Annotated in this window: 36 protein-coding genes and 3 pseudogenes (2 of these 39 cut by a window edge); 12 read left to right on the top strand and 27 right to left on the bottom strand. The window is 63.2% G+C overall.

The features are described from left to right. Positions 1 to 1,548 carry the 3' portion of a peptidoglycan D,D-transpeptidase FtsI family protein gene (locus WS68_RS10510; RefSeq protein ID WP_059570732.1) on the top strand. 222 nt of this gene lie to the left of the window's left edge, so the window shows 1,548 of its 1,770 coding nt (coding positions 223-1,770); the start codon falls outside the window, past its left edge; the stop codon is at positions 1,546 to 1,548. A gap of 62 nt (positions 1,549 to 1,610) precedes the next feature. On the opposite strand, the gene WS68_RS10515 is transcribed toward WS68_RS10510, so the two are convergent. From WS68_RS10515 to WS68_RS10535, 5 genes are read right to left on the bottom strand one after another with little or no spacing between them, the layout of a single operon-like run. After that, positions 1,611 to 2,084, bottom strand: a complete 474-nt coding sequence (locus tag WS68_RS10515) for a GNAT family N-acetyltransferase (RefSeq protein ID WP_059570733.1) — start codon at positions 2,082 to 2,084, stop codon at positions 1,611 to 1,613. Next, on the bottom strand, positions 2,081 to 3,313 hold the full coding sequence (locus tag WS68_RS10520) for a DegT/DnrJ/EryC1/StrS family aminotransferase (RefSeq protein ID WP_059570734.1): 1,233 nt from the start codon (positions 3,311 to 3,313) through the stop codon (positions 2,081 to 2,083). The genes WS68_RS10515 and WS68_RS10520 overlap by 4 nt, the downstream gene beginning before the upstream one ends. Before the next feature lie 31 nt (positions 3,314 to 3,344). Continuing rightward, positions 3,345 to 4,853: a GMC family oxidoreductase gene (locus WS68_RS10525; RefSeq protein ID WP_059570735.1), complete on the bottom strand. Its 1,509-nt coding sequence runs from the start codon at positions 4,851 to 4,853 to the stop codon at positions 3,345 to 3,347. Further along, entirely contained in the window at positions 4,844 to 5,587 is a 744-nt protein-coding gene (locus WS68_RS10530) for an SDR family NAD(P)-dependent oxidoreductase (protein ID WP_059570736.1), read from the bottom strand. Before WS68_RS10530 ends, WS68_RS10525 begins: the two co-directional genes overlap by 10 nt. Next, positions 5,584 to 6,732, bottom strand: a complete 1,149-nt coding sequence (locus WS68_RS10535; protein WP_156429448.1) for a sedoheptulose 7-phosphate cyclase — start codon at positions 6,730 to 6,732, stop codon at positions 5,584 to 5,586. Before WS68_RS10535 ends, WS68_RS10530 begins: the two co-directional genes overlap by 4 nt. A 629-nt stretch (positions 6,733 to 7,361) precedes the next feature. Here WS68_RS10535 and WS68_RS10540 point away from each other — a divergent pair. After that, positions 7,362 to 7,919: a 5' nucleotidase, NT5C type gene (locus WS68_RS10540; protein ID WP_082709951.1), complete on the top strand. Its 558-nt coding sequence runs from the start codon at positions 7,362 to 7,364 to the stop codon at positions 7,917 to 7,919. A 65-nt stretch (positions 7,920 to 7,984) separates the two neighbouring features. Here WS68_RS10540 and WS68_RS10545 read toward each other — a convergent pair whose 3' ends face one another. The 6 genes from WS68_RS10545 to WS68_RS10570 all read right to left on the bottom strand — a co-directional run bounded on the left by WS68_RS10545 (position 7,985) and on the right by WS68_RS10570 (position 15,495). After that, entirely contained in the window at positions 7,985 to 9,754 is a 1,770-nt protein-coding gene (locus tag WS68_RS10545) for a cation:proton antiporter domain-containing protein (RefSeq protein WP_059570738.1), read from the bottom strand. A 191-nt stretch (positions 9,755 to 9,945) separates the two neighbouring features. Further along, complete coding sequence (locus WS68_RS10550) at positions 9,946 to 11,088, bottom strand: branched-chain amino acid ABC transporter substrate-binding protein (RefSeq protein WP_059519805.1); 1,143 nt, start codon at positions 11,086 to 11,088, stop codon at positions 9,946 to 9,948. Positions 11,089 to 11,461: 373 nt separating this feature from the next. Next, positions 11,462 to 12,430 carry a Rieske (2Fe-2S) protein gene (locus WS68_RS10555; RefSeq protein ID WP_059570739.1) on the bottom strand — a complete coding sequence of 323 codons (969 nt, stop codon included), beginning with the start codon at positions 12,428 to 12,430 and terminating at the stop codon, positions 11,462 to 11,464. 28 nt (positions 12,431 to 12,458) lie between these two features. Beyond that, on the bottom strand, positions 12,459 to 13,478 hold the full coding sequence (locus WS68_RS10560) for a Rieske 2Fe-2S domain-containing protein (RefSeq protein WP_082709941.1): 1,020 nt from the start codon (positions 13,476 to 13,478) through the stop codon (positions 12,459 to 12,461). A 73-nt stretch (positions 13,479 to 13,551) separates the two neighbouring features. Beyond that, a complete protein-coding gene (locus WS68_RS10565) occupies positions 13,552 to 14,583 on the bottom strand; it encodes a terpene synthase family protein (RefSeq protein WP_156429449.1) in 1,032 nt (343 codons plus the stop codon). A gap of 6 nt (positions 14,584 to 14,589) precedes the next feature. Then, positions 14,590 to 15,495: an SAM-dependent methyltransferase gene (locus WS68_RS10570; protein WP_231752984.1), complete on the bottom strand. Its 906-nt coding sequence runs from the start codon at positions 15,493 to 15,495 to the stop codon at positions 14,590 to 14,592. Between the two features lie 488 nt (positions 15,496 to 15,983). Here WS68_RS10570 and dxs point away from each other — a divergent pair, with 488 nt between their 5' ends. Together dxs and idi are read left to right on the top strand one after the other, a co-directional pair. Next, positions 15,984 to 17,942 (top strand): 1-deoxy-D-xylulose-5-phosphate synthase, encoded by a 1,959-nt coding sequence (gene dxs / locus WS68_RS10575; protein WP_082709942.1) that lies wholly within the window; start codon positions 15,984 to 15,986, stop codon positions 17,940 to 17,942. Between the two features lie 127 nt (positions 17,943 to 18,069). Continuing rightward, positions 18,070 to 18,612 carry an isopentenyl-diphosphate Delta-isomerase gene (idi, locus tag WS68_RS10580; RefSeq protein WP_059570742.1) on the top strand — a complete coding sequence of 181 codons (543 nt, stop codon included), beginning with the start codon at positions 18,070 to 18,072 and terminating at the stop codon, positions 18,610 to 18,612. A gap of 58 nt (positions 18,613 to 18,670) precedes the next feature. Here the strand turns inward: idi and WS68_RS10585 are convergent, their stop codons facing one another. Continuing rightward, positions 18,671 to 20,785: a prolyl oligopeptidase family serine peptidase gene (locus WS68_RS10585; RefSeq protein ID WP_442857158.1), complete on the bottom strand. Its 2,115-nt coding sequence runs from the start codon at positions 20,783 to 20,785 to the stop codon at positions 18,671 to 18,673. Between the two features lie 441 nt (positions 20,786 to 21,226). On the opposite strand from WS68_RS10585, the gene WS68_RS27530 reads away from it, so the two are divergent. From WS68_RS27530 to WS68_RS10595, 3 genes are all read left to right on the top strand, one after another. Next, positions 21,227 to 21,505, top strand: coding sequence for a hypothetical protein (locus WS68_RS27530; protein ID WP_156429450.1), 279 nt, complete (start codon positions 21,227 to 21,229; stop codon positions 21,503 to 21,505). Positions 21,506 to 22,394: 889 nt separating this feature from the next. Then, a complete protein-coding gene (locus tag WS68_RS10590) occupies positions 22,395 to 24,158 on the top strand; it encodes a S10 family serine carboxypeptidase-like protein (RefSeq protein WP_059570744.1) in 1,764 nt (587 codons plus the stop codon). A gap of 69 nt (positions 24,159 to 24,227) precedes the next feature. Continuing rightward, complete coding sequence (locus WS68_RS10595; protein ID WP_059570745.1) at positions 24,228 to 24,617, top strand: hypothetical protein; 390 nt, start codon at positions 24,228 to 24,230, stop codon at positions 24,615 to 24,617. Positions 24,618 to 24,693: 76 nt separating this feature from the next. On the opposite strand, the gene WS68_RS10600 is transcribed toward WS68_RS10595, so the two are convergent. The 11 genes and pseudogenes from WS68_RS10600 to WS68_RS10650 all read right to left on the bottom strand — a co-directional run bounded on the left by WS68_RS10600 (position 24,694) and on the right by WS68_RS10650 (position 41,793). Then, positions 24,694 to 26,487 carry a S53 family peptidase gene (locus WS68_RS10600; protein WP_197419575.1) on the bottom strand — a complete coding sequence of 598 codons (1,794 nt, stop codon included), beginning with the start codon at positions 26,485 to 26,487 and terminating at the stop codon, positions 24,694 to 24,696. 862 nt (positions 26,488 to 27,349) lie between these two features. After that, on the bottom strand, positions 27,350 to 28,171 hold the full coding sequence (locus WS68_RS10605; RefSeq protein ID WP_059570747.1) for an ABC transporter ATP-binding protein: 822 nt from the start codon (positions 28,169 to 28,171) through the stop codon (positions 27,350 to 27,352). A 125-nt stretch (positions 28,172 to 28,296) separates the two neighbouring features. After that, the gene (locus tag WS68_RS10610; RefSeq protein WP_059570748.1) at positions 28,297 to 29,964 is read right to left on the bottom strand and encodes an arylsulfatase; all 1,668 of its coding nucleotides are present in this window, start codon (positions 29,962 to 29,964) and stop codon (positions 28,297 to 28,299) included. A 67-nt stretch (positions 29,965 to 30,031) separates the two neighbouring features. Continuing rightward, positions 30,032 to 31,687 carry an ABC transporter permease gene (locus tag WS68_RS10615; RefSeq protein WP_197419576.1) on the bottom strand — a complete coding sequence of 552 codons (1,656 nt, stop codon included), beginning with the start codon at positions 31,685 to 31,687 and terminating at the stop codon, positions 30,032 to 30,034. 25 nt (positions 31,688 to 31,712) lie between these two features. Further along, positions 31,713 to 34,151, bottom strand: a complete 2,439-nt coding sequence (locus tag WS68_RS10620; RefSeq protein WP_059570749.1) for a TonB-dependent receptor — start codon at positions 34,149 to 34,151, stop codon at positions 31,713 to 31,715. Positions 34,152 to 34,159: 8 nt separating this feature from the next. Then, positions 34,160 to 35,236 (bottom strand): ABC transporter substrate-binding protein, encoded by a 1,077-nt coding sequence (locus WS68_RS10625; RefSeq protein WP_082709946.1) that lies wholly within the window; start codon positions 35,234 to 35,236, stop codon positions 34,160 to 34,162. 50 nt (positions 35,237 to 35,286) lie between these two features. Then, on the bottom strand, positions 35,287 to 36,234 hold the full coding sequence (locus WS68_RS10630; protein ID WP_059570750.1) for a TauD/TfdA dioxygenase family protein: 948 nt from the start codon (positions 36,232 to 36,234) through the stop codon (positions 35,287 to 35,289). A gap of 761 nt (positions 36,235 to 36,995) precedes the next feature. Then, positions 36,996 to 37,793, bottom strand: coding sequence for a Crp/Fnr family transcriptional regulator (locus WS68_RS10635; RefSeq protein WP_059570751.1), 798 nt, complete (start codon positions 37,791 to 37,793; stop codon positions 36,996 to 36,998). 164 nt (positions 37,794 to 37,957) lie between these two features. After that, positions 37,958 to 39,306, bottom strand: a pseudogene (locus WS68_RS29585) (MFS transporter). Positions 39,307 to 39,359: 53 nt separating this feature from the next. After that, the gene (locus WS68_RS10645) at positions 39,360 to 40,532 is read right to left on the bottom strand and encodes a porin (RefSeq protein ID WP_059570752.1); all 1,173 of its coding nucleotides are present in this window, start codon (positions 40,530 to 40,532) and stop codon (positions 39,360 to 39,362) included. A 55-nt stretch (positions 40,533 to 40,587) separates the two neighbouring features. Next, entirely contained in the window at positions 40,588 to 41,793 is a 1,206-nt protein-coding gene (locus tag WS68_RS10650) for a M20 aminoacylase family protein (RefSeq protein WP_059570753.1), read from the bottom strand. Between the two features lie 118 nt (positions 41,794 to 41,911). Between WS68_RS10650 and WS68_RS10655 the strand changes: the two genes are divergently transcribed. The 3 genes and pseudogenes from WS68_RS10655 to xylB all read left to right on the top strand — a co-directional run bounded on the left by WS68_RS10655 (position 41,912) and on the right by xylB (position 46,324). Further along, positions 41,912 to 42,820, top strand: a complete 909-nt coding sequence (locus WS68_RS10655; RefSeq protein WP_059570754.1) for a LysR family transcriptional regulator — start codon at positions 41,912 to 41,914, stop codon at positions 42,818 to 42,820. 1,048 nt (positions 42,821 to 43,868) lie between these two features. Beyond that, positions 43,869 to 44,867: pseudogene (locus tag WS68_RS10665) on the top strand (helix-turn-helix domain-containing protein). After that, positions 44,864 to 46,324, top strand: coding sequence for a xylulokinase (gene xylB / locus WS68_RS10670; protein ID WP_059570756.1), 1,461 nt, complete (start codon positions 44,864 to 44,866; stop codon positions 46,322 to 46,324). The pseudogene WS68_RS10665 and the gene xylB overlap by 4 nt, the downstream one beginning before the upstream one ends. 368 nt (positions 46,325 to 46,692) lie before the next feature. On the opposite strand, the gene WS68_RS10675 is transcribed toward xylB, so the two are convergent. The 4 genes from WS68_RS10675 to WS68_RS10690 all read right to left on the bottom strand — a co-directional run bounded on the left by WS68_RS10675 (position 46,693) and on the right by WS68_RS10690 (position 55,397). Continuing rightward, on the bottom strand, positions 46,693 to 51,000 hold the full coding sequence (locus WS68_RS10675; protein WP_059570757.1) for a bifunctional nitrate reductase/sulfite reductase flavoprotein subunit alpha: 4,308 nt from the start codon (positions 50,998 to 51,000) through the stop codon (positions 46,693 to 46,695). Between the two features lie 54 nt (positions 51,001 to 51,054). Next, positions 51,055 to 51,411, bottom strand: a complete 357-nt coding sequence (gene nirD / locus WS68_RS10680) for a nitrite reductase small subunit NirD (protein ID WP_059570758.1) — start codon at positions 51,409 to 51,411, stop codon at positions 51,055 to 51,057. Positions 51,412 to 51,480: 69 nt separating this feature from the next. Further along, a complete protein-coding gene (gene nirB / locus WS68_RS10685) occupies positions 51,481 to 54,057 on the bottom strand; it encodes a nitrite reductase large subunit NirB (protein ID WP_059570759.1) in 2,577 nt (858 codons plus the stop codon). A gap of 14 nt (positions 54,058 to 54,071) precedes the next feature. Beyond that, positions 54,072 to 55,397, bottom strand: a complete 1,326-nt coding sequence (locus tag WS68_RS10690) for an MFS transporter (RefSeq protein WP_059570760.1) — start codon at positions 55,395 to 55,397, stop codon at positions 54,072 to 54,074. Positions 55,398 to 56,223: 826 nt separating this feature from the next. Between WS68_RS10690 and cobA the strand changes: the two are divergent. Beyond that, positions 56,224 to 56,958 (top strand): annotated as a pseudogene (cobA, locus tag WS68_RS10705) (uroporphyrinogen-III C-methyltransferase); the annotation flags it as partial. 451 nt (positions 56,959 to 57,409) lie between these two features. Beyond that, positions 57,410 to 57,671: the 5' end (the start) of an ANTAR domain-containing response regulator gene (locus WS68_RS10710; RefSeq protein ID WP_059570813.1), read on the top strand. 344 nt of this gene lie beyond the right edge of the window; only the first 262 of its 606 coding nucleotides appear in the window; it begins with the start codon at positions 57,410 to 57,412; the stop codon falls past the right edge of the window.

Consider the following 57,671-nt stretch of genomic DNA (forward strand, 5'->3'; position numbering starts at 1 on the left):
CTGGGCGCGATGCGCGGCAGCATCGTCGATCGCAACGGCGCGCTGCTCGCCGTGAGCCTGACGACCTATGAAATCTGGGCGAATCCCAAGCAGGTCGACGAAGCCGCTTACGCGCCGCTCGCGAAGCTGCTCGACATGCCGCTCGCCGAAGTGCGGCGGCGGCTGACGAGCGAGCGCTCGTTCGTGCTGCTCAAACGCCAAATCGATCCGGAAACGGCTGCCCGGATCGAGAAACTCGACGTCGACGGCATCACACAAATCGCCGATTCGAAGCGCTTCTATCCGGAAGGCGAATCGGCCGCGCACGTCGTCGGCTTCACGAACATCGAGGATCGCGGGCAAGAAGGCGTCGAGCTTGCCGCGAACGCACGCCTGTCCGGCACCGCGGGCGAGCGCCAGGTGATTCGCGACCGGCTCGGCCGGATCATTTCCGATACCCGTCCGCTCGTGCCGGCGCAGCACGGCGCGACGATCGAGCTGACGATCGACCGCCGCATCCAGCAACTCGCATATGCGCAACTGAAGTCGGCCGTTATCGCGAACCACGCGCAAGGCGGCAGCGTCGTCGTGCTGGACGCGAAAAACGGCGAGATCCTCGCGCTCGCGAACTATCCGACGTTCGATCCGAACGATCGCGCGCGCCTGACCGGTCAGCAATTGCGCAATCGCGCGGTAATCGACACGTTCGAGCCTGGCTCGACGATCAAGCCGCTCGTCGTCGCACTGTCGATCGACGCGGGCAAAGTGCGGCCGCAAACGGTGATCGATACGTCGCCCGGCTCGTACAGGATCGGGCCCGCCGTAATTCACGACACGTCGAACCACGGCGCGATCACCGTCGCACAGGCGTTACAGATGTCGAGCAACATTGCGCTCGCGAAGCTCGCGCTCAACCTGCCTGCGGAGACGATCTGGAACAAGTATCAGGAATACGGAATCGGCCGCGCGCCGGAGCTGACGTTTCCAGGCGTCGCATCGGGCCGGCTGCGCCCGTACAAGCGCTGGCGGCCGATCGAGCAGGCGACGATGGCTTACGGCTACGGGCTGTCGACGTCGCTGCTGCAAATCGCGCAGGTCTACACCGCGTATGCGGGCGACGGCACGTTGCATCCGGTGTCGCTGCTGAAGACGTCGGCCGATGCGCAACCCGACGCCGCGCACCGCGGCCATCGCGTGGCATCGCCCGCCACCGCGGCCGCGATCCGCTCGATGCTTGAAATGGCGGTCGGCCAGGGCGGAACTGGACGCGCGGCGCGTGTCGACGGCTACCGGATCGGTGGCAAGACGGGGACGGCGCGCAAGCAAGTCGGCGCGTCGTATGCGAAGGGCAAATACCGCGCGCTGTTCGCCGGCATGGCGCCGATGAGCGACCCGCGCCTGATCGTCGCGGTGATGATCGACGAGCCGAGCGGCAAAGGCTATTACGGCGGGACGGTCGCCGGTCCGGTGTTTTCTTCGGTGACGAGCGGCTCGCTGCAATTGCTCGGCGTGCCGCCGGACGCGCCGGCCGGCAACGACAAAGCAGCATCCGGAAAACCGAAGGCGTAACCTCGGCCGGCGCGCGGCGCATCCGCCAGATCGCACCGCCGCATTGACTGGGCCATCGGACGTCAGCCGATCCGCTTCGCGAAAAACGTCATCGCCTGCGGATCGTGCGCGTCGCCGATCGTCGCGAGTTCCGCATAGCCGCATCGAAGATAAAATCCGGGCGCTTGAAACCGGTACGTATGCAGCCACACGTGCGACACACCCTTCTCGCGCGCCCACGCCTCGGCGTGCCGCAGCAGCCGCTCGCCGACACCGCGCCCCCTGAAGCATTTATCGACGTGGATCAAATCGACGTAGAGCCGGCCATACAACAGACTGCCGGTTATGCCGCCGGCCACGGCTCCATCCGTGCCGACGAGCGCGGCGACTTCGAGCGTGCATTCGTCGTGCGGCCGGCCCCCGTCAGCCGCATCGCACTTCAAACGCTCGAGCAGCCGCGCGCGCAAGCCCACGCTCGAACCGTCCACGAGCCGCACGGCGACGCCCGCGTCTTGCGCCGCCGCCACAAGCGTCACCCATGCGCCAGGCGGCTTCACGATGCCGAAAGAATCGCGTCGCGAAGCGTGCGCGCACGCGCGTCGATCGTCTCGTCGTCATCCTGGACCGAGATCCCGAAGCCCGCGCCGAGGTATCGGTCCGACACGCCGATCGATATGCCGACCGAGCGACTGAGCAGATCGTCGGTCCGGGTAAGCGAAGGAAATGTGCCGAGCGCCGGATCGCCCGCGTAATGCCGATGAAACACCGCCGACGATTTCCCGCGATCGCCAAGCCGATGCAATTGCGACATATTCCGGTAGTAATGCCGGCCCGAATCGTCGAGCGTCTTCGAACCGAGCGTCGTGGCGAGGCGCTGCGCCTGCTCGCGTTCCGCGCAGGTCAGCACCAGCACCGTCGCGCAATCGCCCGCTTCGTCGTTCAATCGGCGCGGCCGGATCGGGCAGCCGCCCGGCAGCGCGAGCCGGCTTAGCAGCGCCGATTTCGCGCGGCGCGTCGCGGCGAGCACCCGATCGAGCTTCGCGATCTGCGCGACCGCCACCGCGCCGGCAAGCTCCGCCATGCGCAGATTGAGCCCGAACAGGATATCGCCGTCGCCGGTGTCGCGGCGCAGCGGGAACCAACCCTGATCCTGAAACGCGTATGCACGCTGGTACAAATGCGGATCGTCGGTGATGACGAGCCCGCCTTCGCCCGACGTGATCACCTTGAACGGATTCAGCGAGAATGCGCCGATATCGCCGTGCGCGCCCAACCGCCGCCCCTGAAAACTGCCGCCGCACGCCTGCGCGACATCCTCGACGATCTTCAGCCCGTGACGCCGCGCGAGCGCGCCTAGCGCATGCATGTCGCACGCCGCGCCGAGCATGTGAACCGGCATGATCGCCTTTGTCTTGCTCGTGATCTTGCGTTCGACGTCAGCCGGATCGATCGTCAGCGTATCGTCGATTTCCGCGAGCACGGGCGTCGCGCCGCTCAGCACGATGCTGCCGATCGACGCGACGAACGTGTACCCCGGCACGATCACCTCGTCTCCCGGTCCGACGCCAAGCGCGGCGAGACTCGTGATCAGCGCGGACGTCCCGCTGTTGACGGCGATCGCATGCCGCACGCCGGCAAGCGACGCGAATGCCTCTTCGGTCTGCCGGACGAACGACGTGAAGTTCGGCACGTCGTATGCGAAACGCGTCAGGCCCCACGTATCGAGCACTTGGTTGACGTTGTCCCGCTCTTCGTCGCCCAAAAAGGAATATCCCGGTCCTGCCATGTCGTTAGCTCCTCTAATGATGGAATGGGGTTCAGCCGCCGGCCAGCGATTCGGCCGCGAGCATCGCGAGCGCCATGATCGGCGCGCACGTGTTCGCCCTCGTGATCGACGGAATCACCGATCCGTCGACGATCCTGACGTTGTCCAGGCCGATGACCTTGAAGTCCGGCGCGACCACCGCGTCGGCGCCGCGCCCCGCCTTGCAGGTGCCGACCGGATGAAATTGCGTGTGCGCGTGCGCGCGGCAGAAGCGCCGGATCGCGTCGCCCTCCCGCAATCGGTCGAAATCCATGCCCGTCGTGCCGGCAAGCGCCGACAACCGCGGATGGCCGACGATCTCGCGGCAGATCGACACGCCGCTGGCGAGCACCGCGAGATCGCGCTCGTCGCTCAGATAAGCGGGATCGATACTGATTCGCAGCCGGCCCGCCACACGCCGGATACCAACCCGGCAGCGGCTCGCCGGCAAGCCGACCGACGGCCCAAGCGAAAATCCGCCGCCGATGTCGCCGCCGCGGCTCAAGCCGATGATCGGCGCGAACGCAAGCTGCGTCGACGACTGCTCGGCCGATGCCGGCGTATTCAGAAAACCGCCGACTTCACCGAGATTCGACGTGCGCGCAACGGGCGCGCTGGTGAGCGACCGGACGGACAACGTCACCTGCACGTGATCGTGCAAATTCGCGCCGACACCTTCGAGCGCATGCGCGATCGGAATGTCCGCCGCGCGCAACGCGCACGCGGGACCAACGCCCGAGCGCAACAGAATGGCGGGCGAGCCGATCGTGCCCGCACACAGAATCGCCTCGCGTTCAACGCGGACCGGCTGCGCGCCGTCCATGCACTCGACGATCACTTGCCGCGCGCTGCGGCGGTCGAATCCCAGCCGCTCGACCCGGCAATGCGTGAGCATCGTGAAATTCGGCCGCGCCAACGCTCTTGCCAGGCAAGTCCGCGCGGGAAACGAACGCAAGCCGCCGCGCTGCATCACGTGGTATCGGCCCACTCCCGGCCGCGCGCACACGTCGACCATCTCGCGGCACGGCAAGCCGAGCGTCTGCGCGACATCGAGGAATGCTTCGCAGAAAGGATGCAACGACGTCGGCCGCTCGACCGACACGATCTCGCCGCTCCGTTGCTCGAACCGCTCGAAAAAGCGCTGCAGGCTCGCCCAACCCCACGAAGGCGCAACCTCGTCCGCCCAGCGCGCGAAATCACCCGGATGGCCGCGAACGTACACCATCGCATGCATTGCCGCCGAGCCGCCGACCATCTTGCCGCGCGGCCAAGCGAGCGCGCGATTCCCGAGCGCCGGCTGCGGCTCGGTTCGATGTGCCCAATCGTGCGCCGAATCGATCAGCGCCGGCCAGCGGCTCGGCGTGAGCACGTCTTCGCAGGCTGACAGATCGTCGCCCGCCTCCAGCAACAGCACGCTCACCGAAGGATCGCGCGACAGGCGCTCGGCGACGATGCAGCCGGCCGGTCCTGCGCCGACGATCACGTAATCGTAGACAGGCGCCACGGCGTCGTTCAGTAGCACGATGCACCTCCATCTATGCCGACGATCTGGCCATTGATGAACGAAGCGCCGGACGAAAACAGGAACATCACCGTCTGCGCGACCTCGTCCTCCGTACCGATGCGCCCGAGCGGAATGCGCGACGGCCAGGCGTTCGCGTCGGCGCTGTCGACGAGGCTGCGGCGGTACATGTCCGTATCGATCGGCCCCGGCGCGATGCCGTTCACCCTGACACCCGCCGGCCCGGCCTCGAGCGCGGCCGCTTTGGTCAGCGCCGCCCCCGCCGCCTTCGATGCCGCATAGATGCCGACGCCGGAAAATACCGTGCGGACCGCATGAATCGAATGGTTATTAACGATGACGCCCTGCCCCGCGCTCGTCATGCCGGCCAGTTGGAACCGCAAGTTCGCCCACAGGCCGAACACGTTCGTATCGAAGCAGCGCCTCACCGCGTCGGCGTCGATCGTCGCGAGCGAGCCGGCGGCGGCAATGCCGGCATTGTTGAATGCATACGCGATGCGGTGCTGGCCGGCGAGCCGCTCGTACTCGCGCTCCAGCGCCGCGAAATTCGAAACGTCGACCTGACGGTAGAAGCACTCGCCCGGGCCTTCGGAGAGCGCATGCACGAGCGCCTCGCCCGCGCGCGCGTCCCGCCCCCACGCATAAACGATCCAGCCGGCATGCACCGCATGACGGGCGACAGCGGCGCCGATCCCCCGCGTCCCCCCTGTAATCAGCAGAATCGGCGCCGTCATGTCGCGTAGGTCTCCATGGGAAAACCCGAGCTGCGGCCCGTTGCCGAAATCCGTGACAACGCCTCGGATGCAGTGCGCATCTCGACAAGCGTCAGATCGTTGACGAATACCGCATCGCCAAGGCCGCGCATCAGAGGCAAATTCTGATTGCCGTCGCGATGAATGATCGTGTCACGTAACGCATCGGCAACGAGTTGCCCATCGCCGAAGCCGCGATGGTACAGAGGAAGCCGAAGCTTTTTCGCGATATCGAAAATCCGATCGACATCGGCTTCGGCCAACATGCCGCGCTGCCTCGACAGCAGCGCCGAATATAGACAGTCGACCGCGACGGCTTCGCCGTGCAGCAACTCGTCGATATAGGTCATCTCGATTAACGGACTGAACGAATGCCCATAGTCGACGATGCGGCGCAGATCGCGTTCCCACAGGTTCGGCTCCAGCTCTTCGGCCATCGCCATCGCCGCCAGATGGATGATTTCCTTGACGAACGGATTCGATTCGACACCCGGCTCGAAGAATGCATGCCCATGCTCGTCAAGCAGATCGAGCAAACGGCGGCTTTTGATCAGCGCGACCTTGAATACTTCGGCCAAACCGTTCGCGACATGCCGGCCGGGCAGCGTATCGAGAAAGCCGGGACACAAATAAGTGGCGACTGCCGGATGAAATGAGCCGAGCCTGTTTCGGTAACCAAAATGATTGACCGCCGTCTTTGCGGCAACGCTCACATCGACCATGCCAAGCAGCGTGGTCGGTACGCGAATGAACGGAATACCGCGACGATAGAGACTGCATGCAAATCCCACCAGGTCGCAGACCACACCGCCGCCGATCACGGCCGGCGGCGAGGAACGGCGCTTCGTGCCGGACCGATTCAATATCTCCGCAATCCGCAGCGCATTGTCGATCGTCTTTTGCTCTTCATCTGCGTTGACGCAATGGCAGCGCACGCTGACCCCGGCGAAGCGAAGCGCGGCCACAAACGCGTCGGCATGCGCGCGCGGCAAACCCTGGTCGATGAAAACGCTCATCGCACCGCCATCGGCAAAAGACGCGACACCCGCCGCCATTTGTTCCAGAGAATCGTGCGATTCGATGCTGTACTCGATCTCTTGCGCCGCGCAGATTCTGATTTTCTTCATCGAAATCCCCTGCGTTTCCAAACACCGTCATTCCCTTGAAATTCCCCTTAAATTCAAAAGGAACCAGCATTCGGGATGAGAGAAAACATCTCGACAAAATCATTCCGCCACCCCACGATAATGACAAATATTTAAAAAATCGTCATGAAAATTTTTCGGAAATATTCAAACCACAATATGCATCGCGTATCACTTCACCATGCTCAACACACCTCATCGCAATATTCCAGATCGATATCCGATAGTGCACATGGCCTGCACGACCACATTTTAATTGACCGAATAAATCACAAAAAAATACAAACAGAGTCTAAACACGGTCAAGAAAAAATCAAGAAAACATCACCATCAACCTATAAATCTTGGCAGGTTTACTCGGCCATTTTGTTTAAAATCCATCAATACTTATCAAATTAAAATTATTTGATTAAATTAAATTTCGAAATGCATGAATCGCCAACGGACTGTTGGCGCGGTCCGCTGCGACGGATGACTGCGGCCGATTTCCGGTTGCATACGAGCAGCTCGAACACCGGGATCGCGCCGGCGCCCGGAAGACCACCGCGATGCGGCTCCGTGGCCCGAGCGGCGTCGAAACTCTTTATCATACGAAACGCAATGAGCTGACGATGCGCGCCACTCGGGAGACGACGATGATCCGGATTGCAATCGATATGGACGAGGTGATTGCCGACGCGTTCTCGGCAGAACTGGCCTGGTATCGAACCACTCACCATTACGCGCTGTCGCGCACGGCTTGCATCGGCAAACCGCTCTCGGCATTCGTATCGCCCGAGCACGCGGCGATGATGGAAGCGCTGCTCGCCGACGGACGTTTTTTCGAAACGCTGCCCGTCATGCCGGGAGCGGAACACGCGCTGCGCACGCTGTCGAGCCGATTCGAACTCTTCGTGACCACCGCGGCGATGGAATATCCGAATTCGTGCGAATACAAATTCCGCTGGCTACGCCGGCATTTGCCGTTCATTGAGCCATCGAACATCGTGTTCTGCGGCGACAAAAGCATCGTCCATGCCGATTATCTGATCGACGACAACGTTCGCCACTTTCGCCGTTTCAGCGGTCAAGGCCTGCTCTTCACCGCTCCGCACAATGCCGCTCTAGACTGGCAGCCGCGCGTCGACGATTGGGATGCCGTCTTGCGATATTTCAGCAAGCACGGCTGATACGCGGCTGCGGGAAGAGCCGCGCCGGTCAGACGGCAGGAGCAATTGCCGTCCGATGGAGCATGCTAATGCGCAACCGCCTGCCTTTTATGCGCCGCATCCTTTCCCATTCGCGCGAGCACATGCTCGGTCATCCCGCGCGCCAACTCCGCCTCGCCGACGAACACCTCGCCCATCCTTTCGCTCGCGAGCAGCGCCGCTTCGTCGTCGCTGTTCGTGCATAGCGCGATTTCGAGTGGCGGATTGAGCGTGCGGGCAATTTCCACGATCTGCCGCACGTCGAACACATCCGGCAACGTAACGACGAGCATCGCCGCCCGCGCGACATGCGCCTGCACGAGCACGATAGGCTCGATCGCGTCGCCGGACACGGCCGCGACGCCGTCTTGGCGCAGCTTCTCGACGATCTCGCGATTCTGCTCGACGACGACAAATGCAATGCCCCGGCTGTCGAGCGCCTGCGCGATGCGCATGCCGACGCGCCCATAGCCGACGATCACCACTTGCCCCGTCAAATGAGCCTGCGGCGTGGACATCGGCAACGCCGCAAGCGGATCGTCGCGCGCCTCCAGCCGGCGCGCGAGCGCCGAGCGTTCGCGAATCCACGCGAGCGCCGGGTCGATCGCCGCGAACAGCAGCGTGTTGAGCGCGATCGACAGCAGCGCGACCGCAAGAATCAGGCTTTGCCCCTGCGTCGACAACAGGCCCAACGCGCGCCCAAGCCCCGCAAGAATGAACGAGAACTCGCCGATCTGCGCGAGCCCCGCGCCAACCGTCAGCGCGGTATTGAGCGGATAACGGAACGCGAGCACGAGCGCCGCTGCGGCGATTGTCTTGCCGACCACGACGATCGCCGCGACTTCGAGCACGTGCAGCGGCTCGTCGATCAGCACGCGCGGATCGAACAGCATGCCCACGGAGATGAAGAACAGCACCGAGAATGCGTCGCGCAGCGGCAGCGTCTCGTCGGCCGCGCAGCGGCTGAATTCCGATTCGCGCATCATCATGCCGGCGAAAAACGCGCCGAGCGCGAACGACACGTCGAACAGCTTCGCCGCGCCGAACGCAACGCCCACCGCCGCCGCGATCATGCACAGCGTAAACAACTCGCGCGAGCCGGTACGCGCAACGAGCCACAGCACACGAGGGAACACGCGCTTGCCGACCACAAGCATCAGCGAGACGAACGCGGCGACTTTCATCAACGTGAGGCCGAGCGCGTGCCACAGATTGCCGCCCGCCGACGCGGCGCCGTGCGCATCGTGCGCGGCCTGCGTGCCGGCCGCGCCCGCGCCCACATCCGCGCCGCCGAGCAGCCCGGCCAGCGGCGGCAGCAGCACCAGCACGAGCACCATCACGAGATCCTCGACGACAAGCCAGCCGATCGCGATGCGCCCGTTGACCGATTCGACGAGCCCGCGCCCTTCGAGCGCGCGCAACAGCACCACCGTACTTGCAACCGACAGCGCAAGACCGAACACGAGCGCCCCGCCTACGTTCCATCCCCACAGCAGCGCAAGCCCCGCGCCGAGCGCCGTCGCAACGGCGATCTGCACGATCGCGCCGGGCAGCGCGATCTTGCGGACCGCCAATAGATCGCCGAGCGAGAAATGCAAGCCGACCCCGAACATCAGCAGCATCACGCCAATTTCGGCGAGCTGCTGCGCGAGCGCGATGTCGCCGACGAAACCGGGCGTGCCCGGGCCGATCACGATGCCGGCGAGCAAATAGCCGACGAGCGGCGGCATTTTCAGCAGCGACGCGAGGTAACCGAAGATCATCGCGAGACCGAAACCGGCCGCGAGCAACGCAATCAGGCTAACGTCATGAGGCATCCTGGCATCCTTGCATGTAAATCATTCGTAAAGTTCAAGGATAAGGGATAGCGATGAACAACGGGTGAATTGAATCAGCTGCAACGCTGCGGCGCACAAAAACGCGCGGCCCCGCGCACAGCTGATCGTGCACGGGGCCGCGAAACGCCGAACCGGGCCCCGGAAGAGCGGGCCGCGTTGTTCGAAACGCCTTACATCTCGACCTGATCGAGGAACGTCTTCTTGCCGTCCTTGTAGTTGTACAGCGAGATCACGCCATGCGTGAGATCGCCCTTTGAATCGAAGGTCGTCTCGCCGATCACTCCCTTGTACTTCGTCGTCGGAATCGCCGACAAAATCTTCGCCGGGTCTGTCGAATTCGTGCGCTTCATCGCATCGACGATGATGTAGACCGCGTCATACGCGAACGGCGCATCGAACCGGATCGGCTGGTTGAAGCGCTTCTCGTATTTCGCCTTGAACGCAGGGCCGCCCGGCATCTTCTCAACCGCCGCGCCCGCCTGCGAGCAGATGATGTTACCCACTGCATCGCCCGCCAGGCTCGCGAGCCCGTCGGTGCACACGCCGTCGCCCGAGAGAATCTTCGCGCGCAGGCCGAGCTGCTTGGCCTGCTTCGCGAACGGGCCACCCGTCGCGTCCATCCCGCCGTACATGATCGCGTCCGGGTTTTCCCCCTTGATCTTCGTCAGAATCGCGCGGAAATCGACCGCCTTGTCGTTCGTCGCGTCGTGCGACAACACTTTCAGGCCGAGCGATTTCGCTTTTTTCTCGAATTCGTTCGCGAGGCCCTGGCCATACGCGGTCGAATCGTCAACGACGGCCACCGTCTTCACGCCCTTCGACGACGCATAGTTCGCCAGCGCCGGGCCCTGCTGCGCATCGGTCGCGACGACGCGGAAGGTGGTCTTGAAGCCTTGTTGCGTATAGGCCGGATTCGTTGCCGACGGCGAAATTTGCACGATGCCGGCGTCGCTGTAGATCTTCGAGGCCGGAATCGACGTACCCGAGTTCAGGTGGCCGACCACGGCGACGACCTTGTCGTCGACCAGCTTCTGCGCGACCTGCGTGGCCGTGCGCGGGTCAGCCGCGTCGTCTTGCGCGTCGAGCTGGAGCGTGATTTTCTGGCCGCCGATCGTGAGGCCCTTCGCGTTGATCTCCTCGATGGCCAGACGCGCGCCGTTTTCATTGTCCTTGCCGAGGTGCGCGATGCCTCCCGTCAGCGGCTCGACGCTGCCAATCTTCACGACCTGATCCGCGGCCGCGTTCGACGCGGCCGCCGCCAGCAGCATTGCCGCCGCGCTGAGCGGCATTATTTTTTGCAGCTTGACATTCATGGGAGTCCCCTGTTTCCGATTCGTGTTGACCCAGTCCGCCGGACAGTGCGTGCGCGGCTGATGTCAGCGTGCAATCGTGCCGAAAAATATTTGTTTGAGCAAGGTAGATATCGGCGCACGTGATGGCTGCGGGAAAACCATGTCGCCCGGCATCGCCGCGCCGCAAAAATGGGGGGCCGCCTTTTGCCGCGCAGCCGGGCACACAGGCAATCGGCTGCAAGCCGATTGCCTGTGTGCCCGATGACGGCTTTCGCGACATCGCGCCAAATCAAGCAAGACTGGGCGATGCATGATGTTTGCCGGATCAGCCTATTCGTTCGACAAACGGCTCGCGCAGCGCTGCACTCGCCGCATCCGGCAAAATATCTTCATGCTAGCCGGCTGATGAATAAAATTGCCGCGCCCAACGTTGAAATACCGCATATGGGCCGTTTCCGGCCCCGGGCCGGCCGTAGCCGGTGTAATCCCGGTTGCTCCAAACCATGATGTCTTCATTGAAGACCGGAACAAGCCATAAACGATGCAGTATGCGCGCGAGTATCGCGTAGATCGGATGCTGTAGCCACGACGGCCATTTCGATAGCCATGAGAAACGAAATGAGATGCCATCGCGAAATGTCCATTGCAACGGCGCGATCTGCACCCCGCATGCAAATATCTTCGCTTCAAACCCGAGCGCCTTCATCTGATGGTCGGACGATACACAGCCCAGTCCATGCACACCGATGATCGTGCTCCATTTCACGCTCCGCCACTTCATGTCGACCCGCATCGAAATCCTCGGCCCATCGACCACCGGCGGATGCGGCACCATCTCCTTCCATCGATGCAATGCGCCGAAATGCTCGAGGTCGTAGCCGTTCTCCGGCAAGTTCTGCATCACGCCGCGCAGCGTGTACGCACGGCCGATGGGCTTCGAAAAACCTTTCATATCGACCTCGGGTAACGCCCAGGTCGGCTCGAGTCCGCGTGCGTGCTGCCAAACGAATACGAAACCATTCCATTCGCATACGCGCAGGGTCCGCAGCGCGAATGCCCGGCCGCGCTCGCACGCGACACCGGCGCGCCGGCCGTCTGGTCCATATGCATAGCCATGAAACGGGCAAACGAGATTCTCGCCCTCGACAGTGCCGCCGCGTCCCAGATGCGCGCCTTGATGCGGGCAATACGCGTCGACCGCACATGCAACGCCGAGTGCGGTTCGATACAACACGACGTCGCGCCCCATGAACGGCGTCGTCAATACTGTTCCCGGCTTCAACTCATGGCTAAAGCACAGTGCGAACCATCCGTCCGGATAGGGCAGCAGCGGAACTTCGGCCGCGCACACGGCATCATTCATCTCGATCTCCTACCAACGGTTGGGAAAATCAACGCGCAAAGTGGCGGTTCGAGTTGCTACTGATGTCTTGCGCATAATCTGCCGTGCACGAATAGAACTGCGACGCCCAGCGACGAAAGATCATGATCGACATTTCGCCCGCCATCAGCGTTGGGCGCATATCGTAATTCCGGTAATGCCAAATCAGCAGATCGCGTTTGAATTGCGGTACGAACCACAACCGGTATGCGGCCGTCGCAAGTACTTCGTGCGCGATGCGTCTTATCGCGGCCGGCCATGACGACAAACGCTCGACACGCAATGCCACAAGCTCAATGCAGGTCCATCGGTCGGGCTCGATCTGCGTCGGAAATAGCACGACATGCGCATGCAGCCCCAGGCGCGGCAGCTCCATACGCGCGGCCATGCAGCCAAGACCGTGCATCGTGATATCGAGCTGCAGCGGCTGGCCGAGCAACACAAGCGTCGAGCGCATCGCCATCATATGGCCATCCGCTTGCGGCGGCTGCAGCACCGGGTTTGACCAACCATGCACCGGTCCGAAATGATTGACATCGACACCGTTCTCCGCCGGATTCTGCAAGCTGCCGTTGAGCGTATGGCAACGCCCACGCGGAATCGAATAGCCGCTCAGATCGAGGGCTGGCAACGCCCATTGCGGGGCGTCGCCAACACTGCTGTGCCATGCAACGATGATGCCGTTCCACTCGCGCACGTGCCGCTGCCGCAGCATCGCCGCCGGCGGCTTCAGCGCGCCCGGTGCATGCGCGCAGGCTCCGTCCGGCCCGAATGCAAGATGATGAAACGGACAGACGAGATTTTCCCCGTCGACAACGCCGCCGTGCCCCAGGTGTGCGCCAAGATGCGGACAGTGCGGTTCGATCACGCGCAGCAACCCGGATCGCGTTCGATACATCACGACATCGTGCCCCGCGAAGCGTTTGACCACGACTGCGCCGCACTTCACGTCCCGGCTGTAACCGAGTGCAAACCAGCCGTCCGGGTAGCGGCCCAGTGATGCATCCCGACATTCGTTGCGAGCCCTCATCGATTTTTTCCTTACCGTCAAAACGCGATCTATGTTTGCCTATCGTCAACGTGATTCGCGGTCTACCGGCGAATCATCCGCTATCACATTCCTCTGCGTGGTAGCGAGTGCTGAATCGATGGAACTCCGCATTTCCGGCGCTCATGTAGCCTAGCTCGGCAATATAGGCGCGCACGTCGGCCCGCTGGCCGAGCGCGCTCGCGGCAACCAAGTTCTGCGCATCGATCAGCCGCCGTTCGTTTAGCTCGCATAGCTCGGCAAGCCGGCATATCGCAGCCTGGGTATCGAGTTGCTCGACGCGCATCAAAATCCAAACTGCATTCAGCGCCTCCCTCGCCGACGATTCCTTGCGGAACGAAAAAAGATCATTGACGAGAATCACCGAGTCGATCGCCGCATCACGCACGCCGATCAATGACTCGTCCAGTAAATCTCCCAGGTCGATGTCAAGCGCATATTCGGTTGTTAGCGTGATCCAGTGGCCAAATCCCTCGACATGCCTGAGCATGAGATATTCGTTGAATGACAGGTGCGCAACATCGATGGCTGACGGATTCGCCTGCATATCGATCTGCTCGCCGATGCAACCGATAAATCGCTGCCAGAAACGAGGGCGCGACGTGCGCACGCCATCCATCAATCGCAGCGTCTCGCACAAAAGCTGTGCGGACGGCGTATCCGAAGAGGAACATTTGCCGCCAATGGCAGCAATGAAATCGCCGCGCAGTGCATCGAGCCCCGGTTGATTGCCGTCCCGCGCGAATGTGGTAAATACATCGTCCATCAAGGTCACCACATTCATCAACTGCTCGACCGCATAGAGCCGCTCGTCCAGGGCGTTCGGGTAGCACAGTCCGCCATATGCCGGGATACGTTGCGACAGAAAACGGCGTGCGGCCTGTTCGTTGCCGTAGTGACGCAGTAGATACGAATAGTTGTCGACGGCCAGTTGCTGCTCGATCGTGTCGTGCAGCGGATGCCATGCGGCCTTCAATTCAAGGCGCGGCGACGGAAAAAACAACCCATCCGACGCCGCCGCTCGATCCATTGCGCTTGCTACGCTGGATTTAGTCATACGACGCTCCGTATAAGAGCCGGTGTGCACGTGGGATCAGTCGATCGGCCGGGTGACGATTACGCTGTATGTCGACACCTTGTTTTTGATCAGTGCGACGGACCAATTCTCGGCCAGTACGCGCAATTCCTCGAGCGTACCCGTCGCCCCATGCGGAAAATGTTTCTCAATGTTCGCTTTCGAATCCATCAACCAACGGGCAACGTCGATATTTGACGGCAATACACGCATGTCGTACATCTTGAAGCCGGTATCGGTCAAAACCTGCGAAAAATACTTGGGCGTTTTACGGTGCTTGCATGCAATACGGTCCACTTCGTCCGGTGTATCCGACATGTATTCATCGAGATCCACGTTGTAAAGATTATCTGAAATCACCACCATGCCGCCGGGCCGTACTCTTCCATACAAAGCTTGCATCGATTTTTCATATAATTCGTTCGGAAAGTGCGAAATCACGCCTCGGATGATGACGAGATCATATGGGGCCGCATGATCCGGCAGAAGATGAATATCTTGAGCATTGCATTGATACAGATTGATCCGATCCGCCAGCCCATGTTTTGCATGGAAACGGGCGCAATATTCGAGTTGCTCCCGGCTCACGTTGATGCCATCGAGCCGCATGCAGTTAGGAAAGCGTTCAGCCAGATATTTGAGTATGTAGCCCCAGCCACACCCGATATCGAGAATACGTTCGACCTCGGGACGATCCGGATCGTCAAAACCCGCAAGGTTTAGCTGGCGCTCGAAATACCGGATACCAGCCTCATCCAGCGAGATCGGCGGCGTCGAGCGCGGATCATCATAGACGCCGAACTGAAATAACAAATAGTCACCAATTGCCTTACGCCATTCTTCCGGATCGCCTTGATAAGTCGTTTCGATCTTACTTTCGTAATCGTTGACAGCATCGCCGCGCAAGCACCTGATCGGCAACATTCTGGAATTCATTGAGTTATGGGTAGACGCTCCCCGTTGAGCATTGACATGTTCCATATTTCACCCTTTCACATGAAAAAGCAAATTTGATTATTTCAAGTAATATGATCACAAAAAATCACACGCAGCATGACTTCATTAGATCTAAAGCCCAAAAATCTCTACCTCCTACAAATCACGAAACACCAGCACCAAATCCATTCACTTGTAAGCATAAAATTCATAACGCACTTATTTAAATTAATTTTCACAAGAAATAGATTCAATTTTCGACATCAACCCTATTTACGAAACAATCTTCAGTCTGGAGTTTTTTCGCTTTTGATACTACGATCTTCAAAAAAAGAAGATGTTATTTTTTATATGAAACGGATTTTTATTTTTCAAGGATTTCCTCAACAAGGAAATACCAATGCAAAAATTATTGTTTTAAATCACTTAATAAAAAAGGATGTAATTGGTGCAATTATTACCACGGGAAAACCATCATGTATAACCTCCTCCAACACATCCGCTTACCCTGCGACCTCCGCACGCTCGAGCGCGCGACGCTCCCCCAACTCGCCGACGAGTTGCGCGCCTTCGTGCTTGACAGCGTATCGAAGACAGGCGGCCATCTCGCCTCAAACCTCGGCAGCGTCGAACTGGCGATTGCTTTGCATTACGTATTTGACACGCCGCACGACCGCATCGTCTGGGATGTCGGCCATCAGTCATATCCACACAAAATCCTTACCGGCCGCCGCGACGCGATGCCGACCATCCGCCAGTTCGGCGGGCTTTCCGGCTTCCCCCGCCGCTGCGAATCGCAATACGATGCGTTCGGCACCGCGCATTCGAGCACGTCGATTTCAGCCGCCCTCGGAATGGCACACGCGGCGCGGCTGCAATGCGTCGCGCGCCATTGCGTCGCCGTCATCGGCGACGGCGCACTATCCGCCGGCATCGCTTACGAAGCGCTGAACAACGCCGGCATCGTCGATGCATTGCCGTTAATCGTTGTCCTAAACGACAATGACATGTCGATCTCGCCATCGGTGGGCGCACTCAAGCACGCGCTCGGCAGGCTGATTGCGAGCCGGCCACAGATGCACGCCAAGCGGCATGCGCAGGATGTGCTGAATCTCGCGCGGTCAGCACGTCAGCCAGCCAACCGGCTCGAAGCACCGGCCGCCCCGGTGGCGTGGTTCGAAGAGTTCGGCTTCAACTACACCGGCCCGATCGATGGCCACGACGTCAATCAGTTGATCGACGCGCTGGCCAGCCTGAAACGCACGCCGGGTCCACATCTGCTGCATGTCGTCACACAGAAGGGCCACGGCTATCCGCAGGCCGAAGCTGATCCTATCCAGTATCACGGGCCCGGCAAATTCGATCCGGCCGTGGGCATCGTATCGGGTCAATCCAAGCGAAAAACCTATGCACAAGTCTTTTGCGAATGGCTATGCGACGAAGCCAAGCGCGATGAGCGCGTCGTCGCGATCACACCGGCGATGCGCGAGGGTTCTGGCCTCGTCGAATTCGAGCGGCGCTTCCCGGCCCGCTATTTCGATGTCGCAATCGCCGAGCAGCATGCGGTTACGTTCGCGGCCGGACTGGCGGCGGACGGCATGCGCCCCGTCGTCGCGATCTATTCAACGTTCCTGCAACGCGGCTACGATCAGTTGATCCACGACGTCGCGATCCAGAACTTGCCCGTCACGTTCGCGATCGACCGCGCGGGCATCGTCGGTGCAGACGGCGCGACACACACGGGCGCGTTCGATCTCGCGTATCTGCGTTGCATCCCCAATCTGATCGTGATGGCGCCGTCGAACGAGAACGAGTGCCGGCAAATGCTGCATACCGCGCTGCGGCAGCCTGGGCCTTGCGCGGTTCGTTATCCGCGTGGCGGTGGATCGGGCGCGGTGATCGAAGCGGAGATGACGGTGCTGCCGATTGGCGTCTCGGCACTGCTGCGTTCGAGCAATGCGCCGAACGGGCGGCGCATCGCACTGCTCGCGTTCGGGACGATGGTGGCACCGTCGTTGAGCGCGGCCGAAGCGCTCGACGCAACGGTGGTCGACATGCGCTTCGTCAAACCACTAGACATCGCCCGGCTGCGCGAGATCGCGTCGACCCACGAGGTTCTCGTCACGATCGAGGAAGGCTGCCTGCATGCAGGCGCTGGATCGGCTTGCGTCGAGGCGCTGGCAGACATGCTGATTTACCGTCCAGTGCTGCGCATCGGCTTGCCGGATACGTTCGTCGAACACGGCGAGCCGGAGGAATTATTGAAATTGAATGGGCTCGACCCTACCGGCATTCGAGTGTCAATCGAGCGTTTTGTCGCCCAGCTCGATAGGTGGCCCGCAGCGGCTGCCGCCAACGCAGCCACGGCGGCCACTGCAACCATTCTGCCGTTCGACGCAATGCTCGATAACGCTCCACACCCGTATTCGCTGTAATGTTCGCACTGCTATCGTTACTCGGCAAAAGAAGCGGCATTCCAATCAACCGGCAAGCGCAGCGGTCAGCGCCAATCGCAGCATCCGTGCGCGCTGACACAGCAGCGCGGAAATAACAGGAAACCAGATGGAAGAGCGCTTGATCCTCGTCGATGCCGACGACCGCGCACTCGGCGTATGCGGCAAACTGCACGCTCACCGCGAGGGGTTGTTGCATCGCGCATTCTCTATTTTCGTGTTCGATTACGCAGGCCGCTTGCTGCTACAGCAGCGAGCGCATGGCAAATATCACTCGGGCGGACTGTGGACCAACACTTGCTGCGGACATCCGCGCCCCGGCGAAACATTACCGGATGCCACACGCCGCCGTCTGCACGAGGAAATGGGCTTCGTCTGCGAACTGCGGAAGGTCGACACGCTGCTATATCGCGAGCCGCTCGACAACGGGCTCGTCGAACACGAGTTTCTACATATCCACACCGGCGCGTCTCAGAATGTGCTCGCCCCGGATCCGGCCGAAGTTGCCGCGTGGCAATGGATCGATCTGCCGGCACTGTTCACATGGATCGCGGCAGACCCTGATGCATTCACTATCTGGTTCCGGCACATCGTCGCGCGGACGGGCAAAGGCGGCCTGTCGGCATGGGCCGCCAGCGCGGGCGCCGGCTGAGGGCCGTTGGCGGCACCGCTGCCGTGCGCTGACGCATGGCTCGCCCGGCAAACATCCATCAATCGTGACGCGAACCGATCGTCGTCCATAGGAATTCATACACTATCGAATGCGTGCGCGCGATGGCTTCCGGCTCGACGCCTGCTCCATGCCCACCGTCACGCTGCTCCCAATACCACACCTGCTCATGCCCGAGCGCCTGCATCCTCGCGACCATCTTACGCGCATGCCCCGGATGTACCCGGTCGTCCGTTGCCGACGTCGTGAATAGAACGGGCGGATAGGCAACGCCCGCTTTCACGTTCTGATATGGCGAGTACGCCATTAACGCGCGCAGTGCGTCGGCATCGTCGGGATCGCCATATTCGTCGATCCACGCCGCACCTTGCAGCAAAACATGAAAACGCGCCATGTCGAGCACGGCCATCTCGGACACTACTGCGCCGAACAAATCCGGACGCTGTATCATGCAGGCCGCCGTCAGCAAGCCGCCATTGCTTGCGCCTCGAATAGCCAGTTGCTTCGGCGTGGTCGTCGCGGCGCTGACCAGCGCCCGCGCGACGGCGATGAAATCGTCGAATGCGGTCTGACGCTTATCGCGCAATGCAGCCCGGTGCCACGAAGGCCCAAATTCGCCGCCGTCGCGAATGCCGGCAATCGCCAGCACACCGCCCGCTTCGAGCCATGCGTATCCGTCGACGTTCAGATAAAACGGCGTATCGAATTCGACTTCGAAGTCGCCATAGCCGAATAGCACGCACGGCCGCGGATTGCCACGCAAATCGCTCTCGCGGCCAATGACCCAATAAGGAATCCGAGCCCCATCGGGCGCGGCTGCATAGCGGCGCTTAACTGCCAGCCCCGCCGCATCGAACTGCGCAGGCAGCCGGGCGATCAGCCGCCAGGGCGACTCGTTCGCGAGATCAGCCCAATGCAATGACGGCGGAGTCAGAAAATGCTCGGTATGAATCAAGACCGTATCGTCGCGAATTTCATCGATTGGGCTCAACGACACCTCGCACCCCTGCGGCAACGCCCATTCGCGGTCTTGCCACGCGCTTTCGGCGCCCACAGGCGGCCTCCATAGCGTCACCTGCGTCATTCCGTCCCGTTTGTGTTTGACGATCAGCCAGTTTCGCGTGTAACTCACGTCCGACAGGATATGCCGCTCGCCCGGGGCGAAAAGCACGGTGACATCACGCGCACCATTGACGAATGCGGAGCGCCGAAACCCCAGTAACGTACCGCCCGCATGCGTCGTGCCGCCGACTGTCCAATCCGAGCGAATCGTGACAAGCAACCATTCGCCCCATTCGAACACGCTTGCGTCGCGCGGCACGTCGTAGCGTTGCCACGTTCCGTTCTGATCAAGCCAGAATCCTTCCGACTCGAAGAACGTGACGTCGCGCCACGCCAGATGCCGTTTATTCACATCGTCATACGTCGCCACCACGGACACGTCGTCCCGTGTGCCCTCAAAGACGACCGGCGCCGCTGCAACACCGGTGCCGCGCCGCCATTTACGCACCTGGCGCGGAAAGCCCGACGCAGTGAGTTGCGGCGCGTCGTTGATCGCGCTGTCGTCCCAGCCGACATAAACCGTGTCGCGATCGATCCACGACACGCAGTGCCGCCCGGCTTGGGCAAGCTCGAACCCGCCTTCCACAAACACTCGTGAGTTCACATCGTATTCACGCACGATACACGCGTTCGCGCCACCCGGCGAAAGCATCACGAGCGCGCGGTCGTAGGTGGGATGAACGAGCGTGAAATCCACCAGAACCCAGCGCATGCCATCGCCGTCGCGATTGTTTAAATCAATCGCGCCGACATCCAGCACGTCCTCCCACTGCGGCCGGCCGTCGAGCCATGCCTGCCATGGCGTGCGCCGAACCAGGCCAAGCGGATGCGCATCGTCGGTCCATGTGTTGTAGCCCCATGCATCGAAACGCGAACATTGTGCGATACGTTCGCCCGACGTGAAAATCTGCGTGATGCGCCGGGCACGCGCCTGCGAACGCGCGGTACCGCCGAATGCACACATCGTGCGCGTGTTCTGCTCGCCGATCCAGGCCTCGACACCGGAACCCTGCGCCGACTCGAGCGCAAGATAGGGGTCCGACGTGTGCTCCAACGGCGACTGAGTGATGTGAGGTTTCGATAACAATGTAATGCTCTTCCGATTGATCAACGCGACCCGAGCCCATCGCATACATTATTTCGGATCGTCTCAAGAACACTTCCTGACGGGCTCGCGCCGGAAATTCCTGAAGTCTCTTTCATGAAGGCTTCAGATGTTTAGTCCATCATATTTCATCCATTGAATTGAGTAGCATAACTAAGTTGGTGGCGGCTCTTTCCAAGAGCGATCGTGAACGCGGTGAGTCGGCCTGAGCGCAACGCCTGTCTTATTCCCTTCGACGCATGCGCAAGCGGAACTGGAAAATCCGGGGCTTCCGAAACAGCAGGCATCGCCATGCATTCGCATTGCGTGACGAGACGTACATGTGACGTACAAAACCGCCGTGATGCCGGAATCAAATGTATATGTATGCGAATACAAATTCAGTGCGCCACCCATCTTGCGAAGTCACCACTGTTCGCGTCAATCAACATGTTGCATCAGCAACAAAAATCAACAATGATTCGCTACCGGGTAACCTATATCCATGACATGTCGCATTTATTCAAAGCCGCCACATCTGCCATTTGCGAAATGGACTGGTCCATAAGGCTGCGCAACATATGTGCAAGTCAGCGGGGAAGAACTGCGGCTATCCGCCGGACTCTCGCACGCGGATCAACATCGAAAGTGGTATCGCTCTCAGGGGTGCTTGCGCTGCGCTTTTTCGAGCACGATACCTATGACCGTGAGGCCACGGGTGAACAATAAGAAGCGATCAACCCAAGTCGCCCGTTACCGGCAAATCACGCGGACATTCATCGGCTACCCTCGTGAGCCGTTGACGATAGGATCTCTACACTGTCACGAGCAATCACCCGTTGTTCCCGAAAACACCCATTCGCCCTTGCAACGGGCGCTTATAGCCTGATTTTTGTTGATTTTTATAGTTGAATTTTACATCTGGAATTTCATCATTCAATTTATCAACGGCTGTGCAAATAGATTTCAACGAGATCCTCGCAATAGAAGATTCACTTTAACAATCATTCATCACACCATATTGAAATACGGCGAAATTGATTTAAATTTTACGAAATCGGACTGCGCTCGCATCCGTCCAGACCGTTGATGCTGACATGCATACTCGCACGCGCCTTTTTCCCGCCAAAATCATGAGCGCTTACCCAGGTTTGCATGAGCGACACGCGCAACGGCCACCGAAGGTACCGCCCAGGCCACGCAGCCATGACGTGCTGCGTCGCCGCAATCGCTGGGGTGCGGTTATCCTAACGCGCGCCGCGCTTTGTCGATACGATGCGATTGAATTGCAACAAACCGCTGTTATGCCTAGCGTTGCGATGTAAATTTTTGAAAGTATTTGCCCTCACAATAGGCTGCGGACCTGCTTGACCGATCAGCCTCCCCTTTCGTGCACACCATCTCGGCGGTATGTCGCCGAATAGCAAAAATTCTCCAATGCCGCTAAAAAATTTAGAGTAACTAAAGTATATTGATCGGGCTGGGTCTGCGGCGTCTCACTCACTCACTCGCTTGCGACGCGCAAACTCGGGCGGGCTTCACCGCACAGCGTGTGGCCCGCAATCCTGCGAGATCACAAGAGCCATTCAAAACCCATTCAGAACACAAGGGACGAGAGATGGAAGAAATACGAGACGAAGCCAGGTTCGTGCTGAAGCGGGCTGGCCGGCATGCAGGGGGAACATTGCTGGCGTGCATGGTGCTGGCGTCGATTGCCGGGTGTGGCGACGACATCGACACCCAGCCGCTGCCGCCCGATCGGCCCTTTACCGACTCCGTGGCCTACTCGACCAAGTCCGGCGGCAGCCTCCCTATCGCGCAGGTCACGGAACAAGCGGCTGTCATGCATCACCAGTGGAAATCCGGCGGCACGATCGTCAACTATACGACGACGACAGGCCACTTGACCGCTACGGACCCGAACGGCAATCCGCAAGCGTCGATGTCGTATGTCGCCTATACCGCGCCCAGTCTGGACGGCTCCCCCCGCCCGGTCACGTTTTTTTATAACGGCGGCCCTGGCTCGTCTTCGATCTGGCTGCGGCTGGGCTCGTTCGCGCCGACACGCGTTGCGACGCCCGATCCATTGATGACGAACTGGCCGAATTTCCCGCTCGTCGATAACAAAGAAAGCCTGATCGCGACAACCGACATGGTGTTCATCGATCCCCCCGGCACCGGCCTGTCCGAGGCAATCCAGCCGAACACGAACAAGACGTTCTGGGGCGCAGATGCGGACGTGAAGGTGATGCGCGACTTCATCCGCCGTTATCTTGCAGTGAACAATCGCTCGAACTCGTCGATTTATCTGTACGGCGAATCATACGGCACGCCGCGCACGAACATGCTCGCGCTATCACTCGAATCCGCCGGCGTGAAGCTGACGGGAATCGTGCTCCAATCGTCGATTCTCAATTACTTCGCCGATCCGGGCGAAACCTACGCGATCACGAGCGGCGATCCGAGTGCGAACGCGGTGGAGCTGAAGCTCGCGAGCGACGGCATGATCGGCTACTTCCCGAGCTATGCGCAGGTTGCCGCCTACTTCAACCAGGTGTCGCCGACACCAACAGATCTCGGCGCGTATGCAACGAAGATCCTGAACTTCGTCGCCGCACAGTACACGTCGCTGTCCCAATACGGTCCAACGTTCTTCTTCGCCGGCACATCGTTGGTACCCACGCCGGTGTTCCCGGACAACAATACGCTCGCGTCGTGGTCCACGCAGACGAATATGACGGTATCGTCGCTAAACGCGTACTTCGGCAATAGCTATTACGGCACGGCGCTCGTGCCCGGCTCGACAATCGGCCGCTATGACGGCCGCGTGTCGCTGCCAAGTTCGGACCCTCGCCTGCAAAACGACTCCGATCCGTCTGATATCCTGATTTCCCAGCCGTTTACGAATGCGCTCGCGACGCAGCTGCCGAACTATCTCGGCTATCAAGCGCCAAATGCGACTTACGCGCCACTCAACAACGACATCATCAGCGCATGGGATTTCAGCCACGCAGGCCAGGCTGTGCCGGACACGATTCCGGATCTGCTCGCTGCGCTGCAGCTCAATCCGAAACTGAAGGTTTTGGCGTCGAATGGCTATCACGATCTGGCGACACCGTACTTTTTGACCGAAAACCAGCTCGCGCGCCTGCAATCCGTATCGGGGCTCAACCCGAATCTGCAGGTTACGCTCTACCAGGGCGGCCACATGATCTACCTGGACGACGTGGCGCGGCCGAAGATGCGGGATGATCTCGTCGCCTATTATCAAAGCAAGCCGATCTCGACCGCGCTGTCGCTCGCGCAATTGCCGCCACCGTGGCCGGACGAAAATCCGGCCGGCACGCCAACGGTGAAGACGGCGATCGCAGCGGCCCGCTAACGTAGCAATGCAGCACGGCGCCGCCGCTGGCAGCGCCGTGCGCTCAACCATTCCGATACGAGAAACGTCATGTCCAAGACTCTGTCACTGCGACGCATCACGCCGGTCCTGATGCTGGCCGCAATTGCGAGCGGCGCGTGCGCCGCATCACTGCAAGCCGTAGCGCCAGCGACACCGCCGAAAGGCGGTGGCGTCGACGGCCCGTTCTTCCCACGCACGACGATCGCCGCACCTGCATCGGCCACGACAGGCGCCGCGCTGCAACAACAAGCGCAAAGCCGCCTCGCCGCCAGCCTCGGCGCAAACAGCACGCTCGCGAATGGCGGCGCGATCTCGAAGACCGATGCGCAAGCCAGCGGCCTGGGCTTCGTTGCTCAGCATTTCGAAGAAATCGATACTGCGCATACCGGCAAGGTCACGCTCAAGCAAGTGCAGCAGTTCCTCCAACAACGGCAATAACCAACCCATAAGAAAACAGGTGGGCTCTTAAAAGCCCACCTGCCAATCGCTGAATCAACGCCGAAGCCGGTGGCAATCAGTGTTGATTCGACGTCGTCACAAAGCCCGGCGTATTCGTGATGAAGGTGTTCATGCCGGAAATGTCGAAGCTACCCCAGCCCGCTGCATTGTCCCAGCTGGCGCCTGCCGTATAGAGGCCGTTGCTGCCGCTCGTCACGTCGTGTACCGGCATCGTGGTGCCATACGCATAAAGCGCCGGCGCTGCAAAGCCCATCGAGTTGCCGTGCGCGCTTTCCAAGCGGGCCCAGGAGCCGACGAACAGCGGCGAAGCCAAGCTCGTGCCACCGTTGTCGTAATAGCCGGATTGCGTGATACCGCTGCCTTTGCTCGTCGAGCTATCCGGCACATAGGCCATGTAATAGCGGATCGGCGAATTGTTCCAGTCCGCATCGAACACCATGTCGGGCACCGCGCGATAGTTGCCCGAAACCGTGGTCTGCCATGCCGGCTTCGCTTCGATCTTGCTCAGTCCGCCGCCGCTGTACGGCCAGACGGTTTCGGAAATGTAGCTGTCGGTAGTCGTCGTGTTCAAAGTCGTGCCGCCGACGGAAACCACATACGGCGAAGTGGCCGGATAGCTTACGGTAGGCTGAGTTTTGTCGCCATAAGCGCCGTTCGTCGGCGCTTTGCACGGATATGCGCCGTTGTCGCCCGAGGAGACCGAGAACGTCTGCCCTTGCGCGACACCCAGCTTGAAGTACGAATCGAGCCAGGCCGTATCGCTCGTGCCAGAGCACACTTCGCTGTTGGTATCGCCCCAAGACATATTGATGACCTTGGCGATGTTGTCGCTGACGGCACCATTGATCGCTGCAGCAATTCCGGCGTTGGTCGCCGAACCTCGCGGATGCCGTGAATCGATGTTGCTATACGCGGTATAGAACGTCAGGCTTTTCACGCCACCGCTGACTCCAGCAATCGCTTGGGCATCCATCGACCACTCGCCGCGGCCACTGTCGTCATTGCCCGTCGCGCCCGCCGTCGGACCGCCATAGCCCTTGATCGTCGTCGGGATGCTGGGCAGGCCCTGGTCCTTGGTCATATAGGCCAGATCGGCCGCGCTGTTGGTCATCGTTCCCCAACCGACGATGGCCACACTAGTCCCCGTGGCCGCCGGCACCGATCCGGCGTTGTAGACCGTCGCAAACTCCTTCGGATAGTACGCATGGCCGCCCGAGCTGTTAACCGTATAGGCCGGCTTCGGCGTGCGCGAGAAAACCTGTGGACGATGCAGCGTCTGCAGGCCCAGCACGCGATCGACCGTGCCGCTCAATGCCGCCGGCACCTCCACCTGCGCCGTGTTCGCAATCGCATCGCGCCCATGCACGTTGAAGTGACCGATCGACGTGTGGAACGCGGCACGCGCGGTGCCGACCGTGCCTTGCGCCGTAACGGCCATTCGATTCGGCGCGATCTGGACATTGGTGAAGCCTGCGCGAGTCAGGTGATCCGCAACGGCTTGGGCTTCCTGCTGGGTCGGTGCGTAGTTCTCCGTACTTTCGCTCGCGCTCAGGAACTTGTGAAACGACGCGCTTCCCGGGCGATGTACTTCCTTGATGAATTGATCGAGCTTGCTTTCGTTGCGAAGCTTCATCGTGACGGTGATCGACACCGGTTCTGAATCATTCGCAATTCCAACCAATTGTGTGTTGGTTACGTTCGCGTGCACTTGATTGTGTGTTGGTACCCAGTTGCTCGCATCGGTTCCCGGCGTTGCGTCGGCAAACGCTGCTCCGCTTGTTGCAAACGCGATAGCCAATGCAGCCGCCAAGCGGCCTTGCTTGAACACTCGTGATGTGGCCTTGTTCATGTTGGGTCTCGTCTCATTAATCATTTTGCATTCCTATCTATTGATGGTGGATTTCATCATTGGAAAGCAACGCCATTCATCGATGTGGGTGTGTTGGATATCAAGCGTGCTTCGCCTACGCGATTTCGCGGTGCCTCGTACCACAAAGGAGAAGCGCTGAGCGTCCAACTCGTCGACATCAGGCTTGCCGAGTTTTCTGCATGGTTAGCTCTAGGGGTAACTAGCACTGTTGCAGCACCGATGCCCATGGATAACGGGACGATCGGATGCGAACGGATTCGTGACCCAACGAACGAACACGATTCACGGTGACATAAAATCCCTCCCCTCCTTCCAGCGACCAATCAAAACTGGATCAGGGGATCAGCCCGGCGCTCCCATGAGCACCGAGCCGAAACACCCCCCCTGTTTCCAGTACCGCCATGATTTTTTGCATGCTTCCGCATGGAGTTCTTTCACGTTTTAATTAGTGCGGCAATGCAATTGCAAAAAAATATTAAATGGAAATTCTCTCGATATTTAATCTCTATAACTGCGATCGATCCTAGTAACCCAAAATGCGCATGTCAATAACTTTGTTTGATCATCATCCATTGATTGTTAATCAATGAAAATTTTCTTGTTTGAACTATAAAAATTCAACAATTCGCGAAGAAAACAGCAGAAAGGTTTGTAATTATAGATATACAATCTTGATTTAATTCCCAATGAGAATTAATTGTGGAGTAGAAGAAGGGGCCGTTTGCGGGCTTGGCGAGCCGATGAAGCGAACCAAATATGGGATATTGCTCCCATTATTTGGATTATAAAACAGTAAATGTCAGAGTAATATATTTGAAACGTTTTACTCGCCCGAATCCATTTACCTGGCAATGCGATTTAATTCGAGTGTGTACACCGGCGCCTGCAAGCTGCTTATATCTTCGCTATCGCACAACAGCAAGGCTGCGAGTATTTCCCGATAACGGTGGAAATCGTAGCTAAGCCGCTCGCGCGGCCTGGGTAGCGCGATATCGACAACCTGCCCGATGCGCCCGGGTCCGGGCCGCATCACGACGACGCGATCGGCGAGGTACACCGCTTCGTCGATATCATGCGTGACGAGCAGCGTCGTGATTCGCTCGTGCTTTCGAACGCGTAGCAACTCGTCTTGCAATTGATGGCGGGTAAGCGCATCGAGTGCGCCGAACGGCTCGTCGAGCATCAGGATCCGCGGGCTTGCGACCAGCCCGCGCGCAATCGCTACACGTTGGGCCATGCCGCCCGAAAGCTGATGCGGCAACGCGCGCTCGAACCCGCCGAGTCCGACTAACCGGATCGCATCCGCCACGCGCTGCGCCACGGCATGCGTCGGCAGCGCTTGGGCAGCGATGCCGAGCGCAACGTTGCGCTCGACCGATAACCACGGAAACAGCCGGTGCTCCTGAAACACGATGCCAAGCTCCACGCCGACGCCGTCGATCGGCGCGCCGTCAACGCAAATGTCGCCGTCGAACGCGGTGTCGAGTCCAACGAGCAAGCGCAACAGCGTAGACTTGCCGCAACCGCTCGCGCCCACTATCGCGACGAATTCCCCTGTCGCGATGTCGAGCGAAAAATCGCGAATCGCCTCGTAGGGGCATCCGCCGACGTCGAAAGTCTTGCTCACGCGATGAAATGCAACGGCGGGTGCCGATCGATTCATGGCCATGCTCCGTTTGAATAGAGAAAGAACGCGTTCAAGCCGCGTCGCCGCGGCAATAGCGGGCGAACGTCGATCGCGAGGCCAGGCATGCGTCTGACGTGACTCGCGCTCGACGTTCGGGCCGGTCAATCTTCCTGCTGTTGCGGCAACGTCTCGAATATGCGCTGTGCACCGGACTGCACGCCGTTTTCGATCACGTAGCGCTCCCAATGCGTGAGCAATGCGTCGAGGCGCTCGGGTTCGGCGCCGGCAAGATCGCGGGTTTCGCCGGGATCGTCGGCAAGATCGTAGAGTTGCCACGCGCCCGGGCCCACGGGCTGCGGAATGAACACAGCCTTCCAATCGCCCTGCCGCACCGCGCGCATGCCAAACAGTTCCCATCCCGTCACGTGTTCGGCGTCATGCACGTGCGGCGCCGTGCGCCGAAGATAGCTCACGAGCGATGCGCCCTTCAGCGGTGCGATTTCGCGGCCGCGATATTGCGCCCCTGGATGCGCTATGCCTGCAAGTTCAAGCACCGTAGGCGCGACATCCATCACAGTCGCGAACGCGCTACCGATCTCGCGCTTGCGCGCGAGTGCCTGATAGTGAGCGAACGCGACGACGCGAATCCCGCCTTGCGTCGTGAATGCCTTGTACAACCGCGACGGCGCAGTCGCCGCCTGAGCCCAGCGTGGGCCGTACCAGACATAGGAATTCGCGCGGCCGATATTGTCGAGGCTGTTGTCGTAGTACTCGCGCAGGAACTGCTGCAAGTTCGGGCCGAACACCGGCAATGCCTCGAGCAAAGCGCCCTCCGCGCCGTTGTCGGATAAAAACAGCACGAACGTATTATCGAATTCGCCTGTCGCCTTTAGATAATCGATCACGCGGCCCACGTTCCAATCGAGCCGCTCGACCATCGCCGCATAAACTTCCATCGTCCGCGCGGAAAAGGCCTGCTCGTCGGATGTAAGCTGCGCCCATTGCAGGTTTTGCGCAACGACAGGATGGGCTTCGGCGCCGGCGTCGAGCAAGCCCAGCTCACGCTGACGCGCAAGCCGCGCTTCGCGCAGCTCATCCGGCCCGTGCGCGTAGCGACCTCGATATTTCGCAACGATCTCGGCTGGCGCCTGCAATGGCCAGTGCGGCGCGGAAAACGGCAGGTACGCGAAGAACGGACAGCCATCGTCGGGACGCTCGCCAAGGTAATGCAGCAGCTTGTCCGCGAACGTATCGGACGAGTAGAAATGCTCGGGCAGCGCGTCGACGAAGTGATCGTCTTCGACATACAGCGAGCGCGTCGTTCGCATCAGCCTCGGCTGCTCGGCGTCGGCCGAGACCGGTTCGAAACCGTAATGGTTTGCCGCGCCCGGCAACAGTGCGAACGATCGCGTGAACCCCCGTGCCGCGGGCGCGCGATCAAGCGTGAGCCCGAGATGCCATTTGCCCGCCATCGTCGTGAAATAACCCGTGTCGCGCAGCAGCTCGGGCAATGCGACGACACGATCGTTCAGATATCCTTCATAACCCGGTTTCTCCTGCAACTCCGGGGTCAGCGCCTCGGCCATCGTGCCGATGCCAGCGATATGGTGATCGGTGCCGCTCAGTAGCATCGAGCGGGTTGGCGAGCATGCGGAAGCCGCATGAAAATCCGTAAAGCGCACGCCCGCGTAGGCAAGCGCATCGAGATTCGGCGTCGCGATTTCGCCGCCGAACGCGCCTAGATCGGAAAAGCCCAGATCATCGGCAACGATGATCAGAAAGTTCGGCCGATCAGCCGGCCGGCGACGCGAGATGACGGAAGTCGACATGGTGGTCCTGGTTTGGAGTGCGATAAACACCGAAAACGGAAATACACGCTCAAGCCGCGAACGCGACTCAACTCGGGTCGCGCCAGCGCGTTGCCGCGGTTTCGAGCCGGCCGCCGAGCCAGCCGAGCACCGCGCCGAGCGCGCCGACGATCACCGCTGCGCTCAACAATCGGTCCATTCGAAACAATTGCTGCGCATCGAGCATGAAGCTGCCGATGCCAACGCCCGACGGCATGAAATATTCGGCGCCGATCGCGCCAAGCCACGCGTAGACAAGCGCGAGCCGCAGCCCCGCGAACAGGCCCGGCGCAATCGACGGCAACACGAATGCAGCAAGGCGCTGCCGCGTAGACAGCCGCAGTGTTCGCGCCACTTCGGCAAGCTGAGACGACAGGTTCTCGACTGCCCGCTGCGCGGCGACCGACATCGGAAAGAACGCGGCAAGCGCGACGAAAATCACTTTGGCAAGCTCGTCGATGCCGGCCCATGCGGTCAATAAAGGAATCCACGCGAAGATCGCCACTTGGCGCAACGCCGCGAGCGTCGGAGCGACGGCGCGGCCGACCCCGCGCAAGAGCCCAAGCGCGACTCCCGCGCCGGTTCCGGCCAACGCGCCGAGCGCAAGCCCTTCGAGCGCGCGCAGCAACGTATGCGCGAGCGGCACCGGCAACGCGCCGCTCGTTAGATCGAGCCATGTGCCCGCAAACACAGCCGACGGCGCGGGCAACAAACGCGCATCAACCCATTGCCAATGCGCGCAGGCGGCCCAAACGGCGACGAGTACAGCCGGCAGGATCGCGCCATTGAGTCTGGCGAGCGCGCTGGGCGGCGCGCCTGACGCATGCTCGGCCAACGCGGTGCGCGGCCAGCGAACGATCCATGCATCGAGCCGGCGCAACACATCGTCCATTGCAAAGCCTGTAACGCCGATCGCCGCAATGCAGACGAACACGATATCGAGCTGAAACATCTGCCGGCCCCATACCATCAGGTAGCCGATCCCCTCGGACGACGCGAGCAACTCGACCGCGATCAGCGTAAGCCAACCTTGCGCGAGCGCGATTCTCAGCCCCGTCATCACCGGCGGCAATGCGGCGGGCGCAATGAGCAGGCGCCATGTCGCGCTGCGCGGCAGCCGGACAACGGCGGCAATCTCCGCGAGCCGCGGCGGCACCGTGCGCATGCCGAGCTGCGTATGGACCGCCACCGGCACGAGCACGGCCTTGACGATCAGCATGAGCTTCAGCGCTTCGCCAATGCCGAGCACGACCATCAAAAGCGGCAGCCATGCAAGCGTCGGGATTTGCGCGAACGCGTAAAACAGCGGCGACACCAGCTCGCTCGCGAGCCGCGATCGCCCCATCAGCGCACCGAGCGCGATGCCCGCGACCACGCCTGCCGCAAACCCGATCGCAAGCCGCATGAGGCTTACCGCGAGTTGAGCAAACAAGTTGTCCGACGCGAGTTCGATCGCGGTATGCCAGACCAGCTCGGGTGTGGGCAGGATTTGCGGCGACATCCAATGCCGATGCGCCGCATGCCACCACAATGCAATCCATAGCACCGGTAGCGCCGCGCAGCTCAGCGCGCGCCAACCGGCCGCAGCCCGCGCGAGGCGGCCGGCCGCGCGGCTCAGCGTTTGCGGCGTATAAACGCGCGCCGCGCCGGCGGGCCGAAGCGGCACGGCGCGCATCGATACGATCGGCTCGCTCGATCTTGCCATCGTCAGGCTCCTGAGTCGTCACGCATCAATAGTCATAGCGCAGCGTCGCGCCGATCATCCGCTCGTCGCCCACCGATGCCGTATACGCACCGTTGTAGGTCGCGAACGACGCGAGGTAATAGCGCTTGTCGAACACGTTGCGCGCCCATATCGACAAGTCCCATTGATGCCGACCTGTCGCAAGCCGCCAGCCGGTCGTCAAGTTCAGCACGCCGTAGCCCGGCAGACGTCCGTACTGCGAATCGTCGAGCGTGCCGTACTGGCTCGAGCGCAGCGAATATTGCGCGGCGATGTATTGGTCGATCTCGTGACGAAGCCGGAACTGGTATTGCGCATTCAGATTGACGATCCAGCGCGGTGCGCCGGCAACCGGCCGCCCGCTCAGGCTGCACGTCGCTTTCGGATTCGGGATCGATACCTCCGACGGGCATGGCGCATTTTTATACGACGTATAAGCCGCGTTCACATACGACGCGTTGACGCCCAACACGAGATCACGGATCGGCATCGCGCGCAAATCGAGTTCTGCGCCACGGCTTCTCACGTCCGCTGCGTTCGTCAGCACCGAGACGACGCCGGTGGGCGTTGCGACGAAGCTGGTCGCTTGATAGCCGCTCACCTGCGTCCAGAAAAGATTCGCGTTCACGATCAATCGGCGTGCGAACCATTCGCTCTTCACCCCGAGTTCCGCATTGTTCACGCGTTCGGGGCCGACCACGAGTGATTGCGCACCCTGGGTGGGCGCAGACGACACCGACATGTTCACGCCGCCCGATTTCTCGCCGTGCGACAGCGTCGCATAAGCGAGCACGTCCGGCGCGAGCTTGTAACCGACATTCAGCAGCGCGGACGGGCTCAGGCTATACAGATTCAGATCACCCGATGCGTACTGCCCGATTACACCGTTACGCACCGCCTGCAGCGCGGCGGGCAACGGCGCGCCGCCGACCGGCGCGTTGCGCGTGACACTCGCCGCCTTGGTCTCATAGGTGCCGCGAATGCCGGCCGTCACATCCGCGCGCGGCGTCGCGTGCCACGTGGCTTGCGCGAATAGCGCGAAGCTGTCAGTCGTCATCGTCGCGGGCGCGCTCGATGCCGTATTCGCGAGCGCTCCGCCATGGTTGCCGAGAATCATCGCGTCGGCAAACGGACCATAGTATGCGAATGTGTTGTTGCTCAACCGCTGATGAAAATAATACGCGCCAAACACGTAATCGACGCGGCTGCCCGTCGGCGACGCGAACCGGAACTCCTGAGAAAGCTGATGATCGTTGACCGCAACGCCCGTGTTGTAAATCACGGGCCTGTTGAGGTTATCGTCGTTGGAGGGCTCGAAATTCCAGAAACGTGCGGCACTGATCGATGTCAGTGTGTGACCGCTTTGCAGCGTGTAGTTCACTTCGGCCGACACTCCGCCCTGGTGGACGCTCACGTGTTGCCGCGAATCCAGATTGACTTGATACAGCGCGGGATTGGTCACCGGCGTCGCGCCGATGGATGCCGCGCGGCTCAGAAACGGATTGTAGCCGTTGATCGTCGGACCGAAGCCGTACAGTACCGTCGTGCCGTAGCTCGAATCCTCGCGATGATAATCGGCGATCACGCGCGCGCTCAGGTTCGCAGATGGCTTGAACAGCAGTTCGCCGCGCATGCCTTCGCGCGTGCCGCCGTTCAACCGGCTGCCGCTGAACAGATTCGTCACGTCGCCGTCCTCATGCGTGCGATACAGGACCAGCCGGCCAGCAAGCGTCGTCGAAAGCGGCCCCGAGAGCACCGCTTTCGATTGCACGTAGCCATGCAGGCCAAGCGACTGCTCGAGCGACGCCTCAGCGCGCATCGTCGGCTTGCGCGTGGTGATATTGATGATGCCGGCTGTGCTGTTCTTGCCGAACAGCGTGCCTTGCGGGCCACGCAGCAGCCCGATCTGCTCGATGTCGAGCGAATCGACCACCGCCATGCCGGGACGCCCGAGATACACGTTATCCAGATAGACGCCTGCGCTGCCTTCCAGGCCGTCATTGGCCGGATTGTTACCAAGGCCGCGCACCGAGACGCTCGATTGCCGTGCGTGGATGAACGCGACATTCGTACTCGGCAGCACGGTTTGCAGATCCTGCACGCGGTAGTTGCGCAACAGTTCGAGATCGTCGCCGGTCACGGTCGAGATCGGCGCGGGCACGCGCTGCGCGTTTTCCTTGCGGCGGCGCGCAGTGACGATGACGTCCTTCAGCACGACGGCAGGTGATGCGATTGCATCGGTGTTCGATACGGCGGGCTGACTTCCGGGCGGTGTCGTGTCGCCGGGAGCCTCTGCACGGGGAATCGTTGCCTGCGCCGCATGAATTGTCCGAGCCGCGTCGGCCGCCCGGGCGGGTGTGTCCGCCTGGGCCCAAACCGCAATCGTCGGCATCCACGCCGCCGCAAACGCCGTCCATTTCAACCGTGCCGTATTGCGTTTAGTCATCCTGGCCATCACAAAGCATTCCCCGGCTTGCCGAACGATTCGTATGCCTGCCAGTGCGCACCGAGATTCAGCTCGCGCAGCGCGGCATCGACGTAGCTTCGGTCGATCCACGCATCGACGTCAAACGGCCGACGAATCAAACCCGCCTCCTTCGCCGTGCGCACATCCTGCTTGAATGCGTCGACGTAGTAGCGGTCGAGCAGCGGCGAGAATACGATGCTCAGATCGTCGGCGGTAAGCTCGTTGCGCCAGATGGACGGCGCAATGTTGCCCTGCTGCGACTCGAGCGCAATGAATGCGTCGAAATTGCGTTTGTCCGATAGCCATTGCGACGCCTCGACCACCGTCTTCACAACTGTTCGCGCCAGCTCCGGATGTGTGCGCAAAAACGCGGACGACGCCACCAGCCCGGCCTTCAGCGTGCCGACGCCCCGGCGTCCCTTCGTGCTGACAGGTACGTCCGCGAGCCCCTTGTCGCGCAGCACGAACACGCTGGCAGAGCCCCATACGGCGTCGATGCGGCGCGCGGCAAGCGCGGCGGCAGCAGCATTCGGATCGAGGTTCACGACACGCAAGTCACGCTCGGCAAGCCCCTCGGCGCGCAGCACGCTGTCGAACGACAATTGCAGCGCCGTGCCGCGAAACACCGCCACCTGCTTGCCTTTCAACGCACGCAAATCGGCGATACCCGAGCCCGGCGTGACGGCGAGAAAGCCGTTGACGTTGCGCGCGAGCGCGGTAATCAGGCGCGTGTCGAGCCCGTTCGCGCGGCCGATCACTGCGGCGAGATCGCCGAGAAACGCAAGATCGACCTGCCCGTTCGCGAACGCTTCATTGATCGCCGGGCCGGCGCCCTTGAAAAACGTCCAGCGTAGTTCGACGCCCTGCTTCGCGAACGCCTTGTCGAGCAGCTTGTTCGCGTAGATCACGTCGACGATGCCGCCGCCCGCAGGCTTCGGGCCTGCGCTCGTGTCCGGCACGGCGATGCGGATGACAGTCTGTGCTGGCGCCGCGCCCGGCACGGCGAGCGCAAACGCGAGCATCGGCAGCCACAGCGGTTTCAGCCATCGAATGAGTGATTTCATAGTCGTCCTGAAATACATGGAAAGACGGTGCGGGGCGGCGCACGGCCAGCTTATGCGGCGTGGCTGGCGGCCCCGGCATGCGGATTCGGCTCGCGCAGACGCGTGATGCTGCGACGGCCGTCGACGCTGACCGGCACGTCACCCGCCAGCGTCACGCGGCGCACGACACGGTGCGCGTCGCCGTAATCGTTGACGGCGTAATGCTGCGTCGCGCGGTTATCCCAGATCGCGACATCACCTTCACGCCAGCGCCACCGCACGATGTTCTCCGGGCGCGTCACATAGCTTTGCAGCAGCTCGAACAGATGCGCGGAACCCGACGGCGACACACCGGTGAAATGCCTGAGAAAATGGCCGAGAATCAGCGTTTTCTCGCCCGTGTGCGGATGCACGCGCACGACCGGGTGCTCGGTTTCGTAGCGCGTCGACACGAACACCTGCCGATAACGCTTGAGCGCCTGCTCGTCATGCGCCGAATGGCCGTTGCCGACGCGATGAGCCGCGTAGTCGTAATCATTGCTGTGCACTGCCCACAATTGCTCGGCGAGCGACTTCAGCGGCGCGGGCAGATCCTCGTAGGCGGCGGCCGTGTTGGCCCAGACCGTGTCGCCGCCGACCTCGGGAATCGTCACGCCACGCAGGATCGACGCTTGCGGATACGCGTCGACGAAGGTCACGTCGGTATGCCACGAATTGGCCCGCCCGCCGCGATGCGAATCAAGCTCGAGCAAGTATTCGGTGCCGTCGACGGCAGGCACCGTCGGATGCGCGACAGGATCGCCAAGCCGTTTCGCGAACGCCTCGTGCGCGGCGTCGTGGAGGTGCGTCTGGTCGCGAAAGAAAATCACCTTGTGCGTGAACAGCGCGGCGCGAATCGCGCCGACGGTTGCCGCGTCGAGCGCGGCCGACAGCTTCACGCCGTGAATTTCCGCACCGATGCGGCCGGTGACGGGACGGATGTCGAGCAAATTCGATGTAGCGAGACTCAGATTAGTCATGGAGGCACTCCGAATATGAAATGAGCAGGACGAAACAGCACACCGGCGCGATACGCGCGGCAACTGGCGATAACACACGGGAAAACGAGACGCCGCGGCCGTTGCCGCGTAGTCGCGATCGGCCGCCTCAGCGGCGGCGACACCGGCATTGACACCGGCAGCGTGGCGCAAAGCGTGCGTGACGGTTCAAGCGGTGGTCTGTGAGGGCAACGCAGGGGTTCGGCACGTCAAGGGTCCAGTCGGAAAGATTTGACGGGAATCATTATTGGCAGGGGCGCGGCGCGGAATCTATCGCGCGTTGGACATTTGACAGAAGAAGTTGGCATGCCGATATGCGCGCGGCGGTGAAATGCTTAGCGTTCGTGCATATGAAGCGTGAAGTTTCCGCCAAGCGTGTTGTGCGAGATGCAGCGTCCATAGCAAGCGGCGCCGGCATGCGATAAGCGAGACGACGCCCGGTCCGCACGCGGCGAAGTGGCGCACCGAAATGCCGGCCGTCGCCGCGGTGCATTTTGGTGTGCGAGAAACCTGTCACACCCGGAACGCTTGCAGCGCTTGCGCCGTTTGCCTCGCTCAAGCTCGGTCAGGCCCTCGGAGCCGTCCACCGTATGCCGAGGCGCGCAGCGGAACCCGGCACGCGGATGGCCCGACGCCCCGCCCCCTTGTCCTATCTCCGCAGCAAAACCGGCAGCAGCGGCGTGATGCGTGTGACGGACCTGGGCCACGCCCGCGCCCGGCCGCGCAAAAAACGCCCCGCACCGTCACTCGTCGCCGTCGCTGATCTCGCGCAGGCGCTCGATATCGAGAATCGTCAGCCGGCTGTATTGCGCATCGATGACTCGTTCCCGCACGAGCTGGCGCAGTTCCTTGTTCACGCTCTGCCGCGACGCGACGAGCAGCGAAGCGAGATCCTCCTGCGACAGCCGGATCGTCAGCTCGATGCCGCGCTGCGCCGGTTGCCCGTGCCATTCGGCGAGGGTCAGCAGCTGATCGGCCAGCCGCGCGCGAAACCCCGACAGCGCGCTCCTGCCGATGCGCCGATGCAACGCACGGCTGCGTGCGCAGATCAAATCGAGCACGCCGCGCAGCAGCGACGGCTCGCGCTCGAACTGCACGAACAGCGCATCGCGCGAGATATGGAACAGCGTCGTCAGTCCATGCGCGCGCTGGTCGTGCATCGAGCCGCCGCCGTCGATCACCGGAATGAAATTGATGACCTCGTTCGGCCACATGTAAATCGCAACCGCACGCGTGCCGGCCGCGTTCGTCCAGCTCATTTCGATCGCACCGGACAGCACGACCTGGATATCGTCGCACGGCCCGTTGCGCGCAAAGATCAGCTCGCCGCTCGTCCAGGTGCGCAAATGACCGGCATCGCACAATGCGTCGATCGACGCGGCAGGCCAATTGCGCAGGCACGGATTCGCGGTGAATGCCGCATGGATCGCGCGGCGGGTGCGCGCATCGAGCGCGCGGCCCGCCCGGTATGGCAGGAACGGCAAATCGGCCCGTGGCGCGCTCGGGCGGCGGATCTCGATCGCTTCGCTGATATCGCTCATGATGGCGGTGTGGATCGCGCGGAAAGAATCGGAACGGACTATGTAAGCATTGATCCGGGAACGCCGCCAAAGACTTCTTTTTTATGTGCTTATCACCCGGCGCCCGGTGCGAAGCGCGCGCCGCAATCGATCAGATATGCGAAGCTTCCGGATTCCCGCGCCGCTCACGCGCGCGCGGCCTCTTTCAGCATAGCCAGCCCGACGAGGCTCGCGAGTCCGCATCCGAGCACGTACCACGCCGGCGCGTAAAAGCTGCCCGATACGCGCCACAACGCGCTGACGATCAATTGCGCGAAGCCGCCGAAAATTGTCACGCCGAGTGCATAGATCACGCCGAGCGACGTCGCCCGCACCTGCGGATGCAGCGTTTCGAGAATCAGCACGAAGCCGGCCGGGCTTGACAGCGTCATCAGGCCAATCAGCACGCAGACGACCGCGAGCGCCGTCACCACCGACGGCCATGCGTGCATCGCGGCGAACGCAGGCAGCACGAGCACGCACGACGCGATGCACGATGCGTAAATCAACGGCTTGCGGCGCGTCAACCTGTCGGCGAGCCGGCCGGCGAACGGCGAGCCGACGAGCAGCACGCCGCCCGCCGCACAGCCCGCGAGCAACGCGACCGACGGCGGCATTCCGGAGGTCATGGTCAGGAACGAAGGCAGGAAAAGACGATCGTGTACATCGTCGACGTACCGCCGACCACGAGCAGCGTGCCCGCCATGATCTGCCGCCAGGAAATCCTGGCGGCGCGAGACGGCGCGGCCGGCATGCCCGCGGCTGCGCCATGCGCCTCCGCGGCGGCCACCGCCTGGTGCAACGTATCATCGAGATGACGCCGCAAATAAAACCCGAGCGGCCCGATCAACAAGCCGAATACGAACGGCACGCGCCAGCCCCAGCTCATCAGCGCGTCGTGCGGCAACAGCCGCGACAGCGCCGCCGCCACGAACGCCCCCACGAGCGCCGCCGCGCCCTGGCTTGCCATCTGCCAGCTCACCATTTCGCCGCGCCGGCGCGCGCCGCCGGACTCCATCAGCAAGGTCGTCGCCGCGCCCACTTCGCCGCCCGCCGAAAACCCTTGCAGCAGCCGGCCAGTCACGACGAGCACCGGCGCGGCCACGCCGATCGCCGCGTAAGTCGGCGCGAAGCCGATCATTCCGGTGCCCAGCGCCATCAGCCCGACAGTCAGCACCAGCGCGGGCTTGCGCCCCGCGCGGTCCGCGTATGCGCCGATCGCGATACTGCCAAGCGGCCGCGCGACGAAGCCGACGCCGAACGTCGCAAGCGACACCATCAGCGCGCCGATATCGGTCGTCGCGGGAAAGAACAGCTTGCCGATCAGCGCGGCGAAGAAGCTGTAGACAGTGAAATCGAAAAATTCGAGCCCGTTGCCAAGTGCGGCGGCGGCGACCGTGCGTCGCCGCGCCCGGCGCTCGTCTATCGTATCCTCAGTGTGCGCAAGAGCCGTGGCGTTCGCGTCGTGGGCCAGCGTGCGTGGCGTCGTGTTCATCGAGCGGCATCCTTCGAAAGAGACCGGAAGAAAGTCCAACGGACATCAAAAGATCAGAAGTTGTGATACATGCCGACCGACATCGTCACGGGCGTCATCCCGGTACGCGGCTCGGCAGTGCCCGGCTCGGTCGGCAACGCATTGGCGTTCAGCGGCACGGTCGATTCGCCGTAGTTGCGGATGAAGCCGGCGCGCGCGTAAAAGCCGGTGCGCTTCGACAGCAGATAGTCGTAGCCGAGCATCACGCCGAACGCGGCATCCTTCGCGGGCTTGCCGGACGCATCGCGCACGCCGGACGTATCGCGGTATACCGCCGACGCGCGCACCGCGTTGCGCCCGAAAGGCACGATCGCGCCGAGCGTATAGACGCGCGCGATGCCATCACCCGCGAGCTTCGGCGCATATTGGTTGTACGACGCCGACAACACCAGCTTGCCGGTGTCGCGCACCACGCCGAAGCCGTACAGATCGTTGCGCACCGTCTGCCCGGCGCTCACCGCCCACACCTGGTTGTAGCTCGCGGCGACATACGTCACGCCGTCGTACCACTGCAGCAACGCGCCCTGCGCGGATGCCGCGGGTGCGCGCCCGGCGACGTTGCTGGGCGCGTACATCAGCGTCACGCTGGTCGTGCCGAACGCGATCGGCGTGCGATACATGATCGCGTTATTAACGCGCACGGGCAGCTGCGTCGCACCGGGGCCGAGATCCGCGTTGTAGCCGGTGCCGCGCCGGGTCTGCACGACGGCCGCGCCGAGCCACGTGTAGACCGAGTTGGTGCCGACCGTGCCGAACACATCGATGAAAAGCGGCAGCCCGGTGCCGATCTGCTTGCCGAACCGCAGCCGGCCGAAGGTAGGCGACGTCAGGCCGATCCACGACTCGCGGTTGTAGGCCGACGATGCGTCTTGCTGCGCGCCGTTATTCGCGAGAAAGCCGCTTTCGAGATTGAACTCCGCACGCCAGCCGCCGCCGAGGTTTTCGCGGCCGAACAGCCCGAACTTCGACGTCCATTCGCCGCCGCTTTGCGTCTGCCACAGCGAGCGGCCGCCGACCGTCTGATAGTTGAACCCCATATCGATCGAGCCGTACAGCGCGAGCCCCTCGCGAAACCGTTCATTGAACTCTGGCAACGCCGCGAGCAGCACGTCCTGATAGGGCGTCGCGTGCGCCACCCCGGCTCCGAGCGCGAGCCACGCCGCGCCGATTGCGTATCGCTTCCTCATCTCCTCCCCCCCGAATCGCCGATGCCGCTCGCCAGCACGGCTGGGCCGCGCGGCGTCAGGCCGCTGCGCGCAAATAGCCCCGCACAAGCCCGACAAAATAGGCTGCGCCCCAGCTGAGCACCGCATCGTTGAAATCGTAATGTGGGTTGTGCACTGCGCAGCCCCCTTGCGAATCGACGCCGTTGCCCACCAGTACATAACAGCCGGGCACGCATTCGGTCATCCACGAGAAATCCTCGCTGCCCATCAAGCCGTCGGGCAGAAGCATCAACGCGCCGGGGCCGGCGAGCGCCTCGATCGTGTCGATCGCGAGCGCCGCCGCGTCAGGATGGTTTTCGACCACGCGCGAGATCGGCTGATAGTCGACCTGCGCCGTGACACCATATGCGTGCGCCTGCGCATCGGCGATCTGTCTGATCCGCGCCTCGACCTCGTTGCGCGTGGTGGCGTCGAGCGCGCGCACCGACAGCAACAGCGTTGCCTGCTCGGGAATCACGTTCGGCGCGGTGCCTGCGTGAATCGCCCCAACCGTGACGACGGCCGCGCGAGCCGGATCGATGTTGCGCGCGACGATCGATTGCAGCGCCAGCACGATATTCGCGGCCGCGACAATCGGATCGCGTCCCTGATGCGGCATCGCCCCATGCGCGCCTTGACCGGTGACGGTGATCGTCACCGAATCCGACGACGCCATCATCGGCCCGTGACGCAGCGCGAAATGACCGACCGGCACGCCGGGCGCGTTGTGCAGTGCATAGACGCGCTCGCACGGGAAACGCTCGAACAGGCCGTCTTCGATCATCCGGCGCGCGCCGCCGAGCCCTTCCTCGGCGGGCTGGAAAATCACATGCAGCGTGCCGTCGAAGCGTTCGTTCGCAGCAATATGGTGAGCGGCAGCGAGCAGCATTGCCGTGTGACCGTCGTGGCCGCATGCGTGCATCGTCTGCGCGACGGTGCTCGCATACGGCAGGCCGCTTGCTTCCTGAATCGGCAGCGCGTCCATGTCGGCGCGCAGGCCGAGCGCGCGCGGGCCCGCGCCGCGCCGCAGCCGGCCGACAACGCCCGTGCCGCCGACGCCTGTCGTCACGTCATAGCCCCACGACGCGAGCTTGTCCGCGACGATCGCGGCGGTGCGCGTCTCGGCAAAACCGAGTTCGGGATGGGCGTGGATATCGCGGCGAATCGCGATGAAATCGGCTTCGGACTCGCGCAGCGTCGCGAGCAATGAAGCGAACTGCGATGAATCGAACTCCTGCGTCATTTAAAGGCTCCGTGAAGCGATTGCGTCGCAACCGTCGCAGCCAAGCGTAAAGAGGCGTTGCCTAACAAAAAACTAACAAATTTTGATACGGATAACTAACAGTGATATATTTCTTAATATGAAAACTCATCAATTGCGGGCGCTCGTTGCCGTCTCGGCAACGGGCAGCATCAACGGCGCGGCCAAAGAATTGCATGTCACGCAACCGGCTATCAGCAAGGCGATTCAAGAACTGGAGAGTGAATTCGGCGTGCGGCTGTTCGAGCGCACGCCGTGGGGCGTCGTGCCGACGCCCGAAGGAGACGCGCTACTCGGCCGGGCGCGCTCGATTGTGCGCGAACTGGAGCGCGCGCACGAAGACATAGCGCATTTGAAGGGAATGCGCGACGGCAAACTCGTGATCGGCTTCACGCCGATCGTCGCGGTAACCGGGTTTGCCGACGCGTTCGCCGAATTCCGCCGGCACTGGCCGGAGATGACGTTCGATCTGCGCGAGCTGTCGCCCACGCAGCTGAGCGAGCAATTGCGCAATCGCACCGTCGATCTTGCGTTTGTCGCGATGATGCGCCCGATCCCCGAGTCGGCGGACATCAAGGCAATCTGGTCGTTCGAGACGCTGTTCGTCACCCGGCGCGGCGGCCGCTTTGCGGGTGCGACGTCGCTCGACGCGCTGCAAGAGGCCGAGTGGATCCACACCGATCCCGGCGACCATTTTCCGTCGTTCATCCGTGACGTCCACGCACAGGCGGGCCTGCCGGTACCGCGCCGCATCACGCGCTGCACATCGTATGCACTGTACTACAGCCTGCTGGTGACGATCGACGCGATCTTTCCGTTGAGCCGTCATACGCTGGTTGAAACCGCGCTGTTCGATCGGACATTGACGCCGCTCGCGCTGCCGGTGGCTCCGCCGTCGCAGCAGTTGTATCTGTTCACGCCGCCGGGGCTGCAACCGCCCCGTCCTGCATCGAGTTTTCTCGAGTGCTTGCGCGATGCGTTTTCGTCGAAGGTGCAACCACGGCACTGACGGCAATCGGGCAGCCTTTCACTTTCAGCATCAATGAAAAATGCGGCCGGATCGCTAAACGATCCGGCCGCAAAAGGCCAAGCATGATCTGACTTGCCAGTTGCTCAGCGTTGGTTGAAAACCGTGACGAAACCCGGCGCGCCGATGACGGAGTTTTATCGACGAGCGGCTTTCATCGCCGCAAAGCGATTTCCGTCTAATCGGCGGCGTGCGTCACGTCATTTTTACTCTCAACACGATGATTATCTGCATTGCCGGTTAAGATTATGCGGAGCGCTCGGCCAGCCGACGTCCGGCTCACCGATTTTTTGTAAATCGAGACAATCGAAAGGCCAACGACCGCGGCAATTCCGGCACCCGCGGACGGCGCCAGCAGGAGGTAAACGGATTCACGGCTCATGACAATCGACATGATTTAAGGCAACATAGCGGCCCATTTCCTCAGGCAAATAACCCAAAAAGATTTTTCTGTTATCACAGCCTTCCTCGCGCCATGCCAATCAGCCTCGATATCGTCTGAAAATATCGCACTTGAAATTATCGATTTACCAGCCAGTTAATTTCCTCTCCTTAATACGTTCAATCCTAGTAAGGTAAAGCAGGCATGTCAATCAGTTTATAAAGAAAATGACTCTAAAAAAATATCCATCCATAACACCCCCTATTAAACTCGGTAAGTTTTAGATAAACAAAAAAACACAAAATCCTGATGCGTTAATCAAAAACCGAAAAGCATGATTAAACCCGGACAAGAATGAATCCGCACGAAAAGTCAGACGGAACACCTCGGCTGGTAAACGTCGTATATGGAAAATATTGCCGCTCTGCTGCCACGGCATGGCAAAAATTACGCACATCAACCAGTATTTGGGACGAGCAAAAAGTATCAACGACGTGCCACTTTTGACGTAGCGCGCGGCCGCTTCACGTCACTACAGTTCGGCACATCGCCGGGCGCCGTGATAACGTTGGGATTCGACGAGCGCGGTGTGCGCACGCCGCACGCTAAAAAACAAAATGCCGCGCAGCGGCCTTCGCGAAGCGAGACATGAACCCTGATCTTGAGATCGTCCCCACCCGTCACGACGATTCGTTTCGCGCGTGGACCCACGACTATCCGCACCCAGTCGCGAAATGGCATTTTCATCCGGAGTACGAAATCCATTTGATTCAGGCGTCGCGCGGCAAGTTTTTCGTCGGCGATCATATCGGCGATTTCGCGCCGGGCAATCTGATTATCACGGGGCCGAATCTGCCGCACAACTGGATCAGCGAGCTTGGCCCCGGCGAGCGCGTGCCGTCGCGCGACCTCGTGTTGCAATTCTCGCGTGCGTCGGCCGATAAGATGGTCGCCGCGTTCACCGAGTTGCAGCCAGTGCTCGATCTGATCGACGATGCATCGCGCGGTATTCAGTTTCCCGATACACTCGGCCTCGCGCTCGCGCCGCTGATGGCCGAGCTGTCGAGCGCGCACGGCTGCCGGCGCGTCGAGATCCTGATGGCGCTGTTCGGCCGGCTGTCGTCATGCGCCGAGCGCCGGCTGCTCGCCGGCCCGCGCTACCGAATCGACGCGCAGCACTACATGTCTTCGACGATCAACCAGGTGCTCGCGTATCTGCGGCAGAACCTGTCGGGCGCGCTGGCGGAAACCGACGTCGCCGCGTTCGCCGGCATGAGCGTCAGCACGTTCACGCGCTTTTTCCGCCGCCATACCGGCACGACGTTCGTCCAATATCTGAACCGGCTGCGCATCGATCAAGCCTGCGAGCTGCTGATGGGCTCGGCACTTAGCGTGACCGACATCTGCTACTGAGTCGGCTTCAACAATCTGTCGAACTTCAACCGGCAATTCCTCGCGACAAAAGGCATGCCGCCGTCGCGGTTCCGCGCGCTGCATCAATTGAACGGACGGCGCGAGCCGCTGTCCGGCGATTCGAGCGATTCGAGCGATTCGAGCCTGCGCCACGCGCCCGTCCTTCCCACCGAGCCGCCGTCGCATGCGTCCCCGCGCGCGGCGCGCCAACCGAACCGGAGCCTCCACCCGTGACTTTTCTCGGCATCGATCTCGGCACGTCCGAAGTCAAGGCGATTCTCACCGACGCCGATTCCACGCCGCTCGCAACCGGCAGCGCACCGCTATCGGTCGAGCGCCCGCATCCGCATTGGTCCGAACAAAGCCCTCAAGCGTGGTGGCACGCAACGCTCGACGCGATCGCCGCCGTGCGCGCCACGCATGCGCACGGCTTCGCCGCGTTGCGCGGCATCGGCCTGTCCGGCCAAATGCACGGCGCAACGCTGCTCGACCGCGCGGGCCAGGTGCTGCGCCCCGCGATTCTGTGGAACGACACGCGCGCGGCCGCCGAATGCGTCGAACTCGAAGCGCTCGTGCCGGAATCGCGCGCGATCACCGGCAACATGGCCATGCCGGGCTTCACCGCGCCAAAGCTGCTGTGGCTCGCAAAATACGAACCCGCGGTATTTCGCGCCACCGCCAAGGTGCTGCTGCCGAAGGATTACGTCGCATGGCGGCTGTCGGGCGAATTCGTGTCGGATTTATCGGATGCGTCCGGCACGCTGTGGGTCGACGTCAGCCGGCGCGACTGGTCCGAGCGAATGCTCGCCGCAACCGAGCTGTCGCGCGAGCAGATGCCGCGCCTCGTCGAAGGCAACGCGGCGGCGGCGGCGTTGCGTGATGCGTTGCGGCGCGACTGGGGCATCGCCGGCCCGGTGACGATCGCGGGCGGCGCAGGCGACAACGCGGCAAGCGCGATCGGCATGGGCATCGCGAACGCGGGCAGCGGCTTCCTGTCGCTTGGCACCTCCGGCGTGCTGTTCGCCGGCAACGAACGCTTCGCACCGAATCCCGATGCCGGCGTGCATGCGTTCTGTCATTGCCTGCCGGCGCGCTGGCATCAGATGAGCGTGATTCTGTCGGCGGCGGCGAGCCTCGACTGGTTCGCCAAGACGACCGGCATCGCGGTCGATGCGCTGCCCGCGCTTGCCGAGCAAGCCGACGCGGCGCGCGCGCCGCTCTTTCTGCCGTACCTGAGCGGCGAGCGCACGCCACACAACGATGCGAACGCCCGTGGCGTGTTTTTCGGCGTCGCGAGCGAGCACCGCGCGGGCGATCTGGCGTATGCGGTGATGGAAGGCGTCGCATTCGCGATGGCCGACGGCTACGCGGCGCTACGCGAAGCCGGCACGACGCTCGACGCGGCGTCGTTCATCGGCGGCGGCTCGAAAAGCGCGCTGTGGGCACGGCTTTGCGCGGATGCGACGGGAATCGCGATGCACCGGCACGAGAGCGGTGCGCTCGGCGCGGCGCTCGGCGCAGCGCGGCTTGCACGGTTGGCTGCGACGCGGGACACGATCGACGAGGTCTGCGTGACGCCCGCGATCGTCGAGACGATCGCGCCCGATCCTGCCCGCTCGGCGCTGCTGGCTGGACGGCTCGCGCGGTATCGGCGGCTGTATCGGGCGTTGAAGGATGAATTCGCGGCATAGCGGCGTGAGCCGCCGCTCGGCGCATTTCATTCGGTACATTCGATGCGAGCCGTCGGATTGGCTCGTTGCCGTCGGCACACGGAGATCCGCGCGTTCGCAAGCACGGCCTGCAGCGCGGGTCCAATCCGCCCCGGCTGCCGCGCGGGGCATTGCGAAGCGAGGCACCGAGCAGCGGAACACCACACGATGAAGCACTGCGCGGCGTAGCGCGGTGCCTCACGGCGAAACACCGCGCAGCAAAGCCCCGCTCGGCAACGCACTTCGCAACGAAGCACAGCATTGCAAGGCAAACGCGGCCTCCCCCCGATGCAGCGCCGCGCTCCCGGCATTCCCGCCCGCCCCGCGCCTTTCCCCCCGCGTCGATTCCCTCAATACACGTCGCGCGCGTACCGTTTGTCCTTCGCGAGCCGCGCGACGTACTCCGCCGCGCGCTCGTCGCTCATCCCCCCATGCCGGGCGACCACCGTGCGCAACGCCGCGTCGACGTCCTTCGCCATCCGCGCGGCGTCGCCGCACACGTAGAAATGCGCGCCGTCGTCCAGCCACGCCCATAGCTCCTTGCCGTGCTCGATCATCCGGTCCTGCACGTAGATCTTCTGCGCCTGGTCGCGCGAGAACGCGAGATCGAGACGCGTCAAAAAACCGTCGTCGCGCATCTGCGTGAGTTCGTCGCTGTAGTAGAAATCCGTGTCCGCGTGCTGCTCGCCGAAAAACAACCAGTTGCGCCCTGTCGCGCCGCGCGCGCGCCGTTCGTGCAGGAAGCCGCGAAACGGCGCGACGCCGGTGCCGGGCCCGACCATCACGATCGGCACGTCGCCGCTCGCGGGCAGCCGGAAGTGCGCGGACTTTTGCACGAACACCGGCACGCTGGCATCGGCCGCTCGATCCGCAAGGAATGTCGACGCGACGCCCTTGCGCTGCCGCCGCCCGTTGTTGTAGCGAACCGCCGACACGGTCAGGTGAATCTCGCCACGGTGAGCGCTCGGCGCAGACGCAATCGAATACAGCCGGGGCTGCAGCCGCTTGAGCATGCCGATCAGCTCGGCCGCCGATAGCTCGACGGGAAACTCGTGCAGCACGTCGGCAAGTTGCTGCCCCCATAGCCAGTGCTTGAGATCGGCGCGGCGATCGTCGCGCAGCAGGCTTTTCAGCGCATCGCCCGCCGAGCTGCGCGCCGCGATGAACGCGAGCGCGTCCGGATGCGTGCGCGTGATGTCGAAGTGCCTGGCGAGCGCGTCCGCCGCGCGCAGCTCGCCCAGCCCCGCGACCGTCACCGGCGCGTCCGGCTCGACGTGCGCGAGCGTCAGCAACTCGTCGACGAGCGCCGGACAATTGGTTGGCCATACGCCGAGCGCATCGCCTGTTTCGTATTCGAGCGCCGTGCCGTCCGTCGACAGCGACACGTAACGCGTGTCCTTGGCCGCGCCGGCCCGGTTGAGCCGCCGGTTCGCGATCAGCCGCGACGCGGCTGGGCGCGCTTTCGTCGGCACCGCGCCGGCCGGAATCATGCCGTCGGCGGGCACCGCGTGCAGGGCGGCATCGTCCTCCTTGATCCGCGCGATCACGCGCTCGAGCCAGGCATCGGCGCCCGGCTGGTATTCGGCATCACAATCGACGCGCCCGATCACGCGCGCCGCACCGAGCGCGGCAAGCCGCTCGTCGAGCCGGCGGCCGTGGCCGCAAAACTGATCGTAGTTGCGATCGCCGAACGCGAGCACCGCATAACGAACGCCGTCGATGCGCGGCGCGTCGTTCGCGCTCAGCGCGGCCCAGAAATCCTGGCCGTTGTCGGGCGCGTCGCCGTCGCCGAACGTGCTTGTCATCAACAGCACGTATTGCGCGTTCGGCAGCGCGTCGATGGGATAGTCGGCCATGCAGGTCATGCGGATCTCGAAACCTGAGTCCATCAGCTGGGTGGCGTAGCGCTCGGTCAGCGATTCGACGTTGCCCGTCTGCGACGCCCACAGCAGCGTGACCTTCGGCCGCGTGCGCAGAATCCGCACGCCGTTCGCCGCATTCGCGTCATGCGCAGCGCGAGCCGGCGCGCCGGCCGCGACCGTTGCCAGCCCGGCGCCGGCCGGCAAACGCGCCAGCTCTTCCGGTCCGCCGCCAGGGCCGGGCGCGCGGCTGAACAGCCCCGCGAGCAGGCCGTCGAGCCACAGCCGGGTGTCGGCCGCAAGCGGCGCGCCGGCGGGCATGACCGGCACGCCCGCCAGCCGCGCCTGCGCGGCGGCCGCGCGCAAGCCGCCGATAAAGCCCTCGACGTAGACGCGCTCGGCGTCGGTCAGCCGTCGCGCGCCCGCCTGGGCCGGGATGCCGAGCAAATCGGCGAAGGTGTCGATATCGGCCATGGTCGATGCGTTGGAAGCAGTAACAGATGCGCAGCTGGACGGCATCGCGCGCGCGTGGCCGGAAGCTATGCCGGCCGACGCCGCGCGCGTATCGCCGGGCACGGCGGCTGCAACGTCATGCGGCTGCGCGGCGGCAGCAGCTTCGCCCTCTGCGTCGGCACGCGCGCCGCTGGCTACGTCGGCGCGCGCGAGCGAAACCGCGCAGAATTTAAGCTCGGGTTGTAATGACACCGGATCGACTGCATCGTTCGTCACCGCGTTCACGCACAGCTCGTCGCCGTACACGTCGTTCCAGTGGATCGGCGCAAAGCACGCGCCCGGGCGCACGCGCTTGGTCACGACGGCGGGCAGGACCGCGCGGCCGCGCGGCGAGCGGATCTCGACGCTGTCGTTCGCGCCGATCGCGAGCATCTCCGCGTCGTCCGGATGGATCTCGACGAACGGGCGCGGATTGAGCTTGTTCAGCATCGCGACCTTGCCCGTCTTCGTCATCGTATGCCACTGGTGCTGCAGCCGGCCGGTGTTCAGCACGATCGGGAACTCGCGCGCCGGCGCTTCGGCCGGCGCGACGTGTGGCCGCGCGAAGAAGCGCGCGCGGCCGGAGGGTGTCGGAAACACGAGCCGCGGCGGCGTGGCGGCGCCGTCGCCGGCTCCCTGGGCCGCGCCGTCGGTCAGATAGCGGATCGGATGGCGGCTTTCGCCGTCGCCGGGCGGGCACGGCCACTGGATCGGCGCCGCGCGCAGCGCCGCGTGGCTCGCCCCGCGCAGATCGTAGCCCGTTTTCGGATTCGCGAAGCGCGTGATCTCGTCGAATATTTCGGCAGCCGAACGATAATCGAATGCGTCGCCAAAACCCATCGCGGCGGCAACCTGCGCGATGATCCGCCAGTCGGGCAGCGCGTCGCCGGGCGGCTCGACGGCCTGCTGCATCAGCGTCAGATTGCGCTCGGAGTTGATCATCACGCCTTCGCCCTCCGCCCACAGCGCGCCCGGCAGCAGGATGTCCGCATAACGGTTGGTCTCGGTATCGAGAAACGCATCCTGCACGATCACCAGCTCGGCTGCCTTCAACGCCGCGATCACGCTGCTGCGGTTCGCGACCGTCGCGGCCGGATTCGTGCACATGATCCAGCACGCCTTGATATCGCCCGCGGCCATCTTGCGGAACAGCTCGACCGTGCCGCCGCCCGCATCTTGCCTGAGCGTGCCGGCGGGCAGGTTCCAGACGGTCTCGACGAAGTGGCGGTCGTCGCCGTCGAGCGCGCTGCGCTGGCCCGGCAGCCCCGGCCCCATGTACCCCATCTCGCGCCCGCCCATCGCGTTGGGCTGTCCGGTCAGCGAAAACGGCCCACTGCCGGGCCGGCAGATCTTGCCTGTCGCGAGATGCAGGTTGCAGATCGCGTTCGTGTTCGCGGTGCCGTGCGTGCTCTGGTTGAGGCCCATCGTCCAGCAGCTCGTCCATTCGCCCGCCTCGCCGATCCACTGCGCGGCGAGCCGGATGTCGGCCTCGGTCAGCCCGGTAAGCTCGGCCACGCGCGCGGGCGTGTAATCGGCGAGAAACGCTGGCATCGCGTCCCAGCCTTCGGTGTGCGCGGCGATGAAATCCGCATCGGTCTGGCCGTTTTCATGCAGCAGATGGAGCAGCCCGTTGAGCAGCGCGAGATCGGTGCTGGGCCGGATCTGCAGGAACAGCCCGGCCTTGTCGGCGGTCGCGGTGCGGCGCGGATCGACGACGATCAGCCTCGCGCCCGCCTTCACGCGGTCCATCATCCGCAGGAACAGGATCGGATGGCAGTCGGCCATGTTCGAGCCGATCACGAAGAACAGATCCGCGCGATCGAAATCCTGATACGAACCGGGCGGCCCATCCGCGCCGAGCGACAGCTTGTAGCCGCTGCCCGCGCTCGCCATGCAAAGCCGCGAGTTCGACTCGACGTGCGGCGTGCGGACATAGCCCTTCGCCAGCTTGTTGACGAGATACTGTGCTTCGAGCGAAAGCTGGCCCGACACGTAGAACGCGACCGCGTCGGGACCGTGCGCGTCGAGCACCGCGCGCAGCCGGCGCGCGGTCTCGGCAATCGCGTCGGCCATCGGCACCGGCGCCGGATCGTGATCGCGCGTGTCGCGCACGAACGCATGTTCGAGACGGCCGGCGTTGCGCAACGCGACGTGCGCGGACGAGCCCTTCGTGCATAAACGGCCGTAATTGCTCGGGTGCTCGGCATCGCCGGACACTTTGACCACCTCGCCGTCCTCCACATGCAGCACCATCCCGCAGCCGACGCCGCAATAGGGACACACGCTCTTCACGCTCGCCATCATCATTCGCCTTGGGTTCGTTCGGTCACACGGCGCGCCGTGCGCGCGCGCATGCGCGCATCACGCGGCCACCCAGACGTCGCCGTTCTCGACGCGCGACGCATACGCGGCCACCGATTTGTCCGGCGCTTCGAGACACTCGCCGGTGCGCAGGTCGAAATGCTGCTTGTACAACGGCGACGCCACGACGATCCGCTCGCCGATGCTGCCGATCAGCCCTCGCGAGAGCACCGCGGCGCGCGAATGCGGATCGATGTTGTCGATCGCGAATACCTGGGCGCGGGGAGCGCCGGCGGCATCGATATGGAACACGGCGATCTGCTCGCCGTTGACGAGCGCGCAGATGCCGGTGTTCGGCACGATGTCGTCGAGCGCGCAGATGCGGGTCCAGCCGGAAGCGGTTTGATGGCGGTTCATGTCGATCTCCTGGCAGACAAAGGCTTCAAAGGTCTTCAGAGGGCTTCATTCAAAGGGCTTCAACGAAGGTCAGGCCGTTTCGGTTTCGGCTTCGGTCTCGAACGCGGGCCCCGCATGCGGCGCGAGCGCGTCGCGCTCGCCGGGCATCGCGGGGCGGATCTGGCCACGCTCTTTCACGAACGCGATGGTCGAATCGGGCGCGTCGCTGTTGACGAAATGGCGGAAGCGCCGGCGCGTGGCCGGATCGTCGACGGCCTTCTTCCATTCGCATTCGTAGGTATCGACGATGCGCTGCATGTCAGCCTCCAGCTCGGCGGCAATCCCCAGCTTGTCGTGCACCACGACGTCGATCAGGTAGTCGAGCCCGCCTTCGAGGCTGTCGCGCCAAACGCTGGTGCGCTGCAGCCGGTCGGCGGTGCGGATGTAGAACATCAGGAAGCGGTCGATGTAGCGCACCAGCGCGTGGCGATCGAGATCGGCGGCGAGCAACTCCGCGTGGCGCGGCTTCATTCCGCCGTTGCCGCACACGTATAGGTTCCAGCCCTTCTCGGTGGCGATCACGCCGATGTCCTTGCCTTGTGCCTCCGCGCATTCGCGGGTGCAGCCGGACACGCCGAACTTCAGCTTGTGCGGCGCGCGCAGCCCCTTGTAGCGGTTCTCGAGCGCGATCGCGAGCCCGACCGAATCGCCGACGCCGTAGCGGCACCACGTCGAGCCGACGCACGATTTCACGGTGCGCAGCGCCTTTCCGTATGCGTGCCCGGATTCGAAGCCGGCCGCAATCAGCTCCTCCCAGATCAGCGGCAGTTGCTCGACGCGCGCGCCGAACAAATCGACGCGCTGGCCGCCCGTGATCTTCGTATAGAGCCCGTACTTCTGCGCGATCTGGCCGACCGCGATCAGCCCTTGCGGCGTGACCTCGCCGCCCGGCATCCGCGGCACGACCGAATACGTGCCGTCGCGCTGGATGTTCGCGAGGAAGTAGTCGTTCGAATCCTGCAAGCCCGCGTGCTCCTGCTTCAGCACGAACTCGTTCCAGCACGATGCGAGAATGCTCGCGGCGACCGGCTTGCAAATGTCGCAGCCGAGCCCGCGCCCATGCCGCTTGAGCAGCTCGCCGAACGTTTCGATCCGGCCGACGCGCACCAGATGAAAAAGCTCCTGCCGCGAATACGGGAAGTGCTCGCACAGATGATTGCTCACCGCGAGCCCCTGCCGCTTCATCTCGGCTTTCATGATCTGCGTGACGAGCGGCACGCAGCCGCCGCACGAGGTTCCCGCGCCGGTGCAGCTCTTCAGCGCGCCGAGGCTGGTCGCGCCGCCGGCGACCGCATCGCAAAGCTGCCCCTTGGTCACGTTGTTGCACGAGCAGATCGGCGCGGCGTCAGGCAGCGCGTCAACGCCGAGCGCCGGCTTCGCGCCGCCGTCCGGCTGCGGCAGGATCAGGAATTCGGGCGCGTCGGGCAACGCGATCCGGTTCAACATCATCTGCAACAGCGTGCCGTACTCGGCCGCGTCGCCCACCATCACCGCGCCGAGCAGATGCGTGCCGCACTCCGATACGACCAGCTTCTTGTAGATCTGCTTGCGCTCGTCCGCGAACTGGTAGACGCGGCTGCCGGGCGTCTTGCCGTGCGCATCGCCAATGCTCGCGACATCGACGCCCATCAGCTTGAGCTTGGTGCTCAGATCGGCGCCGGCGAACGCGGCATCGCCGCCCGTGAGCCGCCGCGCGACGACGCGCGCCATCTCGTAGCCCGGCGCGACCAGGCCGAACGTCTGGCCGCGCCACGCCGCGCATTCGCCGATGGCGTAGATATCGGCGTCGCTCGTCATGCAGTGTTCGTCGATCGCCACGCCGCCGCGCGGCCCGATCTCGAGCCCGCATTGCCGCGCGATCTCGTCGCGCGGCCGGATGCCGGCGGAGAACACGATCATGTCGGCGTCCAGATGCGTGCCGTCGGCGAATTGCATCCGGTGCGCGGCCGTGCCGCCGTCGGTGATCACGAGCGTGTTCTTGTCCGTATGCACCTGCACGCCGAGCGCCTCGATGCGCGCGCGCAGCATCCGGCCGCCGCCTTCGTCGACCTGCACGGCCATCAGCCGCGGCGCGAATTCGACGACATGCGTGTCGAGCCCCATGTCGAGCAGCGCCTTCGCGCATTCGAGGCCGAGCAGCCCGCCGCCGACCACCACGCCGCTCTTCGCGCGCGCGCCGCACGCGTGCATCGCCTCCAGATCCTCGATCGTCCGGTAGACAAAGCAGCCGGCGCGCTCGCGCCCCGGCACCGGCGGCACGAACGGCGTCGAGCCGGTCGCGAGCACGAGCTTGTCGTAGCCGAGCGTACCGCCGCTGGACAGCGTGACGGTATGCGCGCCGCGGTCGATCGCGCTCGCTTTCGTGTTCAACCACAGCCGGATGTTCGGATGGCGCTCGAAAAAGCCCGGTTCGACAAGCGACAGATCGTCGGCCGAGCGGCCAGAGAAAAACTCCGACAAGTGGACGCGATCGTAAGCGGGGCGCGGCTCTTCGCAGATCACGTCGATCTGCGGCGCATTGCGCGCATCATCCGGGCTCATGCCCGCCACGATGCACTCGAGCAGCTTATGGCCGACCATTCCGTGACCGATGACGACGATTTTCATGGTGAGGCTCCCTGTCAATTCGAAACGCTGTTGATGGTGAGCGCCTGCGCGCGCAGCGCCGCTTCGCTTGCCTTGTGCTCGGCGCTGAAGCGCACGGCGAGTGCGCAGAACGCCGCGCCGGTGACTGCCGCGCCGAGCAGCATCAGCGTCGGCTGGATCGCGCCGACGCCCTTCATCAGGTATCCAGCCGCGACCGCGCCGACATTGCCGCCCGCGCCGACGATGCCCGCCACGCCGCCCAGCGCGTGGCGATCGACGAACGGCACGAGCGCGTAGGTCGCGCCGCATGCCATGTGCGTGAACAGGCCGAACGCGACCATTGCGACGACGGCCGGTGCGACGCTGCCCGCCTGCGCGAAGGCGAGCAGCCCCACGCCCTCGCCGACGATCAGTGCGAACAGCAGCGTCACGCGCGCGTCGAGTCCGCGCCGCGCGGCCGCGCGATCCGACAGCCAGCCGCCGAGGCCGCGCGCGAACAACGCGAGCAGCCCGAAAACGCCTGCAGCCAGCCCCGCATCCTTCAGAGACAAATGAAAACGATCGACGTAGTACAGCGCCGCGATGTTGTGCATGAACACTTCGACGCCAAAGCACGCGCCGTAGGTGACGAACAGCATCCACACGCGGTAGTTCGCGCACGCGGCGGCGAAACTCGCGAAGCCGCCTTTCTTGCCGCTGCCAACGGCGACGCCGCGCGCGCGCAAGTCGGCGAAATCGCCTTGCGGGCAGTCCTGTGTCGCACGCCAGTAGACGCACGCCATCGCCAGCATCGCAGCGCCCGGCACGGCGAGCGCGGCCCGCCATGCGCCGGCGTCGCTCAAGCCGAGCAGCATCGCGGCGGCCAGCAACAGCGGCATCAGCGCCTGCGCGGCGCCCGCTCCGGCGTTGCCCCAGCCCGCCGCGGCCGCATTCGCTGTGCCAACCACGTTCGGCGCGAACATCATCGACGTGTGGTACTGGGTGATCACGAAGCTCGCGCCCACCGCGCCGATGCCAAGGCGGCACAGCAGGAACGTGGTGTAGTCATGGCTGAACGACGCGGCGAACACCGGAATCGCGCCGAGCGACAGCAGCGCCGCATAAACGCGCCGCGGGCCGTAACGGTCGCACAGCGGGCCGACCACGAGCCGCACGACGACCGTCGCCGCGACAGCCGCGATGTTGATGTTCGCGACCTGCGCGGCGCTCAGCTTGAATTCGTGCGCGATGATGGGCATCAGCGGCGCGCACGCGAACCATGCGAAGAAGCAAATGAAGAACGCCATCCACGTCAGGTGGAAAGCGCGCATCGGCGGCGTGCGCCAGTTCAGCAAATCGATGCGGGTAGCCTTGTCGGACATTGCGTGTTGTCTCACCAAACGAAAACGGCGCCCTGCGAATCCCGTCGGATGACCGGATGCGTAGGACGCCGTTGCCCAAAACGCGCCCGTTGCCGGGCGAATCGATAGTCGGTGCCGCGAAGCGGATCGCCGTTGATCCGCCCGCCGAACGTTACGCAAGCGTCGTGCCAAGCGGGCGGAAACGAGATGGGGCAATGCATCGCGCGATAAAGGGCGAACGCGGCGTCGCGCGCCGACGATACGCAGTGAGGCAGCAGGCACAGTTGTAGTGCAATGCAGCACTGTCGGCGTGCGGCGGATTGGCGCGCAAACCGCGCGCATACGCGCCAGGGCATGCGGGGCTTCGACGGCAATTGCCATTGGCCCGGTTATTGCTCCGCGCTTATTGCATGCTGATTGTTCGCTGATCGTTCGATTAAGAAACATCGCCGGCAACGACGCCGGCGGCATATCGGGCGCTCGCTGGAATCAACGGCGGCGCGCGGCGGCAGCAGCAGCGGCGGCGCACGCGCCGAGCGGCAGCGGCATATCCGCTGCATGGCAGCGGCATCCGCCGTGCGGCCGCGCGTAAAGTCCGTGGCTTGCGAGCAGCGGCGCTAATGAAGCTCGAGCAGGCCTCGCGTATTCGTCGCGCGCGGTGCTCGGGATGGGACAACGGCGTCCTGCGCATCCGCCCGGCCAGCCCGGCCGGCTGCGCGGGACGCCGTTTTCGTTTCGGCCAAACAGCGGTCGACAGCGGCGCAGCGGCGGGGCATGCGCGAGCAGCGCGCCGCGCCGCCGGGCGCGGCCGCACAACAGCCAAGCAGGAATCGACAGGAAACGGATGATGAAGAAGATTGGCAACGTGACGCTGCTGGGCGCAGGCCCAGGCGGCCCCGACCTGCTGACGATCCGCGCCGCGAAGGCACTGGCGGCGGCCGACGTGCTGCTGCTCGACGATCTCGTCGCGCCGGAAATCGCGGCGCTCGCGCCGCGTGCGCGCGTCATCCGCGTCGGCAAGCGCGGCGGCTGCCGCTCGACCCCGCAGGCATTCATCGAGCGCCTGATGTGCCGCTATGCGCTGCGCGGCGAGCGCGTGGTGCGCGTAAAAGGCGGCGACGCGCTGTTGTTCGGCCGCGCGGGCGAGGAGCTTGCCGCACTGCGCGCGGCCGGCGTGCCGGTCGATATCGTCAACGGCATCTCGGCGGGCTTTGCCGCCGCCGCGAGCTTGCAAGTGTCGCTCACGCACCGCGAGCACTGCCAGGGCGTCACGTTCGTCACCGCGCACAAGCAGGATCACGGCGAACCCGATTGGCGCTCGCTCGCCGCGGCCGGCACCACGCTCGTGATCTACATGGGCATGAGCCGCCTCGACACAGTCGCGGCGGGCCTGCTCGCGGCGCTCGACGCATCGATGCCGGCCGCGATCGTCCAATGGGCGGGCACACCGGCCGAGCGGCGCTGGACCGGCACGCTCGACCGGCTGGCCGCTGCCGCGACCGAGGCCGGGCTGGGCAGCCCGGCGGTGATTCTCGTCGGGCGTGCGATCGGTGACGCGGTGGATGAAGCGATCGGCGGAGCACTCAACGTAGCAGTTGGTGAAGCGATCGGTGGAGTGCTCGACGAAGCAGCCGGTAAAGCGATCGGCGGAGCACTCGACGTAGCAGCCGGTAAAGCGATCGGCGGAGCACTCGACGTAGCAGTTGGTGAAGCGATCGGTGGAGTGCTCGACGAAGCAGCCGGCAAAGCGACGGGTAAAGCATTCGGCAAAGCGCTCCCCCGCCCGGCCCGCGCCGCGGACGCGCACGGCGAGGCCGTCGGGCGCGCGCCTTCCGGCACGCCCGCATGCCTGCCCGCGCGCGATCCCGAGCCCGCGCGCGCACCGGTCCCGGCCGCGGCATGATCCGCCCGGCACAGCGCGCGGCCCCCATTGCCGGCACCGGCTCGTGCGCGCGCGCCGCGGCGGCACGCGCGCCAGCCGTTCTTCCCTGCGCGCGCGCCGCGACGCCGCGCCCGCCTCTTGCGCCAGCCCGATGGAATTGACCGACTCGACCGACCGCTCCGCCCGGTTGCGCGTGCTGCTCGTCACCGACACCGACAAGCCGCTCGGCGAGCTGCGCGACGCGCTCGCGCGCATCGGCTACGAGATGCTCGACGAAGTCGCCACGCCCGCGCGGCTGCCCGCCGCCATCGAAAAGGAACGCCCGGACGTCGTGATCATCGATACCGAATCGCCGTCGCGCGACACGCTGGAGCAGCTTGCGGTCATGAACGCCACCGCGCCGCGGCCCGTGC

The organism is Burkholderia sp. TSV86 (assembly GCF_001522865.1).
Taxonomy (GTDB): domain Bacteria; phylum Pseudomonadota; class Gammaproteobacteria; order Burkholderiales; family Burkholderiaceae; genus Burkholderia.

Excerpts from the sequence above, each read along its gene's own strand:
- WS68_RS10650 (WP_059570753.1), bottom strand. The coding sequence starts at position 41,793 with ATGACGCAGGAGTTCGATTCATCGCAGTTCGCTTCATTGCTCGCGACG.
- WS68_RS10535 (WP_156429448.1), bottom strand. The coding sequence starts at position 6,732 with ATGAAGAAAATCAGAATCTGCGCGGCGCAAGAGATCGAGTACAGCATC.
- WS68_RS10630 (WP_059570750.1), bottom strand. The coding sequence starts at position 36,234 with ATGACTAATCTGAGTCTCGCTACATCGAATTTGCTCGACATCCGTCCC.
- WS68_RS10675 (WP_059570757.1), bottom strand. The coding sequence starts at position 51,000 with ATGATGATGGCGAGCGTGAAGAGCGTGTGTCCCTATTGCGGCGTCGGC.
- WS68_RS10540 (WP_082709951.1), top strand. The coding sequence starts at position 7,362 with ATGCGCGCCACTCGGGAGACGACGATGATCCGGATTGCAATCGATATG.
- WS68_RS10620 (WP_059570749.1), bottom strand. The coding sequence starts at position 34,151 with ATGACTAAACGCAATACGGCACGGTTGAAATGGACGGCGTTTGCGGCG.
- WS68_RS10545 (WP_059570738.1), bottom strand. The coding sequence starts at position 9,754 with ATGCCTCATGACGTTAGCCTGATTGCGTTGCTCGCGGCCGGTTTCGGT.
- idi (WP_059570742.1), top strand. The coding sequence starts at position 18,070 with ATGGAAGAGCGCTTGATCCTCGTCGATGCCGACGACCGCGCACTCGGC.
- WS68_RS10595 (WP_059570745.1), top strand. The coding sequence starts at position 24,228 with ATGTCCAAGACTCTGTCACTGCGACGCATCACGCCGGTCCTGATGCTG.
- WS68_RS10555 (WP_059570739.1), bottom strand. The coding sequence starts at position 12,430 with ATGAATGATGCCGTGTGCGCGGCCGAAGTTCCGCTGCTGCCCTATCCG.
- nirD (WP_059570758.1), bottom strand. The coding sequence starts at position 51,411 with ATGAACCGCCATCAAACCGCTTCCGGCTGGACCCGCATCTGCGCGCTC.
- WS68_RS10590 (WP_059570744.1), top strand. The coding sequence starts at position 22,395 with ATGGAAGAAATACGAGACGAAGCCAGGTTCGTGCTGAAGCGGGCTGGC.
- WS68_RS10530 (WP_059570736.1), bottom strand. The coding sequence starts at position 5,587 with ATGACGGCGCCGATTCTGCTGATTACAGGGGGGACGCGGGGGATCGGC.
- WS68_RS10635 (WP_059570751.1), bottom strand. The coding sequence starts at position 37,793 with ATGAGCGATATCAGCGAAGCGATCGAGATCCGCCGCCCGAGCGCGCCA.
- WS68_RS10610 (WP_059570748.1), bottom strand. The coding sequence starts at position 29,964 with ATGTCGACTTCCGTCATCTCGCGTCGCCGGCCGGCTGATCGGCCGAAC.
- WS68_RS10550 (WP_059519805.1), bottom strand. The coding sequence starts at position 11,088 with ATGAATGTCAAGCTGCAAAAAATAATGCCGCTCAGCGCGGCGGCAATG.
- WS68_RS10520 (WP_059570734.1), bottom strand. The coding sequence starts at position 3,313 with ATGGCAGGACCGGGATATTCCTTTTTGGGCGACGAAGAGCGGGACAAC.
- WS68_RS10560 (WP_082709941.1), bottom strand. The coding sequence starts at position 13,478 with ATGAGGGCTCGCAACGAATGTCGGGATGCATCACTGGGCCGCTACCCG.
- WS68_RS10615 (WP_197419576.1), bottom strand. The coding sequence starts at position 31,687 with ATGGCAAGATCGAGCGAGCCGATCGTATCGATGCGCGCCGTGCCGCTT.
- WS68_RS10690 (WP_059570760.1), bottom strand. The coding sequence starts at position 55,397 with ATGTCCGACAAGGCTACCCGCATCGATTTGCTGAACTGGCGCACGCCG.
- WS68_RS10605 (WP_059570747.1), bottom strand. The coding sequence starts at position 28,171 with ATGAATCGATCGGCACCCGCCGTTGCATTTCATCGCGTGAGCAAGACT.
- nirB (WP_059570759.1), bottom strand. The coding sequence starts at position 54,057 with ATGAAAATCGTCGTCATCGGTCACGGAATGGTCGGCCATAAGCTGCTC.
- dxs (WP_082709942.1), top strand. The coding sequence starts at position 15,984 with ATGTATAACCTCCTCCAACACATCCGCTTACCCTGCGACCTCCGCACG.
- WS68_RS10655 (WP_059570754.1), top strand. The coding sequence starts at position 41,912 with ATGAAAACTCATCAATTGCGGGCGCTCGTTGCCGTCTCGGCAACGGGC.
- WS68_RS10600 (WP_197419575.1), bottom strand. The coding sequence starts at position 26,487 with ATGAACAAGGCCACATCACGAGTGTTCAAGCAAGGCCGCTTGGCGGCT.
- WS68_RS10570 (WP_231752984.1), bottom strand. The coding sequence starts at position 15,495 with ATGTTGCCGATCAGGTGCTTGCGCGGCGATGCTGTCAACGATTACGAA.
- WS68_RS27530 (WP_156429450.1), top strand. The coding sequence starts at position 21,227 with ATGTTGCATCAGCAACAAAAATCAACAATGATTCGCTACCGGGTAACC.
- WS68_RS10645 (WP_059570752.1), bottom strand. The coding sequence starts at position 40,532 with ATGAGGAAGCGATACGCAATCGGCGCGGCGTGGCTCGCGCTCGGAGCC.
- WS68_RS10625 (WP_082709946.1), bottom strand. The coding sequence starts at position 35,236 with ATGAAATCACTCATTCGATGGCTGAAACCGCTGTGGCTGCCGATGCTC.